Genomic DNA, 46,314 nt, shown 5'->3' on the forward strand with positions numbered 1-46,314 from the left:
CAAGCACTCATCGCCCTGGCCATGCTCGCCCTCGGCGGCCACCCACCCACCCTCCCCGGGCGCGCCTAACCCACCCACGGAAGCAGCAGAAGAGCAGAAAATCCGCGTATATAAACGTCCAATGTGGATTTAACAGGGTAGGGGCCGCGTATTTTCGTGGCTGCAGCATCTGGCGCCGGTTGCCCTTCCGTCGCAGCGGCGAGCCAGGGTTTGCCGGAGGGTCGGGACATCCCGTCCGGGTTCGCGCGCGCCAAGAATGTCCCTAACGGGGAATGCCAACGTGGTGCTCGACGGTCGGCGAGCAGTCATCGATGAGTTCCGCGGTGTTAGGGCCCAGCGGGTGTCGTTCGTCGCCTGGGGCCGAAGGGCTGCGGTCAGTCCGGGCTGTTTGCGGAGCGGAGGGTGCGCATGGCGTCGGCGAGCGCGGCGGAGTCGGCCTTGCCGAGTGGCGCCAGGACGCGCTTGCGCAGGATCTCGGCGCACGCTGCGCGGGAGCGTTCGGCGATGTCGCGGCCGTGCTCGGTGAGCACCGCGTAGGTGACCCGTCGGTCGGTGTCGCACGGCTCGCGGCGGATCAGGTCGGCCTTGGCGAGACGGTCGGCGACCTTGGTGAATCCGCCGCTGCTGAGTGCCGCTTCGTGGGCGAGCTTGGTCATGGGCATCCGGTGCTCGGGGGTGCGGACCAGGCGGAGCAGGATGTCGAAGGACGCCTGGGGGAGTCCGAAGCGCTCGTTGATCTCAGCTGCGATGTGCTCCTGCGTGACGTGGTAGCCCTCGATCACCAGTCCCCACCAGGTGATGATCTCGTCATCGTCGGTGCACAGGTCCGGGCTGGTCTTGCTGCTCACCGGGATGCTCCTTCCTGCGTTTGCGGCTCCGCCAGCCTACCTGAAACAGCTCGCCAGGAAATCTCTTGCAAAGAAGAGTTAATCCCTGTATTGCCTTCCGCGAAAGAGATAAGGGTGACTGGTTCCTTCGTAGCCGCCCATCCCGCGAACAGGAGTCAGGCAGTGAGCACCCCCGTCAAGGTTGGCGTCATCTACTACTCGGCCACCGGTACCGGCACCGAGTTCGCCAACACCCTGGTCGCCGAGGTCGAGGCGGCCGGCGACAAGGTTCGGTTGCGGCGCGCCCCGAAGCTCGCCCCCGACGCGGCTATCGACAGCAACCCGGCGTGGCGCGCCAACGTCGAGGCAAAACCAAGCCCATTCCCGAGGCCACTCCGGAGGACGTGTTGTGGGCCGACGCGGTGCTGTTCGGCTCGCCGACCCCGCTTCGGCAACATCGCCTCGCAGCTCAAGCAGTTCATCGACACCCTCGGTGGCCAGTGGGCGCAGGGGCAGTTGGCCGACAAGGTCGACAGCGGCTTCACTTCCAGCTCCACCGCGCACGGCGGCCAGGAGTCGACGCTGCTGGCGCTGTACAACACGTTCCACCACTTTGGCGGCATCGTGGTGGCCCCGGGCTACACCGACGGCGCGAAGTTCGCCGACGGCAACCCGTACGGCACCAGCCACGTCGACGCCCAGGGTGCGAACAAGGTCGACGACATCACCCGCGTGGCGGCGGCGGTCCAGGCCAAGCGCGTGGTCGCGGTCGCCCGGGACCTCGACAACGGCGCCAATGCCTGACCCGACCGAATGAGATCGGTGTGAAGAACACCTCTTGCCAACCAACTTGGCTGCCAACATGGCGGGAGGTGCCCTTCATTCGTCGTCCGATCGGGTGCAGGCGATGGTGGAGATGACGAGGCCGCAGCGGACCAGCCAGCGGCCGGTGAAGGTCCTAAGCGGTCGATCCGCCAGTTCCGCGCCTTCCTTGCGGAGGTACGCGGTGAAGGTGCCGGGGGCGAGTTCGAGCCGGGCGTCTTTGAAACCCAGCCACTGGCCGGTGATCGGATACCAGGCTTTGTAGACACTTTCCTTGCAGCTGAATAAGATTCTATCCCAATGCGTGTCGGTATATACTGTGGACAGATGCGCCAGATGTGCACGTTCGGCTTCCAGCGATACGACGTTCAGCACGCCGTCGGGAAGGGGAGCGTGTGGCTCGGCGTCGATGCCGACGGTGTGCACCCGCTCGGCGCGGGCCACGACTGCGGCCCGGTAGCCGGCGCAGTGCGTGATGCTGCCGATGATCCCGGCCGGCCACTGCGGCGCGCCGTGCTCCCCGCGCAGCAGTGGTGCGGGCGGCACGCCGATTAGGCTCAGCGCTTGGTGCGCACACCACCGCCCGGTCGTGAACTCCCGGCGGCGCTTGTCCCGTGCGCGTGTGATCAACGCTTCTTCTTCCGGGAACAGGACCGCATCGGGTGGGTCGGTGAAGGCTTCGGCGGAGCTGACCTCGGCGGGCAGCAGTTCTTCGATCACCGACGGCCTCCCGAGCCGCGCGGCACGGCGGCGAGCCCGCTGTCCGCGTGCACCGGGATGGAGGGTCGGTCTGACTCGCTTCGAAGTTCCGGCTGCATCCGCCCACGGTAGCGCCGGGCCAACATTGTGGAGCATCCACTCCGGTCGCCGGGGGAAGCATGCGCGTCAGGTGCGGGCGCTTCGGCCCGAGCGGTCCGCCGAAGGCCACGACGGATCTTGCTCGGCGGCTGAACGGGTAGATCCGATCAATCCCAATCTGTGGAGTTGGGTTTACACGACTTGGGTGTCCGGTTACGGTCTTGCGCATGATCCGGACACCGGCCCTGACGACACGAGGTTACGTGGACTTCGTGCGCGTGTCCTCCGCCCTCTGTTGCCGGTAACGGCTTTCTCAGCTGCTTCACGCGCGTCGTAGCGCGACCACCTTCAGCTCCACCGGAGCCTCCTCGCACAGCGCCTGGGCTGGTCAACACCCGTGCGCGTTTCCGGGTGCCATAGCAGTGCCGTAGCACCTACCGCACTCGCGGTACTTGACCAGTGGAAACGGGGCTCCGGTGCTACTGATTCCCGAGCGCGGCCGATCCGTCGTGGCCGCGCTGCGCCCTCACGCCCTCCGGAGAGTGCAGATGACTGTATCCACCGAACGCGCGCCCACCGGCGCACCGACCGAACGAGAGCCGATCCCCGTCACCGCCGTGCAAACCCGCACCGCCCGGCGTGAAAACCGTTTTCCTCGTTGGCTTTTCAAGCTGATCAGCCCGATCGCGCTGGTGGTGCTTTGGCAGGCACTCAGCGGCACCGGGGTGCTCAGCGACGACACCCTCGCCTCGCCCGCGACCGTGGCTGGCACCGCGGTGGAGCTCTGGGACGAAGGACGGCTCCAGGAGGCGATCGCGGCCTCGCTGCAACGGGTCGGCGCCGGGCTGGTGATCGGCGTCGTCGTCGCCATCGTGCTGGCGACGCTGTCCGGACTGTTCCGGCGCGGCGAGGACATCATCGACGCCCCGATGCAGATGCTGCGCACCGTGCCGGTGATCGGCCTGATACCGCTGCTGATCATCTGGTTCGGCATTGGCGAGCAGCCCAAGATCGTGCTGATCGCGCTGGCCGTGACTTTCCCCCTGTACATGAACATCTACGGCGGCATCCGCAACGTCGACGCGGGCCTGGTGGAGGCGGCCAAGACGCTCGGACTTAGCTGGTTCGCCCAGGTGCGGCACATCATCCTGCCCGCCGCGATGCCCAACGCCCTGGTGGGACTGCGGTATTCGCTGGGTTCGGCGTGGCTGGCGCTGGTCTTCGGCGAGACGATCAACGCCACCGCGGGCATCGGCTACGAGATGAACATGGCCCGCGAGTTCTTCCAGACCGACGTGATCGTGGTCTGCCTGGTGCTTTACGCGCTGCTTGGCCTTGTCGCCGACTTCATCGTCCGACTGCTGGAAAGGACCGTGCTGGCATGGCGACCGGCGTTCAGCGGAGCGTAGTGAAACCCGCGTCGGTTCGCGGACTGAGCCGACGCTTCGGCGACCGCACCGTGCTCGACGACCTGGACCTGGAGATCGAACCCGGCCAGTTCGTGGCGCTGCTCGGCCCGAGCGGCTGCGGCAAGAGCACGCTGCTGCGGATCCTGGCCGACCTCGACCGAGAGGTGACCGGCGAGGTCGAGGTGGCTCTCCGGCGCGCCGTAGCGTTCCAAGCGCCGAGACTCATGCCCTGGAAACGCTTGTGGCGCAACGTGATCCTCGGACTGCGCGGCCGACCGGACAAGGAGCGGGCGGTGGCGGCACTGGAAGAGGTCGGTCTCGGCCACCGCGTGGACGTGTGGCCGAAGGTGCTCTCCGGCGGGGAGGCGCAGCGGGCGTCGTTAGCCCGTGCACTGGTGCGCGAACCAGACCTACTGCTGCTGGACGAGCCGTTCTCGGCGCTGGACGCGCTGACCCGCATCAAGGCCCAGCAGCTGGTCGGCGAGCTGTGGCAACGCCACGGCTGTGCGATCTTGCTCGTCACGCACGACGTGGAGGAGGCGCTGCTTCTGGCCGACCGGGTGCTGGTGATGCGCGACGGCCACATCGGCTACGACCAGGTGCTGGGCCTGGACCGCCCGCGCGATGTGACAGATCCGGCTTTCCTGGCGCTGCGCGCCGAATTGCTGTCCTGGCTGGGCGTCGGGACCGGAGAAGGGAGTTCGTCATGACCGTCGAGTTCATCGGGATGATCGGGGCGCAGCACGTCTCGGAGGTCCACGCCGCCGACGGACCCGTGGTCAACCCGGCGTTCCTGCGCAAGTTCGCCCAGGCCCACGAGGCGGCCGGGTTCGACCGGGTGCTGATCGGCTACGGGTCGAGCAGCCCGGAGAACACCCAGCTGGCCGCCTACGCGGCCGCGCACACCGAGCGGCTGGGCTTCCTGGTCGCGCATCGGCCCGGCTTCGTGGCCCCGACGCTGGCGGCCCGCACCTTTGCCACCGCCGACCACCTCACCGGCGGCCGGATCGCGGTGCACATCATCACCGGCGGCAACGACGCGGACCAGCGCCGCGACGGCGACTACCTGGGCAAGGACGAGCGATACGCCCGCACCGACGAGTACCTGGATGTCCTCCGCCAGGTGTAAACCGCCGATGGACCCGTTAGCCACGAAGGCGCGCACTACCGCTTCGAGGACTACAACGCGGTCGTCCGCCCGGTGCGGCAGTCCGGGATACCGCTGTACGTCGGCGGCTCCTCGCAAGCCGCGCTTCGCGTCGGGGGCAAGCACGCCGACGTCTACGCGATGTGGGGCGAGCCGCTGGCGCAGGCCGCCGAGCAGATCGCCGCGGTCCGCAAGACCGCAGTCGATGCCGGGCGCTGCGAGCCGCCACGGATCAGCGTGTCGTTCCGGCCGATCCTGGGCGCGACCGAGGAGCAGGCGTGGGAGCGGGCGCATAGCATCCTCGACCGGATCAACGCCGCGCGCGGCGGATTGGCGTCGTTCACCGGGCGCAAGACCCTCAACCCGGGCCAGAAAGTCGCCAGCGTCGGCTCGCAGCGCCTCCTCGCCGCCGCCGAGGCTGGGGAGCTGCACGACCGTGCACTGTGGACGCCCACGGCGGCCGTCACGAACGCGGCAGGCAACTCGACCGCGCTCGTGGGAACCCCGGAGACGGTGGCGGCGGCGCTGCTGGACTACGTCGACATCGGCGTGACGACGCTGCTGATCCGCGGCTACGACCCGTTCGACGACGCGGTCGACTACGGCCGCGAGCTGATCCCGCTGGTACGTCAGGAAATCGCCCGCCGGGCCGCGGCCTGACACGAGTGCCGCGAATTCGCGCGAAATCGCCATCGGCCAGCGCGCGGAGACACATCGAGGAGACCACCATGACCACCGTCGCACCCCGGCTATCCGAGTTCGCCCGGTCGCTTTCCCCGCGGAAGAACAGCTTCCCGGCCCGACCCGTCTTCGACGACATCCAGGACGAGCGCCAGCTCCGCAAGCAGCGGCTGGCCGCGGCGCTGCAGCTCTTCGGCAAGCTCGGCTACAACGAAGGCGCCGCCGGGCACATCACGGTCCGCGACCCGGAGCTGCCGGACCACTTCTGGGTCAACCCGTTCGGCCGGGCCTTCAGCCGGATCGAGGCCTCCGAGCTGCTGCTGGTCAACCACGACGGCGAGATCGTGCACGGCGACCACCCGGTCAACCAGGCGGCGTTCGCCATCCACTCGCAGATCCACCAGGCCCGCCCGACGTGGACGCGGCCGCGCACAGCCACTCCATCTGGGGCAAGGCGCTCGCCGCGCTGGGCACCGAGCTGCTGCCGATCTCGCAGGACAGCGCCCAGTTCCACGAGGACAACGTGATCGGGCCGGACTTCTCCGGGGTCGTGCTGGACCTGGAGGAAGCCCGCCGGCTCGCCTCGACGCTCGGACAGCGCAAGTTGGCCATCCTGGCCAATCACGGGCCGCTGACCGTCGGCCGCAGCCTGGAGGAGGCGGTGTCGCTGCACGTCGCCGCCGAGCGGAACTCGAAGGTCCAGGTCGTCGCCCAGGCGGCCGGGCTGCTGCAGCTGATCCCGCACGTGATCGCGCAGCACATCAGGCAGCAGTACCAGCAGCACCGCGATCCGGGCTGGGTGACCTTCGCCCCGCTCTTCGAGGAGATCGTGCACGAGCAGCCGGATCTGCTCGACTGAGACTGGAGACAACAAGAGTGCGAACGACTAGAACCTTGGTAGCGGTGCTGGCCGCGGTGCTTCTCGCCGTGGCCGGCTGCGCCGGAGGCAACTCGCCCAGGTCGCTGTCCGACGTGACACTGGTGCTCGGCGACCAGGCCGGTGGACTGCGCGCCAGAGTGGAAGCATCCGGAGCGTTCAAGGACGCCCCCTACAAGATTCGCTGGGCCAACTTCCAAGGCGCGGCACCGCTTTTCGAGGCCATGCGCTCCGGCGACGTGGACACCGCGACCGCAGCCGACGCGCCCACGGTGCAGGCCATCGCCGGTGGTGTGCCTGCCCGGCCCGCCGTGGCCACTGCGGCGTCCCCGTCATCGACGGCGATCATCGTGCCGCCGGGATCGCCGATCCGCACCGTGGCCGACCTGCGAGGCAAGCACCTCGTGGTCTCCACCGCGCCCGGCAGCGTCTCGCACTACACCGCGCTCGGCGCGCTGGAGGAGGCCGGGCTGACGCAGCAGGACGTGCAGATCACCTTCAGCCTGCCGATCGACGCGCAGGCGGGCTTCAGCGCCGGGCACATCGATGCCTGGGCGACCTTCGACCCGTACCTGTCGATCGCGGAGAACGCCGGAGCGCGGGTGATCCGCGACGGCCAAGGCATCAACGGCCGCAACGGCATCCTGTCGGTGTCCACCGCGGCTGCCGCGGACCCGCTCAAACGGGAGGCGCTGGCCGACGCGATGCGCCGGTTCGAGGCGGCGTGGCAGTGGAGCGACGAGCACCCCGCGGAGTACCAGCGTGTCTACGAGAAGCTGACGTCGCTGGAACCGCAGGTGGCACACCAGATCCTGACCCGGACCAAGCAGGAGGTCCGGCCGCTGACCGATGATGTGGTCGCCGACCTGCAAGCCGTGGCAGACCGCTACTACGAGGCGGGCGTGCTGCGCGAGCAGGTGGACGTGACCAAGGCCTGTGACCGGGACCTGTACCCCGGCAAGTGAGTCCATGGTCTGCTTTGCAAGCGGCGGCAGCCGCTTGCGGCGCGGGACTCTCGCGCCGCTGCGGCGATTCGGGCGTCTTCTCGGCAGGACAGCCCGGCTGGGCACACCGAAGGGGCGTCCGAGGTTCCGCGACCCGCACCGCTGCGGCAAGGTGCTTCCGGAACGGTTTTGTGAGGAGTTGACATGAGCGGGACCTGGGCTCCTGAGGGGGCCTGCCGCGGCACCTTGGTGGTGCTGCTCGGGAGAGGCGAGAACCCGGCCGTTTACCAGCGCTTCGGTCGAAGGCTGTCAGCCGACGGCTACGCCGTGGTGGTGCCCGAACCGGATACCGATCCCGAGACGTGGTTCCGGCCCGGCGCGGCTCGGTTCCTGGTCGGCACCGACGTCGGGGCCCTGCGCGCGTGGGCGCTCGCGCTGGAGATGGAGGTGGACGGCCTGATCCTCGCGGGCACCCCGCTCGCCCGGGGGCAGAGCCCCGTCGACCGGGCCGACGAGATCGGGGCGCGCACGTCGTGCCCGGTGCACCGCGAACTGCTCGAGAACGATCCCGAGTTCGAGTGGGGCCGGTTGACCGAGGACGTCCCCGAGCCGCCGAAGCAGCTTCCCGACGTGCCGATCCTGCTGCTGCACGGCGACGCGGACACGCTCGCCCCGGTCGCCCCGGTGACCTCGCTGGCGGCCAAGCACCCGCAGAGTTCGCTGGCGGTGTTCAAGGACGGCGTACACGACATCCTCAACGACAAGTTCCACCGGAGCGTGGCCGCGCGCATCGTGCTGTTCTGCGAGGAGATCGGCAAGGGCGCGGTGCTGCTGCCCGAGACACCGGCCGCGCCGCGCGCCCGCCGATCCGCTCCGGTGCACATCTCGGCCCGCATCGACTACTCGGTGCGGGCGCTGCGCGAGCTGGTCGGGAGCGGCAGCGAACCGGTCAAATGCGAGGTCATCGCCCGTCGGCAGGGCATCCCGCTGAATTCGCTGGTCAACCTGATGGTCGAACTGCGGCGGGCCGGGCTGGTGACCAGCCAGCGCGGCTGCGACGGCGGCTACGCGCTGGCGCGGCCGGCCGAGAGGATCAGCATCGGCGAGGTTGTGCGAGCGGTGGAAGGTGGGGTTACCTCGGTGCACAACGGGTCGCCCGGCACCGAGGTGTGGCGCGAGCTCGGCCGTCAGGTCAGCACGTTCCTCGACGGGGTGCCGCTGGTCGGCGATCGGTGAGCAAGGAAGGAATCTGATGACCCGGCACGACGCGTTCCACCCGGATCTCTCGACCTCGGTGTCCGAGGAGCAGCGTCGCTCGCTGCGCACCCGGCTGCACCACGTCCGGGCCGCCGACCTCGACAACAAGACCGCGCAGACCGAGGGCATGCGGCGGCTCGCGGCGATCAGCGGCGACCTGGTGGGTTCGGAGCGGATCTGGATGGGGGAGACGCACGTCGGCCCGTCGACGTCGTCGGACAACCACCACCACGGCGAGTCGGAGACGGCGATCTACGTGGTCAGCGGCCACCCGGAGTTCGTCTTCCACGACGGCGTCGAGGAGGTCCGGATCAAGACCGAGCCGGGCGACTACATCTTCGTGCCGCCGTTCGTGCCGCACCGGGAGGAGAACCCGGACCCGAGCGACCCGGCGGTGGTGGTGATCGCCCGCAGCACCCAGGAGGCGATCGTGGTCAACCTCCCCGAGCTGTACCACCTGGGCTTGGAGGAGAGCTGAGCCCCGGGGCCCCGGTCCCGAGCGCCCCGGGGCTCGGAATTTCATGACGCAGTGTGTTGACCGGCCGCCGAATCAGCCCAAGGATCGGCGCGAGTCGTCACTTGCGGTGGTCGGCATCGAAGTCAAAATTGTTCTCTTGTGCAAATCATGATGCAGCCGAACCGCAACATCTGCACCAGCTTGTCGAACACGATCCGATCCGACACACGGCGACGGTGCACCCCAACGGATGCCCCGGGTTGAAGACCGGCCGAGCCGGCAACAGCGCGGCGAACACGACTTCATGATCACCAAGCCCGTGCCTGCACTCCGCTCCGGGCCATCAACGCCCCCAATTTGCGCGACCTCTTAGTCGGCATCAAGGCGGACCCGGTCGGAGCTGGCGAACACCATCCGGCAGGTCTCGAACCGAACACGGGGGAGGTCCCACCCCGCTGGCGGTTACGGGTGCACGGCGCAGTGCGGTGGGTAGCAGCGGGAGTTCAGCAGCCGGAGGCGGTCGGCCTCGCCGCCGTTGACGTCACCGTAGATCAACGGCCCGCGGTAGCCGGTGGTGTCGTCGCCGTCCTCGTTGAGGAGCACGACACGGATGAAATGTACCCAGCGGACGACGCTTGCCGGGTAGGCGGCCTCAGCGATCTGCGGCGGACCGGCGGCCGGCTGCGGCCCAGCCAGCTCGCCAAGGAGACGCTGTCCTTCGGGGCGGCCACCACCAAGCGACTGGCCAGGCTGGAGGCGGAGGCTCTGATTACCCGCACCTCGTCCCGGCGCGAACGCCGGTACATCGACGTGCGGCTCACCAGCGAGGGGCTGGAGCTGATCGATCGGCTGGTCCCTGAGCAACTGGAGCGCGAACGCGCTCTGCTCGCCCCGCTGGCGGCGGACGAACGGGAGAAACTGGGCGAACTGCTGGCCAAGGTGCTGGGAATCACTCGATGGGACCGCCCGGTGATTCGCCGTCCTGCGGCGAGGCGTGTGCCGGTCCAGATCGGCGGTGGGTTAGAGTTCCTCGGTTGTTCACGGGTGTTTCCCGCGACCTGGCGAACTCGGCGTGATCGCGTGATCGCGTGACGGTGGTCGACGCCGGTCGCCTGATCGAGAGGACCCAGTTGGCCACGGTGCAGTTCGAGTCCGGCCATGCTGTCCTGAACCTCGGCCGCCTGCCGGGCCGGCTTCGCGGAATCGTCGTGACCCACTCTCGCGTCATCATCGCGCTCTCGGTGCCGCTGCTGATCGCGTCCTTCGCGCTGCTGGTGCTAATGCGCCGGGCCGGGCTTGACCAGGGATCCGGCATCGACTACCAGGTGTACCGCTGGGCGGTGCACACCTGGCTGACCGGTGGCGACATCATGAACACCGCTCCCACCGTCAGCATCGGCCGGGTACTGCCCTGGGTGTACCCGCCGTTCGCGCTGCTGCCGCTGCTGCCGTTCGCGCTGTTGCCGTTCGTCGCCGGGCTGGTCGCGCTCTACGTCGTGGGCCTGCTCGCCATCGGCGCCGCGCTGTACCTGGTCACCCGGCACCTGTGGCCGGTGGTCGGCAAGCGCGGCGCGTTCGCGGTGGCGATGGCGCTGCTGCCGTGGACGCTGTTCCTGGAGCCTGTCTACGCCTCGTTCGGGCTCGGCCAGATCAACATCGCCCTGATGGGCCTGGTGATCGTCGATTGCCTGGCGCGCAACCCGCGCTGGCCGCGCGGGCTGCTGATCGGCATCGCCGCGGCGATCAAGCTCACCCCTGCGGCATTCCTGCTGTTCTTCCTGTTCCGAAAGGACTTCCGGGCGGTGGTGACCGCGGTGGCGACCGCCGCGCTCGGCACCCTGGTGGGCTTCGCGCTGAACTACCAGGCGGCAGTGGAGTACTGGTTCGGCAAGGGTCCGGCGCACGGCGTCAGCGGCTCCGCCTTCCACACCAACCAGTCGATCATGGGCGGCTTGGCCCGGCTGGAACTGCCCGCGGTGGCGCAGAACGGGCTGTGGCTGGCGATCTCGCTTGCCTGCGTGGCCGTCGTGGCGTTCGCGATCCGCCGGTCCGAGCCGACGCTCGCCGTGACCGCCAACGGCCTGTTGGCGCTGCTGGTGTCGCCGACGTCGTGGTCGGATCATTGGGTCTGGTGCGCTCCCGGGTTGCTTGTCCTGCTCGCCTACGCCGCCCGGCTGCGCAGCCCGGGTTGGCTCGTGGTCGCCGGGGTGACACTGGTGACCGTGCTCGTCGCATCGTTCCGGATGCTGCCTACCGGCCCGCCGTGGACGCCGCTGCAGCATCTGTTCGGCAACCCCTATCTGCTGCTCGGTTTGGTGTTGCTCGCACTCCTCGGTCGGTTTGCCCGAAATCGTCCGTTGGTGGCTGCGCCGGAAGAACCATTCGCGACGCCCGCGATCCGGACTTGATTCGGCTGCCCGGCGCTCCGCTGGCGCCGGGTTTTCCGGCATCTTCTCGGCATTGGACAGTCAACGGGACGAATTCGTTGGCGATCGGGTGGTTCTGCCGTGCTGCACGCTCGGTGTGTGGTCAATTACAGAAATGCTTGGTTCTGAACCGAATCCGAAGATGTTGAGCAGTGATTCGGTGATTTGCAAGAAGATCGTGAACAACGCCACTCGGTGCGCCGAACAGTCGCGTATGGACATTGCCGTGGTGCAAAATTCCCGAGCCCACAGGGATTGTGACAACGATGTCTCAATGGCTGGGAACCCGTAATTTTTGCTTAACTTCGTGTTACTAAACGGTAGCTTTTCGGCCGCTCGCTATGTAGAGTGCCTCAAACTGACCAAGAGTGCAACGGCGCATCCTTTTGTCAGTGCCCCCAAAGGCTCTTGCGGGATCGCGGTGGGTGAGTCATGCCCTGCTGCAGCCCGCGGCCTGACGACGGGAGGTCTGATGCCCCTTTCCCACCATGCAAGAAAATCGGCGCAACGTAGCGCCGCTGCCCATGGTCTCTACGACCCGGCCAACGAACACGACGCGTGCGGTGTCGCCTTCGTCGCCGACCTGCGCGGTCGGCGCAGCCACGACCTGGTCGCGAAGGCGCTGACGGCGCTGCGCAACCTGGAGCACCGCGGTGCCAAGGGCGCCGACCCCGAGACCGGGGACGGCGTCGGTCTGCTGACCCAGATCCCGGACGAGTTCTTCCGCGCCGTCGTACCCTTCGAGTTGCCCGAACGCGGCGGATACGCGGCGGGAACCGCGTTCCTGCCCATCGACGCCGACGAAGCGGCGCGCGCGGTGGCGACCATCGAGCGGATCGTGGCGGAGGAGGGCCTGCGGCTGCTCGGCTGGCGCGAACTGCCGGTGGAAACCGGCCGCGCCGGCAGTTCGGCGCGCGAAACGATGCCCGGCTTCCGACAGCTCTTCGTCGGCCACGGCACCGATGCCGCGCACGACGAAATGGCGCTGGAGTTCGAGCGGCGGGCGTTCTGCGTCCGCAAGCGGGCCGAGCACGAAGCCGACGTGTACTTCCCGAGCCTGTCGGCGCGCACCATCGTCTACAAGGGGATGCTGACCGAGGCCCAGCTCGGCGCGTTCTACCCCGACCTCAGCGACGAACGCTTCGCCAGCGCGATCGGCCTGGTGCACAGCCGGTTCTCGACCAACACGTTCCCGTCGTGGCCGTTGGCGCACCCGTACCGGTTCATCGCGCACAACGGCGAGATCAACACGCTCAAGGGCAACCGCAACTGGATGCGGACCCGGGAGAGCATGCTGGCCACCGATCTGATCCCCGGTGACCTGCAGCGGCTGTTCCCGATCGCCACCCCGGACGCCAGCGACTCGGCGACCTTCGACGAGGTGCTGGAACTGCTGCACCTGGGCGGTCGGTCGCTGCCGCACGCGGTGCTGATGATGATCCCGGAGGCGTGGGAGAACCACGCCGAGATGGACCCGGCCCGCCGCGCGTTCTACGAGTTCCACAACTACCTGATGGAACCCTGGGACGGGCCGGCGCTGGTGGCGTTCACCGACGGCACCCAGATCGGCGCGGTGCTCGACCGCAACGGCCTGCGTCCGGGGCGCTACTGGGTCACCGAGGACGGACTCGTGGTGCTCGCCAGCGAAGTCGGCGTGTTGGAGGTCGACGCGGACAAGGTCGTCCGCAAGGGCCGGCTGCAGCCGGGCCGGATGTTCCTGGTCGACACCGGCAAGGGCCGCATCATCGACGACGACGAGATCAAGGGCGAGCTCGCCGCCGAATTCCCTTACCAGGAGTGGCTGGACGCGGGCGTGGTGCACCTGGCGGACCTGCCGGACCGCGAACGCGAGCTGCCCTCGCACGACTCGCTGGTACACCGGCAGCAGGTCTTCGGCTACTCGCAGGAAGAGCTGGGCGTCCTGCTCAAGCCGATGGCCACCACCGGCGCCGAGCCGATCGGCTCGATGGGCAACGACGTGCCCTTCGCCGCCTTCTCCGAACGGCCGCGGCAGCTGTTCGACTACTTCACGCAGCTGTTCGCGCAGGTCACCAACCCGCCGCTGGACGCGATCCGGGAAGAGCTGGTCACCTCGCTGCGCACCCACGTCGGGCCCGAGCACAACCTGCTCGACCACGACCCGCGGGCCTGCCGGAACTTGGCGCTGCCGTTCCCGGTGCTGGACAACGACGAGCTCGCCAAGATCGTGCACCTCAACGACGACGGCGACCGCCCGGGCCTGAAGCCCGCGGTGATCCAGATGACCTACCACGTCGCAGGTGGTGGCGAGGCGCTGCACACGCGGCTCGACGAGATCTGCGAAGAGGTCTCGGCCGCTGTCGCGGACGGGGCGCACGTGCTGGTGCTCTCGGACCGCTCGGCGGACGCCGAGCACGCGCCGATCCCGTCGCTGCTGGCCACCGGTGCCGTGCATCACCACCTGGTGCGCGAGAAGAAGCGCACCCAAGTGGGCCTGATCGTCGAAGCCGGTGACGTCCGCGAAGTGCACCATGTCGCTTTGCTCATCGGTTACGGCGCCGCCGCCGTTAACCCGTATGTGGCGATGGCCACCGTCGAGGACCTGGTTCGCGGCGGAGTCATCCAGGACGTGGACGCAAAGAAGGCGACCGCGAACCTCATCAAGGCGCTGGGCAAGGGCGTTCGCAAGACCATGTCCAAGATGGGCGTGTCGACTGTGGCCTCCTACACCGGCGCGCAGATCTTCGAGGCCATCGGGCTCGGCGAAGAGATTGTGCAGCAGTGCTTCACCGGCACCACTTCGCGGCTCGGCGGCGTCGGATTCGACGTGCTCGCGCAGGAGATCGCCGAACGCCACCGCCGGGCCTACCCGTCCGACGGCGTGGCGGCGCCGCACCGGACGCTGCAGGTCGGCGGCGAGTACCGGTGGCGGCGCGAAGGCGAGCCGCACCTGTTCAACCCGCAGACGGTGTTCAAGCTCCAGCACTCCACGCGCGGCGGCCGCTACGAGGTGTTCAAGGAGTACACCAAGGCCGTCGACGACCAGTCGCGGGAGCTGATGACCCTGCGCGGGCTGTTCAAGTTCCGCGAGGGCGCGCGCAAGCCGGTGCCGATCGAGCAGGTCGAGCCGATCACGTCCATCGTGAAGCGGTTCGCCACCGGCGCCATCTCCTACGGATCCATCTCGCAGGAGATGCACGAGGTGCTGGCCATCGCGATGAACCGGTTGGGCGGCAAGTCCAACACCGGCGAGGGCGGCGAGGACGCCGAGCGGTTCACCCCGGACGCCAGCGGCGATTCGCGGCGCTCGGCGATCAAGCAGGTCGCCAGCGGCCGGTTCGGCGTGACCAGCGAGTACCTGGTCAACTCCGACGACATCCAGATCAAGATGGCGCAAGGCGCGAAGCCCGGCGAAGGCGGGCAGCTGCCCGGCCACAAGGTGTACCCCTGGGTGGCCAAGACCCGGCACTCCACGCCGGGTGTGGGCCTGATCTCCCCGCCACCGCACCACGATATCTACTCGATCGAGGACCTGGCGCAGCTCATCCACGACCTGAAGAACGCCAACCCCAGGGCGCGGATCCACGTCAAGCTGGTGTCCGAGGTCGGTGTCGGAACGGTTGCCGCGGGAGTGTCCAAGGCGCACGCCGATGTCGTGCTGATCTCCGGACACGACGGCGGCACCGGTGCTTCTCCGCTGTCGTCGATCAAGCACGCGGGTGGTCCGTGGGAGCTTGGGTTGGCCGAGACGCAGCAGACGCTGCTGGCCAACGACCTGCGCGACCGGATCGTGGTGCAGACCGACGGTCAGCTCAAGACCGGGCGCGACGTGGTGATCGCGGCTCTGCTTGGTGCCGAGGAGTACGGTTTCGCCACCGCGCCGCTGGTGGTCTCTGGCTGCATCATGATGCGGGTCTGCCACCTCGACACCTGCCCGGTGGGCGTGGCCACCCAAAACCCGCAGTTGCGCGAGCAGTTCACCGGCAAGGCCGAGTACGTGGTGAACTTTTTCGAGTTCATCGCGCAGGAAGTGCGGGAATACCTGGCAGCGCTGGGATTTCGGACGCTGGCCGAGGCGATCGGGCACGCCGACCTGCTGGACACCTCCGAGGCGGTGCGGCACTGGAAGGCCCAGGGCCTCGACCTGGCGCCGATCACGCACGTGCCGGAACTGCCGCGTGGCGCAGCGCGGCACCAGACCGCCGAGCAGGACCACGGTCTGGAGAAGGCGCTGGACAACACGCTGATCCAGCTGTGCGAGGGGGCGCTGAAGGAAGGCACCCCGGTGCGGCTGGACATGCCGGTGCGCAACGTCAACCGCACGGTCGGAACCATGCTCGGCTCGGAGCTGACCCGGCGGTGGGGTGGCGAAGGTCTGCCGGAGGACACCATTGACGTGACGTTCACGGGATCGGCCGGGCAGTCCTTCGGCGCGTTCCTGCCGCGGGGCATCACCCTGCGGTTGCTGGGCGACGCCAACGACTACGTCGGAAAGGGCTTGTCCGGCGGGCGAATCGTGGTTCGCCCGGACGCTTCGGCGCCGTTCGTGGCCGAGCGGAACATCATCGCCGGAAACGTCCTGCTCTACGGCGCGACCGGTGGCGAGATGTTCGTGCGCGGCGTGGTCGGCGAGCGGTACGCGGTGCGCAACTCGGGTGCCATGGCCGTGGTCGAAGGCGTCGGTGACCACGGCTGCGAGTACATGACCGGTGGTCGTGTGGTGATCCTCGGCAGCACCGGCCGCAACTTCGCGGCCGGTATGTCCGGCGGCATCGCGTACCTGCTGGACCTGGACCCCAAACGGATCAACCCCGAGATGGTCGACCTGGACCCGCTGGACGACGCGGACCGCGAGTTCCTGCACGACCGGGTGCGGCGGCACTACGAGCAGACCGAGTCGGCCGTGGCGCGGGAACTGCTGGCCGACTGGGACACCGCGGTCGAGCGCTTCGGGAAGGTCATGCCGAAGGATTTCAAGCGGGTGCTCGCAGCCCGAAACGCCGCCGAACGCGACGGGCGCGACGTCAACGAGGCGATCATGGAGGCCGCACATGGCTGATCCCAAGGGATTCATGACGACGCCGCGGGAAACGCCGCGGCGTCGCCCGGTGGACGTGCGCATCAAGGACTGGCGCGAGGTCTACCTCGAGTTCGAACAGCCCAAGCTGCAGAAGCAGGCCGGCCGCTGCATGGATTGCGGGATCCCGTTCTGCCACCAGGGCTGCCCACTGGGAAACCTGATCCCGGAGTGGAACGACCTGGTGTGGCGCAACGACTGGCAGGAAGCCGCGCAGCGGTTGCACGCCACGAACAACTTCCCGGAGTTCACCGGGACGTTGTGCCCCGCACCGTGCGAGACCGCCTGCGTGGTCGGCATCAACTCCGACCCGGTCAGCATCAAGCAGGTCGAGATCACGATCATCGACAAGGCCTGGGACGCCGACTTGGTCCGGCCGCAGCTGCCTCGCACCGTCACGGGCAAGAAGGTCGCAGTGGTCGGCTCCGGTCCCGCCGGGCTCGCGGCGGCGCAGCAGCTGACCCGCGTCGGCCACAGCGTGGTGGTCTACGAGCGGGCGGACCGCATCGGCGGGCTGCTGCGCTACGGCATCCCGGAGTTCAAGCTTGAGAAGCGCCGGCTGGACCGGCGCCTGGGCCAGATGCGGGCCGAAGGCACCGAATTCCGCACCGGCGTGAACGTAGGCGTGGACGTGACGGTCGAGCAGCTGCGCGCCAACTACGACGCGGTGGTGCTCGCGGGCGGTGCGACGCAGGCCCGCGACCTGCCGGTGCCGGGGCGCGAGCTGGACGGCGTGCACCAGGCGATGGAATACCTGCCGCTGGCGAACAAGGTGCAGGAGGGCGACCTGGCGCGGCCGCCGATCGACGCCGAGGGCAAGCACGTGGTGGTCATCGGCGGCGGTGACACGGGAGCGGACTGCGTGGGCACGGCGCACCGGCAGGGCGCGGCTTCGGTCACGCAACTGGAAATCATGCCGATGCCGCCGGTGTCCCGACCCGAGGCGCACCCGTGGCCGACCTACCCGATGATCTACCGGGTCTCCTCGGCGCACGAGGAGGGCGGCGAACGCCTGTACTCCGTCAACACCCAGGAGTTCCTGGGCGGCGATCAAGGTGAGGTGCGAGCGCTGCGCGTGGTGGAGGCGCGGCGCACCGACGCCGGCTTCGAGCCGGTGGAGGGCACGGAGCGGGAGCTCCCGGCGCAGCTGGTACTGCTCGCGATGGGCTTCGTGGGCCCGCAACGAGCAGGCCTGCTGGAACACCTGGGCGTCACCCTGGACGCGCGCGGCAACGTCGCCCGCGACGAGAACTTCATGTCCAGTGTGGAAGGGGTCTTCACGGCGGGGGACATGGGACGAGGCCAATCCCTGATCGTCTGGGCGATAGCCGAGGGTCGCTCGGCGGCGGCAGGAGTCGACAACTACCTGACGGGCAGAGTCGTCCTTCCAACCCCGATAGCCCCAACAGACCACCCAATCACCTAATTTTTTCGAGGGGAGAAAGGCCCAGCCAAGGGGACACGGACAGCACGACACGTCCCGGACACAGGGCCAGGCCAGGCGTGACAAACGGGCTGGGCCGTGTGCGCAAGGCAGCACGAAGGGACAGGAGTGCGCGGTTCACCGCGCTGCTGCACCATGTCGACCTCGCTCGTCTGCGAGCGGACTATCAGGCACTGAGCCCCAAGGCGGCTGCCGGAGTCGACGGGGTGACCTTGGGAAGCCTACGGCCAGGACTTGGAGGGCAACCTGCAAGAACTGCACCGGCGGGTACACGCTTTGCCTTTCGGTCCTGAGGAAGGAGCCCAGTGCGGGAATTCCGCGCGCTGGGATTCTGCGCGGGGGGCCGCCCGCAAGGGCGGTCCCTACCGCACCTGGGGCGTTCTATCGCTGCGCGATGTATCCATTGTTGACACGCATAAACGCCTACTTGGTGCGCTGACTCCGGAAGAAGTGCAAACGGCTTCGGAGTAAGAAAAAGGCTCCACAGTGCTGGCAGCGGATGATCGCGCAGCGTCCCCGCTTTCTTGCACATTGGGCCTGGGTTTCCTGGGTTCCGCGTGTCTGGTGACCAAGATGGTAGGAGCCCGGTGAATCGCGAGAGTCACGCCGGGATCTGTAGGCGCCCGGAGGTGCGATTCCTCCGGGCGACCCGATGCGATGATCTTGGTGTGCTGGCTGCAGAGCTTGATCAGGTCCGGGATCGCCTGGAGGACTTCGGTGGGAAGTTGTTCACGTCGTTTGCGCGTCGTGAGCAACGGCTCAACGGTGGGCTGTATCTGCGGGGGGTTGATGCTGGACGGTCGGCGGAAGTCGATGCAGCCGATGGCCGAGCGTGTGGGTATTGATCATCAGGCGGTTGCAGCAGTTCATTACGTCCTCGACGTGGGATTACGCTGCGGTGCGGCGACGGTTGACCAAGCGGGCGGTCGATGTGGTGGCACCGGATGCGTGGGTGCTGGATGACACCGGACATGAAAAAACGGGGATGCCTCGCCGGGGGTGGCGCGGCAGTACACCGGCACCGCGGGCAAGGTCACGAACTGCCAGATCATGATGCGTCGTCCTGCGGACACTTTCGGGCAGTGCCGGATTGTCGATGCGCCTACCTTCGTGCTGATGCAGAAGAGCAGGGGGCGTTGGCAGAGGGATTTTTGTTCGCCGAAGATTTTCGCGCGGATTCCAAGCCTGCCTGGGGGAGGACCATTGTTCGATAAGACGCGGCCGTTGAGCGCCGACGAGCTCATGGAGCAGCGCTTGGAGCAATAAGGCTACGCATGAAGCCGATCGACCTCGCCGACTACAAGGTTCGCCAAGGTTCGCCGCAGACCCATCTTCGACGGGCTCAACCCGAGTACGAAATCTCCTCCTGAGCCGCCCACCGCCCAGATCGACCCAAATCCAATATTCGAGCCCCTACCGGTTTCGCTTGACCTGCCCGTTAGGAGCAGCTAAACTGAATCGATCATGTCGACGGCTGTACCCATCTCGCACGCGGCCCGTCCGGTGGAACTTACGAGCTTTGTGGGGCGGCGGCGCGAGTTGGCCGACGTGCGAAAACTCCTAAGCTCCTCACGGATAGTGACAATTACAGGCGTCGGGGGTGTGGGCAAGACCAGGTTGGCATCCCGGGCGGGCGCATTGCTGGAGCGGTCATTTCCGGGCGGTGTCTGGTTCATCGAGCTTGCTGGTCTCAACGATCCAGGACTCGTCTCCGGCACCGTAGCCGCTGCGTTCGGCCTGCAATCACAGTCTGGGACAACGCCGTTGACGCAGCTTCCGGACCGTCTTCGTGACCGCCCGCTCCTGCTCGTGCTGGACAACTGCGAGCACATTCTGGATGGGTGCGCGCAGCTCGCGCATTCGCTGCTCGAACAGTGCCCGCTGATGCGCATCCTGACCACGAGCCGCCAACCCCTGAGCCTTGCCGGTGAGGCTGTCCTGGAGCTGGCTCCCCTCTCGGTCCCCCTGGCCAGCGCAGGATCTTCGGAACGGGCGATTCTCCTTCGATACGCAGCGGTTGCGCTGCTCGAGGAGCGAGCTCAAGCGGTGGATCCAACCTTCGCCGTCAGGGCAGACAACGCCCAGGTCGTCATGCGATTGTGCCGTAGACTAGACGGCATTCCATTGGCGATCGAACTCGCCGCAGTCGCGCTTCGGTTCATGACGACACAGGAGATCGTGGACCGCCTCGATCACCGCTTTCAAATGTTGACTGATGGAGACAGGACAGCGCCGACCCGCCAGCAGACCCTGCAAAACATGGTCGACTGGAGCTACCGGCTGTGCTCTACCGCCGAACAAATGCTGTGGGCACGACTGTCCGTGTTCGGTCCAGGGTTCGATCTGGAGGCCGCCGAAGTGATCGGTTCAGGCGACGGCATCGGGACCAACGAGGTACTTGATCTGCTCGGGGGGTTGATCGACAAATCGATCGTGACTGCGGAAAGGTATCCCGGCAAGACTCGTTATCGGCTGTTGGACACACTCCGGGATTACGGCCGGGACCGCCTCGCCGAAATCGGTGGGACCACCATCGTCCGTCGCAAGCATCTGCACTACTACCGGTACCTCGCCGCCCAAGCCGAGGCGGAATGGTTCACCGCCGGACACACGACGGTCTTCGCCCGGCTACGGGCCGAGCACGCCAACCTGCGCGAGGCACTTGAATTCTCGGCTTCCGAGCCCGGCGAATCGCAAGCAGGTTTGGTGATTGCTTCCGCCCTCCGATTCTTCTGGCTCAGCAGTGGGCATGTCTACGAGGGGCGTCGTTGGCTAGATCGACTCTTGGCGCTCAGCACGGAATGCGATCCGGTACGTGTCAAAGCGCTCTACGTCGACGGGTACCTGAATGCCGCGCTCAACGACGCGTCATCCGGGTCAGCCCTTCTCGAGCAAGCGAGCGTGCTGGCGGTGGAGTTGGGCGACCAATCAGGGGCGGCCTACGTCGCGCAGATCTCGGCGCTCACCGCCCTGTTCAACGAAGATCCGGGGCGGGCGAGCACGCTCTTCGAAGACGCTCTCGCCAAGCATCGGCTGATTGGCGATCACGCTGCCGCCGCCTACGATCAGATCGAGCTGGCGTTGGCAGCCGCATTCCTTGGCGATCATGAGCGCGCCGCTGCCCTGTTCCGCGGGTGCCCTGCCGCCAAGGAGACCTACGGCGAACAGTGGATGAGATCGCTTGCCCTGTGGGCGAAGGGAATAGCAGACCTACTAGCGGGCAATTACCAGCAAGCCACTGCTGCGGAACTGGAGAGTCTTCGCCTGCGGCTCGGCTTCCATGAGCAGTTTCAGATCGCGTTGTGCGTTGAGATTCTGGCCTGCATAGCCAGCGCAGACGGTGACCCGGTACGGGCTGCGACCTTGTTCGGCGTGTCCCACATGATCAAAAAGAACGTCGATGCGTCGCTCGCCGGCCACAAACATGTTGCGCGCCTACACGACCACTACGAGGCAGTAGCACGTAGCTCACTCGGCGACGAGACGTTTCAGAAAGGCGTTCACCGCGCCACACAGCTCGACTTCGACGAGGCCATCGCATGGATACGGAACCCGAGCAAAGGCAGGGAACCAGCAAGCTCCAGGACCGAAGAACCGCACGCGTCGGTGCTTACTCCGCGCGAGCGAGAGGTAGCGGCGCTGGTCGCAGCGGGCAACACCAACAAAGAAATTGCCGCCATCATGGTGATCTCCCGCCGCACCGCTGAGGCCCACGTCGAGCACATCCTGACCAAACTCGGCTTCACCACTCGGACGCAAATCGCCACCTGGGTCACTGAACAGAAGACCACGCGACGATGCGAATGATGATACTGCCGCTGAGTTTTCGGATTGGCGTGGACGAGTAGAGGCTGACCCGGCTGCGAGACGGCCTCTCTCCACAGCCTCTTCTCCACAGTCGATCAACGACCGAACGGGACCGCTTGAGGACGGCATCCGATTGTCCGCCGCACGGAGAGGAGCACTCGGGCCATGCGCACACTGATCGAGAACGCTGCCGTGGTGACGATGGACGACGTTCTCGGTGACTTCGAACGAGCCGACATCCTCGTTGACAACGGTGTCATCGTCGAGATCGGGCCGAACCTCGACGTTGGCGACACCGAGCGAATCGACGCCTCGTCGATGATCGCCATGCCGGGCATGGTCGACACGCATCGACACACCTGGCAAACCGGGCTCCGGGGCATTCTGGCGGACGGGAACATCCTCGACTACCTGAGGGGATTCCGGCTGCAGATGGCGACGAAGTACCGCCCGCAGGACATGTATGCGGGCAACTACCTCGGTGGCCTCGATTGCCTTAACTCGGGGGTGACCACGCTGGTCGACTACTGCCACAACATCGTCTCCGGCGACCACGCGCACGCTGCGGTCGCTGGACTCCGCGACGCGGGCGTGCGCGCGCTGTACGGCCATGGCCTCCTGCCCATCAAGTCGAACACGTGGTCTGAGACCAAAGGTGGGCTGGACGAGTCGGTGGAAGAAGGCGACTTCGCCCGGCGGGCGCGGCTGGCGCGGGAAATCCGCGCCCAGTACTTCACGAGCGAGCAACAGTTGCTGCGCTTCGGCATCGCCCCGCAGGAATTAGCCATCGCTCCCTTCGGGGACGTCAAGCAGGAATTCGAGCTGGCCCGCGAGCTCGGCGCACGCATCACGTTCCACTCCAACCAAGTCATCGCGCGCAACCTCTTCAAGGACATCGAGGCGCTGCACGCCCACAACATGCTCGGCAGCGATCTTCTCCTGGTGCACGGGACATTCAGCACTGAGAACGAATGGCACCTGCTGCGGGGGACCGGCACCATGATCTCGGTTTGCGCCGAGACCGAGATGCAGATGGGTATGGGATTCCCGGCCATTCGTGAGGCCACCGAGAACACGCCCGGGCCAAGCCTCGGCATCGACTGCACGAGCAGTACCGGCGGCGACATGATTTCGCACGCACGGCTCGTCCTACAGGTGACCCGGTGGAGGGAGGATCAAGAAGACTACGCGAGGTCGACACTGCCCACGGTCATGCGGTGGAAAACGCACGACGCCTTGCGGTGGCTCACGGTCAACGGTGCCCGCGCCGCGGGCGGCGACGACGTGACAGGAATCTTGGCACCGGGCAAGCGGGCCGACATCGTATTGCTGGATATGTCAGGCATCAGCCAGGCCGGTTGGAACCGCCACGACCCTTGTGGCGCGATCATTGCGCAGACCAACTCGGGCAACGTGCACACTGTGCTGGTCGATGGGCGGGTGGTCAAGCGGAACGGCCGGCTGGTGCACGTCGACGTTAACGCAGCGCTTGCAACGCTCGCGGAGTCGCACGGCCATCTCTACGACCAGATGGCCCAGCACGGCGGATTCATCCCGCAACCTCCAGCCGACCTACCGGTGTTCAACCGCTGAGAACCCCGATGGCCGGGCTGAGCGGCGGCCGACAAGCGAGCCGGTCGAGGTTGATCACCACATTTTTCAAGCGGCCCGGGCGTGCAGCACGCCATCCCGTACGGCATCTACCACGTCGAACCCAGCCACTACCAGGACGGTGTCTCTGGTGATCGGGCGGCGACCACCAGAGACACCCATTGCGCTTCAGGATTCCTCAGTGCTGCGGTCCTCGTGCTCGTACGGACGAGCTACCTGCTGGCTACGCAGACTTCGCGTGGCTTGCTTTATTACAACCGAGCCAACCGGGCGCACGCTCGAAGACGCCGCGATGACTTCAGCGGGCCTAATTTTATTTGGCAGCGCCCGCGCTCACTTCTTGCCACTGGATCCGATCGCATCCTTGACGCGGTCGACCATAGCGGCGAAGGGGCCGGTGAGCATCTGAGTAGCCGGGGACCCCGCGGCAGTGGGATGGGGATGGGTTGGGGCCATCTTCTCGACCGCTTGCAGCCGGCTGCCCATTCCGTTGAGCTCGTCTTGCTGGCTGCCGTGGCGCACGGGGGGAAATTCCTCCCGCTCCTCGTGCTCGGCGTGGTCGATCACCGAGCGTTCGAAGTCCGCAAGCTTGGCGTCGAAGTCCGTGCTGTTGACGTCCAACTTCTCCAATTCGGCGAGTACGTGGTTGGCTTCCTCTTCCTCTTGGTTTCGCGCTTCGGCTTCGGCCTCGCCGGCCGTCTTCTTCGCGACAGGGCGCAGGACCAATTCCTCGGCAGTCTCATGGACGGCCAGCAAGGCCCTCAGCTCGTCGAACCGGTTCTGCTTCTGCTCACCCTGTGCGTTCTTGACCTCCGCGAAGAGGTCGCGGATGCGTGCGTGCTGCTCCAGGAGAACGCGGACCACATCCCCTTCTGGAAGCCTCGCGGCTTCCTGGCGTTCAGTTTGTGCAGTACTCACGGTGCCGCCCTCCAGTTCGTCGATTTGCTTGGTCGGCGATATCTGGGTAACCGGCACGGGACAGGAGCAAACGTAAGCGGAGCGCGGTGGAGGCGATCGAGGTATGACGTGGCAGTCGACGAGGTCGCGGACGCGGTCGAAGATTTGGAAGTGGGTGTCCTCGGCGATGATGGTGACGGTCTTGTCTCACGCAGTACCCGGAGAGGTTCGAGTACGCCGAGTGAGGCTCGAACGACCGTCAGCCGCTCGCGACGCGGGTCTCCGTGAGGGCGACGGGGTTGTCAGCATCGACGGCAAGGCCACCTCGACCTGGTCGGACGTGGCGACGCGGGTGCAGAAACTTGCCGGAACACCAGAAGCGTGGAGACCCTCATCGAAGAAGCCATGCGCATCGCCGAGGAAGCAGGCGAGTCGGCAGACCGGCTCGCCCACCCTCACCGTCGGCTAGCTTCTCGGGACGTAGCGGAGGAGGACCGCGCCGGACGGGAAGGTGCGGTTCTCCACCAGTTCGAGCGGGATCCACTTGTCCAGCGGAGGGAAGAACGGTGTGCCGCCACCGACGGCGGCCGGGGTGAGGACCAGGTTGAACTCGTCGACGAGCCCGGCCCGGACCAGTGGTGCTGCCAGCGTCGCGCCTGCCACCTCGATGAGCCCGTCGGTCTCGTCCTTCATCTTCCGCACGACCTCGACCGGGTCACCGCGCTCCAGCCGCGCGTTCCCTTCGACCTTGTCGAGGGACTGCGAGAACACGACCTTCGGCACCGCCCGCCACAGCTGGGCGAACTCGACCACCACGGGTCTGGCGGACGGGTCCTCGTCGGCGGTCGGCCAGTACGCCGACATCAGCTCCCAGAGCTTGCGCCCGTACAGCGACACCGCGAGAGCACGGGTGTGGTCATTCCAGTACTGGTGCAGCTCATCTTCCGGCTCGGACCACTCGATGCTGCCGGACCTATCGGCGATGTAACCGTCGACGGAGACGTTCATGCCATAGCTCAACTTTCCCATGGCCATAAAGACTGCCCGCACGCGCGAAACTCATCGCGCGACCTCTCGGATCTCGCTGTCCCCAGACGGAGAGGGCAGTCGGCGCCCCCACTGGGGGGCATTCTCATGGCGACCTGCCCGCAAGACCGAGTTGCGCTTGCGCGGCGGCTGCGGACAGACAGGGTCGGTGGCGCAATCGCTTGAAAACGCGGCGGATCGTCGAGGCGCCCACTCGATGACCGCACTCGGTGGCGCCCTGGACCTAGCCGCTTTGGACGAAGCGGTCGGTACGGTGCGAAGACGAGTCAGGTGCTCGTCGTCGGCGCGGGCACCTACGCCGCTCAGCGAGCGTTGACTATGCGACTCTGAAGTCGGAGGATCGATGAGCAATGTCCACTCGTTCGACGAGATGGGGTCAACGGTCCAGCCAGGTTCTCTCGTCTCGTTCGGGGCGGCAGCATGATGCGCAATCCGATGGTCGCCGTGACGGTGCTCGCGGCCGCCGGACGCCGGTCAGGCTGGCGGTGCTTCTCCCCGCTGTGTCGTCCCCCATCCGCTCCGGTCACATCTGAACGAGTATGGGCTTCCTCTCGTACCGTAGAGAATTCGATCTATAAGCGGTTCGGTGGAGTCGGGTTGCTGGAGAATCATTGATCCACTCGCCCTTCAGGGAGGCTCGGTTGTCACGTTGCTTCCCTCGGACCCGAGCCTCGCGTCTGTGGTCTGCCCGAAGGACCACAGACGATCCCGTACTTGGAGGACACCGACCGATGAGCGCGCAACTCGATCGCCTCGTAGGCCGATTGGAACAGGAGGAAAGCCTCATTGTGGGCTATTCCGGCGGAGCAGACTCGGCTCTCCTGGCCACGGTCGCACACCAGGTCCTCGGTAGTCGTGTTGTGGCGGTGACCGCCGTATCGGCAAGCCTGCCCACGTCGGAACGTCGCGCCGCGCGGACCTTCGCCCGAGACCGCGGCATCCCGCACGTAGAGGTATGCACCGATGAACTCGACAATCCGCAGTACGTCGCCAATGGAGGCAACCGATGCTTCCACTGCAAGACGGCGCTGTTCGACGCTCTCGTACCACTGGCAAACCTGATGGGTGCTCATACGGCCTTGGGGACCAACACCGACGACCTAGGAGACCATCGACCCGGACAGGTCGCCGCAGCGCAGCGCGGTGCCGTCTTCCCGCTGGTCGACGCGGGCTTGAGCAAAGCAGACGTCCGCGCGGTCAGCGCCGAGCTGGGGCTGTCGACCGCATCGAAGCCTGCCGCGGCATGTCTGTCCTCCCGCATCGCCTACGGCGACGAAGTCACCACTGAGGTGCTGGCGCGAATTGAGGTGGCCGAGGAGGCTCTCCGAGCGACGGGCTTGCGCGAGTTCCGCGTCCGTGCGCATGCCGACGGCACCCTCGCGCGGCTCGAGGTCTCCGAGGACGAGCTCGACACCGCTTTTCGGCGTCGCCGAGAGCTCGCGCAGCATCTGCGGGCTGAGGGATTCACCTTCGTCTCGCTCGACCTCCTCGGATTCCGAAGCGGCAGCATGAACGCCCTGCTCACCCTGACCCCGGTGGCACGATGACGACGAAGTCGCACCTTGGTGCGAACCTCACCCTCGATGTCGATCGTGAACGGCGCCAGGGTCTGCCCGAAGTCGTCTACGGACCAGGCAAGACGGTCGAGGAGATCGCGGCGGCAGCCACCGAACTACTCGAAGTCAACAGCGGCCCTGTGATCATTACGCGCATCGACGACGTCGCTGCCGCGCAGGTACTGGCAGCAGTTCCCGGTGGCGTCCACGTTCCAGAGGCTCGGCTGCTCATCTGGCGCCCCGCCGCGCAAGGCCAGTTCACCCTCGGCGTCGTCACGGCCGGAACGGCCGACGGGCCAGTGGCCAGCGAAGCCGCGGCCATGGCCTCGTGCATCGGGATGCGCGTTCTCGATATCCGTGACGTCGGCGTAGCCGGTATCGATCGCGTCCTCAAGCGCGTCGACGATCTCCGTGCATGCCACGCCGTGGTCGTCGTCGCGGGTATGGAGGGAGCGCTGGCCAGCGTGGTCGGCGGACTCGTGGCCTGCCCCGTGGTGGCAGTACCCACCTCGACGGGATACGGCGCTGCGTTGGAGGGCGTGACAGCGTTGCTCGCCATGCTCACGTCCTGCGCGGCAGGCGTGACAGTCGTGAACATCGATTCCGGATTCGCGGCCGCGATGGCCGCGTATCGTCTCACCCAGGCCCTGCGGCCGTCGGCGCAGTGAGTAGCCGATGATCCTTTCTCTCAACCCGGTCTCGGGCATCTCCGGTGACATGCTGCTCGGCGCGCTGCTGGATTTGGGTGCGCCGATGGAGGCTGTTCGCACGGCGATCGAAGCCACCGGAGTCACAGGCTGGCACCTGAGCACGCGTTCAGTGGAGCGCGAGGGGGTGCGCGCCCTGCATGCGGTTGTCGAGGTCGATGAGATCGTGCCGGCACGCCGCGCCGCGGACCTGCTGGCGATGGCAGGCCGCGCCACTCCTGCTCCAGTCGCGGCCATGGCGACCTCCGCCATCACCTCGCTTGCATCGGTCGAATCAAGGATCCACGGGGTCTCTGTTGCCGATGTCCACCTTCACGAACTCGGAGGAGTCGACACGATCGTCGACACGGTAGGAGTCGCAGCCGCCCTGAACGCCCTCGCGATTTCGCAGGTGTGGTCCGGTCCTCTCGGAATGGGGACCGGGCAGACCTCCGCAGCCCACGGTGTTCTCCCGGTACCGGCACCGGCAACCCTGCATCTCCTCATGGGTGCACAGGTGATAGGAATCGACAGCCACCAGGAGACGGTCACGCCTACAGGGGCCGCGCTCTTGGGTGCCATGGGCACTCGGTTCGGCCCAGCGCCGCCGATGACGATCCAGAACGTGGGCTACGGCGCCGGTACTCGAGAGACTCCGGGAAGACCGAATGTTCTCTCCGCAGTGCTCGGGTCTCCGGTGGGAGGATCAGGTCACGTCGAAGCGATGACCATGCTGGAAACCACGGTCGACGACGTCACCGGGGAAGTCCTCGGTGCGTTGATCCCTGAGCTGCTCACCGTGGGGGCCGCCGATGCGTGGCTCGTTCCGGCTGTCGGTAAGAAGAACCGTCCCGCCCAGCTCGTGTGTGCGCTATGCGAGCCGCATGCGGCGGATGCGGTCGAGAATCACCTGCTCCGGTCGACCGGCACGCTAGGGGTGCGCCGCACGGCGGTCCTACGCCGGTCGGTGCCTCGTGAGTGGACAACGGTGGAGCTCGCAGGCTTCACCGTCCGCGTCAAGATCGGCCCGCACACCGCGAAGCCTGAGCACGACGACCTGGCGGCCATCGCGGACGCCACGGGAGTTCCCGTCCGGATTCTCGCCGATCAAGCACGAGCCCTCATCGACGACCTTTGGGCAGAGAGCTGACGGCGATCGGGCTCGGCACGCACCCGAACACGTCCCCGCGCGCCCTGCTGACCTCGGCTAGAAGGCCACCGCTGTGGCAGTGATGATCTGTTTGCTGGCGGTCGGCACCCGCGAGCCCGGGCCCCGAGGCGCGCTCGCCGGTTCCGCGCGGGCCGAGGCGGTGCGCATCACGTCGATGCGCACCGCCTGGGACGTCCGGCACCACGAACTCTCCGAAGAAGGCTCGTTAGCGCACAGTCCGGTCCCTAACTCGAGTAACCAGCAGCCCGGTAACCGCAACGACCGCACGGTCTATCGAGAATCCGGGATTGACCGGAAACCGACCGGCCGGGGCGGGGATGGCCGATGGCGGCTACCACAGTTCGCAACGCTGGTCGTTGATGGCGGTGCGCCCGGGAGCGGGCCCGCCGCCCACATTCACGGGTTTCCGGCCAGCGACGGCGTGGTGCCGACAGAGTTCGTCGCGACCGGGTTGGACGAGCTGTCCCGCTGCGGCGGGATGCTTGTGCTGACCTTGATGGTCGGCGCGCCCCGGTGGATCGGTAGACCATCGCAGAGGACATCGTGCACCTCGATTGCCTCGTTGGCGATCTCGGTGACGAACATCTTGTGCTCTCCGTTTTCGGTGAACGCGATATTCGTCGGCGCCTTGCCCATCGTCTGGATCCGCTCCACCACCGTGCCGTCCTCGCCGAAGACCGCGATGTGCCCGGCGCCCATCACCGCGCAGTAAAGGCGTCCGTCCGCGCCGAACTTCATGCCGTCCGGGCCGATGAAACCGTCGGGCACCGTACCGTCCCATACGTTGCCGAACAGCTCGCGTCGTGGATTGGCGCCGAACACGTCGTAGCGATAGATGTTTCCGCCTATGGTCTCGGCTACGTAGAGCCGGTCGTGGCGGTCGAAGGCGATGCCGTTGGCGAACCGGATGCCGTTGTCGATCCGCGTGACGTCCAAGGTTGCCCGATCAATCCGGTACACCCGGCCGTCGAACGGGTAGTCGGTCCAGCCAGGCCTGAGCGTCATATTCAGGGGATCGAGCAAATCGTGTTCCCACGCGCCGGAGTCGGTCATGTAGATCGCACCGTCACGGCCGATGACGTGGTCGTTGGGCCAGCGGAAAACTTCGTCCCCGCAACTGGTGATGCGTGCTTCCTCGTTGCCCTCCGCATCGTAGCGGATGAGCGCGTGCTCGTAGGCTTCGCCGACCCACAGCTTGCCTTGCGCATCACGCAGCAGTCCATTGGGGAAACCACCAGTTAACGTGACCGTGTGCAATTCCCGCGTCTTTGCGTCGATACGAGTGACCGCGCCGCGGTCCCGGCGCATCTCAACCACCAGAATGTCACCGTTGTCCAGAACCACCGGGCACTCGGGGGCGCACACCCCTCGGGCGAAGAGCTCCATTGTTCGTCCTTCCACGTAGTCACTGATGACCCGCCGCAGTCCTTCAGTGGGTGGCGGGGAGGGGCTGGAGGGTCCCCGTGGCGTCGAAGTCCCAGTCGTGCGGCTCGTTGAGCACGGTCATGTCGGGGTGATCGGCGACTTCCTGGGCGTAGGCCTCGGAAACCTCGATGCGGGGCATCGACAGGGTGTTGCGGATGCGCACCATCTTCGGCGGGAGGTTCTTCGGGCCGCGGGTCATGTGCAGGGCCGCGATGATGGCGTCGCGGTCGTTGGCCAGCGCCATCGGGATCCGGGCGGCGTCGGGTAGGCCCGCGGTCAGCGAGTTGGTGTAGAACGAGCCGAACTCGATCTGGTCGAGGCAGCGCTGGGTGGTCACGTCCGCCATGCCCAGGCCGTTGGCGTTGCCGTTGGTGTACTCGGTCAGGCCCAGCACCACCAGCCGCTTGATCGGTACGGCGTGGAACTTGTCGGTGTTGACCTGGGCGCGGCCGGTGATGTTGGGGTCCATGCCGGTGCCGCTGATGTCCTTGCCGATCTCGTCGACGACCAGCACGTCGATGTCGGACACCAGCAGCTTGGGCATCCGCTGCTTGGCTTCGATCAGCAGATCGGCCTCGCGCTCCAGCAGTTTCGAGGTCGGGATCAGTTCGATCCGAGCGATGCGCTCGTAGGCGTTCTCCACCACGGCCATCCCGAACTCGATCGGGACGACCTTGAGGACCGCCTCGGCCACCGCCGGGATGAGCGTGTCAAAGGCGCCCATGCCGTGGGTGTGCAGGGTGGTCGCGCCGCGGTGCTTGCCCAGGCCGATGGCGATCATCTTGGCCAGGCCGCTCTCGTGCGTGCCGCGGAAGTCAGTGTGCGGCTTGACCCGGGCGAGCACCACGACGCTGTCGGCCTGGGCGGCTTCGGCGTCGAAGTGCACCGGGGTGCCGTCGACCAACTCGGCAACCACGACCGTCTCCATGGAGGACACGATCGGGGCGCCGATGCTCTCCTCTGTGATCCCGTACTCGGCCAGCACCTGCCGCTGCCCCTTGGCGGTGCCCCCGCCGTGGCTGCCCATGGCGGGCACCACGAACGGCTTGGCGCCGCAGCCGAGCAGGGCGTCGACGAGCGTGGCCACGATGCGGTCGATCTGGGCAATCCCGCGGCTTCCCACGGTTATGGCGATCCGCTTGCCGCTGACCGGGCGGTTGTGGTCGTGCTCGGCGACCTGGCCGCGGATCGCGCCTTCGAGGTCCTCGACCGCGTCGGCGGCGAACCGCTGCTCGACCGGGATCATCCTGGGGAGATCGATGTCGGCGCCGGCCAACCGGACCTTCTCGACGTTGAACATGCGTCCGATCCTTCTAATGCGCCAGCGTCACTTCGTGATCGTCGCTGGTGAGGAGGTGCGTGACAACGAGGATGGCACCAAATGATCACGCAGTGTTGTAAGGACATCTGAAGACCGCGTATTGGCCCCAGGTCACGGCTGAACGCTGGCGAGTATGACACGACGTTATTCCGTCGGGTTGTGTGCCCGACAGCGGGCTTCCTCTTTGGCCACTGGCGTTGGTACGAACGGGCAAGGGGCGCTGACAGCTCACCTTCGCAGTGGCATATTCCGGAGTGCCTCATTCTCGATGGGCCGGCCTAAGGCCGCATCTCATTTGGGTGTGTTGTAGGGGAGGCAACTTCGTTGATCAACGATGGACGATGTGGAGAAGTGGTGCCCGGAGTCGTTGTGGCTGCTGGCGCGTGGGCTGTTGCCCGATGTGCCACAACGCCACCTGGGCGGAGGCCGGCGTCGGTTGGACGACGGCACGGTGCTGGCCGCGATCCTGTATGTGCTGCAAACCGGGTGCGCTTAGTCAGCGTTTCCCGCGTCGTTGGGGATCAGTGCTCCTACCGTCCATCGCCGGTTCACCGAGTGCAGCGCCGCGCAGGTGTTCACCCGGCTGCACCAGGAACTGCTGGAACTGCTCGGCACCGCTGGAGCGATCGCCTGGCCCCGGGCGGCGGTGGACAGAATGCACGTCCGGGCGGTCAAAAGGGGGACCTGACCGGCCCCAGCCCGGTGGATCGGGACAAGCCCGGCTCGAAGGTCCATGCGGACAGCGAACGGAGCGGCATCCCGCTTACCGTGGTCATCTCCGCGGTCTACCGCAACGATCACCGGGAACTGGAGACGTTGATCGATGCCGTTGCACCGATCAGAGGGCCTGTCGGACGGCCTCGGTGCCGGCCGTGCAGCTGCACGCGGACAAGGGCTACGACTATCCGGCATGCCGAAACGCGTTGCGTCGGCGAGGAATCATCCCCGGATCGCTCGCCGGGGTATCGAGTCGCCCACCCGGCTGGGGCGCCACCGCTACGTCATCGAACGCACCCTGGAGTGGGTTTCTTGTTTCCCGTCGACTGGCTCGCCGTTACGAGCGCAAGGCCACCCACTTATGCGGCATTCGCCTGCCTGGCCTGCGCGGTGATCTGCTATCGCCGCGCTATCAAGCTGGATCTGTTTACCCAAAACAACCCCAAATGAGGTCTGGTCTAATGCACAAGGACTCCTAGACCTGGCAATGTCGGCGAAGTTCCGTCAGGGCACAGCTTGTGCTTGTCGAGGAAGTTGGTGGGCGCGCTCACCTCAACACGACGTGTAACCGCCAGGTGCATGCCTTTGGCGACCCGGACTTGCGGGAGGGGAAAGAGCGTGACGAATCCGGTTGTGGCTATAGATCACCTTTCGCGAGATCTGCCGGAGGGCCCGGTCGCAATCGTCGGACAGGGACGGATGGGCACCGCGTTGGCACGTTCGTTGCGCGACGCGGGAACGGAGATCGTCGGCCCGTTGGGGCGTGATCCGGATGTGGGGAATGCGCCCGTGGTCCTGCTTTGCGTTCCGGACGGTGCTATCGGCGATGTCGCGGCACGGTTGCGTCCGGGAGTCCTGGTCGGACACTGCTCGGGTGCCACCGGCCTCGAAGTTCTGGGGGAGCACGAGGGATTCTCCCTGCATCCGCTGATGACGATCACACGAGCCGCGCCTGCCAGCTTCGACGGTTGCGCTGCGGCGATCGCGGGTACGACCCGGCGGGGATCGGAAGTCGGACGGAAGTTGGCCATGAGCCTGGGCATGCGCCCTATCGCGGTCGCGGATGGCGATCGTGCCGCCTACCACGTTGCGGCATCGGTCGCCGCGAATTTCCTCGTCACGGTGCTGGGCCTGGCCGAGGACATGGCCGCTACGGTGGGAGTGGATCGCGGGGCATTCCTTCCGTTGGTGGAAGCGGCTTTTCGGAACTGGGGCGAACTCGGCGCCTCGCGTGCGCTGACGGGGCCCATCGCTCGCGGCGACGAGAAAACCGTTGCACTCCAGCGATCCGCGGTTGAACAGCGCTGCCCGCAATCGCTGTTCTTGTTCGACGCGCTCGTCGAGGCGACCAGAGATTTGGCATTCAATCGAACGGCGCACGTGGGGGTCCGTGTCGCCTCCTCGACATCCTTCGACCCACCTTCCACCCGGTGACGGCAGGGATGGCGTCAACGGTCAGCCAGCGTGCCGGGAAGAACAACTAGGAGTGATAGCTTTGTCGACCTACCCCCAGCCTGAAGCCAAGTCCGGAGCCAGCCGCAAACCGGTCACGGTGAACGCACTGGCCGACGTGCGCCGCCGCGGTGAACGGATCGTGATGATCACGGCCTACGACTACCCGAGCGCCCAGGTGGTCGAATCCGCTGGCGTCGACATGGTCCTCGTCGGCGATTCGGCCGCCATGACCGTGCTCGGCTATCCCACGACGGTTCCGGTCTCGATCGATGAGATGATCATGCTGACCGCGGCGGTTCGCAGAGGTTTGAAAACCCCGCTGCTGGTCGGCGACCTGCCTTTCGGTTCCTACGAGGTTTCCAACGAGCAAGCGGTGAGCACCGCGATTCGATTCGTCAAAGAGGGCGGCTGTGACGTCGTCAAGCTCGAGGGCGGCGGCGAGTCGGCGGAGCGGGCGAGGGCCATCGTCCGCGCCGGCATCCCGGTCATGGGCCACATCGGGCTGACCCCGCAAACCGCGACGGCCCTGGGCGGGTTCCGCGCCCAGGGCGTCACCGCGCAACGGGCGCGGTCGGTGCTGGAAGATGCCCTCCGTCTCCAAGCCGCTGGTTGTTTCTCCATCGTCTTCGAAGCGGTTCCGGCCAAAGTCACCAAGGCCATCATGCCGCGCATGAAGGTTCCGGTGATCGGGATTGGTGCGGGCCCGGACACCGACGGCCAAGTGCTTGTCTACCACGACCTGCTGGGCATCTTCGACGGCTTCCAGCCCAAGTTCGCCAAGCGGTGGGCCAATATGCGGTCCGCGATGATCGATGCGGTGAGCGAGTACGCCGACGAAGTCCGCCGCAGTGCCTTCCCCGCGCCGGAGCATTGCTACGGCATCAAGCAGGAGGAACTGGAGCAGTTCATCGCCGAGACGGAGCTGTCGGTTCCCGCGCCGGCGAACTCGAGCTCCAGGAGCCCTGTCGAGTTCGCCAGCCACGCGGCGAATCTCCAGCATTGACGAAGCGTCCGGTGCCGCGTGTTCAGCGGGACCGCCTTGCGGCCTTGGTTAACACGCTGTCGGTTTGCCCCTCTGCGGGAAGCGCCACGGATGTCCGAACGCGGCAGCTCAGCATCAACGGCAAGCAATGCTGACAAGCGCCTGCAGAGGTTGCCGGGTGTCCTGCGCCGGAAATTCCTGAGATATATGGCTCTTGTGACTGATCCGTGGGTGGTGTGAGCTGGGGTTTTGGGCCTGGAGACGACCCTGCTGGTTAATTCCGCGAGGGGCTGGTTTCACCGCGGGAGTGCTCCGGTTCTGCCTCGCCAACCGGTGTGTGGTGGACGGCGGTGTTCGCATCGGTAGACGACACGAACGGTCCGTTCGCTTCACGCCCGCGCCTTCCCAAACAGCCCCAACACCGCGCCGAAATTAACCAGCAGGGTCGGAGACGGGGGCACGCCGTTGCTTCGTCTAGGTTTCTGGCTTGTCGAGAGTCAGGAACCGAGGGACGGAGAACGTCGTGCCGAACGCCGCAGGCCGCCCGACACGCTCCCGGTGCGCTCCTGGATCTGCCCCATCATCGTCGGAGCGACGAAACCGCCGAGGTTGCCGACTGAGTTGATCAGCCCAAGTCCGGGGCGGCGAGGGCGCCGGCGAGGTACTGCTGGGGGATCACGTAGAAGGATGACGTTGTAGTCTTGAACCCGGCCGTAGCAACGACAAGCATGACGAAGGCGAGCACGGGTGACGCGAACGCCGCGGCTCCCAGACCCGCGGCAGCCAGCACGAATCCGATGCCGAGGACCCGTCCGCCGCAGCCCGGTCCGGTCTGAGATCAGGCCCGCCACACGGAGGGCGTGAGCGACGCCGGCCAGGTGCGCTGCTTCGTTGTGTTGGCCGGTGCTCGCGGCGATCGAGCTCAAAGTCTTCAAACAGTGACCGGCGCAGTACTGGTCGTGGGTTTCGCCTTGCGGGGCAAGGCATTCCAGCTCGAGTTTGCGAGCACGAAAACCACTCGCCTTGGCGCCAAGCCTCAACACCCATGCCCCACAGCGCGCAGGCACGGCGCCACCTTTCGCCGTGCTTCTCACACAGATCCAGGAGATTTCGCCACTGGCCCATCGCCGCCTGGTCGTCACCCTGTATCGAGTGGCTCACGCTGAGAAGTTCCGCGGAAATACGCGGAATGCTCCTCGGTCTTGTGTCCGGCCGCGGCCAGTCCGGCGATGGCGACCGTGGCGAAGGCTTCGATGGCGGCGTGCTTGCGGCGCGGCACCCACACCACCGATGTCCGCCAGGCCAACGGCGAGTCCTGTAGCGGACACCAAACCAACCCTTCCGGCGGCTCGCTCAGCGGCGGCTCGTTTAGGTGCACACCTCGTCCGGCCAGGACGAGTCCCTGCACGAAATGCGGGTTGCGCGCGTGCCGGATCGCGCCGGGGCGGAAGCCATCCGCGCGGCAGATCGACAGGACGTGGTCGTAGAGCATCGGCGCCATCATTCGGGGGAAGATCACCAGCGGCTGGCCGTTGAGGTCGCGCAGCCGCACCGGCCCTGGACCGGCGAGCCGATGATCGGCGGGCAACAGCACGCCTAGCTCGCGGCGGGCGACCGGGCTGGACTCCAGGCCGGAAATGTCGCAGGGGTGGCGCACCACCGCGGCGTCCAGGCTGCCCTCCCGTAACGCCGCCAGCTGCTCGTCGGTGGTGAGTTCGTGCAGGTCGACCAGCACGTCCGGGGCCTGCTCGGCGAACTCGTGCAGCAGGGTGCGCAGCGTGGCAGGCATGGTGTCCGGCGGGATACCGACCCGCACAACGCTGTTCTCACCTGGGCGCAGCCGCCGCATGGCCTCCTCCGCCGACTCGGCGCTCTCCAGCACGCGGCGCGAGTGTTCGAGCAGCAGCGCGCCGGCCTCGGTGAGCTGGACCTGGCGGCGCCCGCGGTCGAACAGCTGCACACCCAGCTCCCGCTCCAGGTCTCGTATGCGCTGGGACAGCGGTGGCTGCGCCATGTGCAACCGGGCCGCTGCCCGGCCGAAGTGGAGCTCCTCGGCCATCACGGTGAAGTAGCGCAGGTGGCGGAGTTCCATACCAGGTTGATATCACAACCGGAGCAGAATGGTGTTGGACGTGGTCCGGTTCACTTGGTTGCATTTCATGCATCGGTTCCGGCGAATCCGGATCCGGATTCTGACACGAATCACGCGCTTCTAATGCGTATGGATCATTTCCCGGATTCCCTGGAGGGATCAACATGAGCGTCTCCGCGACCACTGCTTCGAGCACGAAGACCGTCTTGTTGCGGCGCGAGCCGGTTCCCGGCGGGCACATCGGCGTGGTCACCCTCAACCGGCCGGCCAAGCTGAACGCCTGGACGGACGACATGCGCACCCGGATGGTGGAGATCTTCACCGAACTCGGCGCGGACGAGGCCTGTCGCGCGGTGGTGATCACCGGTAGCGGTCGGGCGTTCTGCGCTGGTCAGGACCTCGCCGAGACGGCTGCGATCGATCAGTCCGACCACTGCGCGGTGGAGGCCTGGATCGACAGCTTCGACATCCTGTACCGGGCGGTGCGAGGCATCGACAAGCCCACCGTCGCCGCGATCAACGGGGTGACCGCCGGTTCCGGCTTCCAGTTCGCACTGCTGGCCGATCTCCGGGTGGGCCACGCCGGAGTGCGCATGGGACAGCCCGAAGTTCGTTCCGGGATTCCGAGCATCACGGGAATTTGGGCGATGTGGGACATCCTCGGCAAGGCCAAGACGATCGAGTTCACGCTCACCGCGGAACTGGTCGACGGCGTGGAGGCCCAGCGGCTCGGGCTGCTGACCAAGCTGGTCGACGAGGACGCCGTGCTGGACGAAGCGATCGCGCTCGCCACAAAGCTCGCCGAATTCCCGTCCGGTGCCGTGGAGCTGACCAAGGCGCGGCTGCGCGAGATCGACGACGCGGCGCTCACCGACGCGGTCGAGGCGGCGAAGAAGGTGCATGCCGCCGCGTACGCCACCGGCGAACCGCAGCGCGAGATGGATCGGTTCCTGAGCAAGCGCCGCTGACCACGACCGCACGAACTGGAGCACACCGCCAGCATGAGCATCACCGAATCCGAACGTCCCGTCGTGCCGCCCACGGAACTGTCCGCAGGTGAGCGCGCCTACCAGGACCTGGTCAACGGTCAGCGCTGGGACGTCCCCGAGCGCTACAACATGGCCGTCGACGTGGCCGATCATCATCCCGCCGACCGGATCGCGCTGATCTTCGAGGACCACACCGGTCGGCATCAGGAGGTGAGCTGGGCGGAAGTCCGCGACCGGTCATTGCGGGTGGCCGTGCACCTGCACGAGCTCGGTGTCCGCAAGGGCGACCGGGTGGCGGTGCTGCTGCCGCAGCGGCCGGACACCCCGGCGACCTACCTGGGAGTGCTGCGCACCGGCGCCATCCTCGTGACCATGTCGCTGCTGTGGGCGGACGAGCCGATCGCCTACCGGCTCGCGGACTCCGGCAGCACGGTTCTGTTCACCGAGGACGAGGTGCTCGACCGCGCCCGGCCCCTTGCCGGCGAGGCCGGGGCGCAGCTGGTGAGCGTGGACGACCCCGCGATCGCCCAGCGCCCCGCCGAGTACGCCACAGTGGACACCGCAGCCGACGACCCCGCGCTTATCTTCTACACCTCCGGCACCACCGGGGCGGCCAAGGGAATCGTGCACGCACATCGGACTCTGCTGGGCCACAACGAGTTCCAGTACTGCCACGATCTGCGTCCCGGTGACGTCTTCTACGGTGCGGGCGACTGGGCGTGGTCGATGGCCAAGCTCATGGGTCCGCTGCGGGCGGGTGCCACACACCTGGTCTACCGGCCCGCGGCCGGGTTCGACCCGGAGGGGCTGCTGGCCGCCATGGCGCGCAACGGGGTCACCACGTCGCTGGTGAATCCGACCTTCGTGCGCAAGATGCGCGCTGAGGTCCCGGACGCGGGCACCCGGTACCCGCAGTCGCTGCGCGTGGTCTGCTGCGCCAACGAGCCGTTGTCGGTCGATCTCATCGAGTGGTTCCGCGAGCAGTTCGGCATGACCCTGCTGGACTACTACGGCTCCACGGAGTCCTATCCGCTGGTGGGCAACTTCCCGGGAGTTCCGGTCAAACCGGGTTCCATGGGGCGTCCGCTGCCCGGCTGGCAGGTGGCGCTGCTGGACGAGCAGGAGCAGCCGGTCGAGCAGGGCCAACCCGGCGAGATCTGCCTGCGCACGGGCAGCAACCCGCAGTTCCCGCTGGGCTACTGGCAGCGCCCCGAAGCATCGGAGACGGACTTCGGCGGCGACTGGTACCACACCAAGGACCAGGCGGTGATGGACTCCGACGGCTACTACTGGTTCCTCGGGCGCACCGATGACGTCATCAAGACCTCCGGGTACCGTGTCGGCCCGTACGAGGTGGAGGAGGCGCTGCGCGAGCACCCCGCAGTCGCCGACGCCGGTGTGGTGGGCCTGCCGGACCCGGTGCGCGGCCAGGTGGTGAAGGCGTGGATCGAGCTCGCCGACGGGTACTCGCCGACCACGGAGCTGGCCGAGCAGATCAAGACGTTCGCCAAGGAGAACTACTCCCGGTTCTCCTTCCCGCGGCTGATCGAGTTCGAACCGCAACTTCCGCGTTCGGCCACCGGGAAGATCCAGCGCGCTGAACTGCGGCGGCGAGACACGGCCTGAGCGGTGCTCGTGGTGGGGCAGCGGGACGCCCGACGCCCCCACCGCAGTGGTTTCGGTTAATTCCCTCTACGACAGGTACCGGGCGAAGCACCGGACGGAATGGACAGGAGTTCGGATATGCCGCCGGATCAGCTCACCACCTCGCCACCACCCACCGACCTAGCGAGGACGCGGCGGCGGGTGACCATCGCCTCCGCCATCGGCAACTTCGTCGAGTGGTTCGACAACGGCGCCTACGCCGTCATGTCCGCCACGATCGCGATGCTGTTCTTCCCCAAGTTCGACTCGGCGGCGGCGCTGCTGGCAACCTGGGCGATCTTCGGTGCGGGTTTCATCGCCCGCCCGCTTGGGGCGTTGTTCTTCGGCCGTTACGGCGACCGGGTCGGTCGCAACCGCGCGCTGGCGTTGAGCGTGCTGTGCATGAGCGCTTCGACGTTGCTCATCGGTCTGCTGCCGACCTATTCCGGGGTCGGCCTGATGGCTCCGCTGCTGTTGCTGTTGATGCGCACGGTGCAGGGGTTCTCCACCGGGGGCGAATACACCGGTGCGTCCTCGTTCATCATGGAGTACGCCCCGGAAGGCCGACGGGCGCGTTACGCCAGCGTCGTGCCGATGACCGTCGGCGTGGCCGCTGTGGCGGGCTCGGCTCTGGGTATGCTGCTCACCGGCATGCTCTCCGAGGACGCGCTGCAGTCCTGGGGCTGGCGGGTGCCGTTTTTGATCGCCGGGCCGCTCGGCGCGATCGGTCTCTACCTGCGTTCCCGGCTCGAGGACACCCCGGTGTTCCGCACCCTGGCGAGCACGGAGAACAAGGCGCGGACGCCGCTGCGGGACTCGTTCAAGGTGGCGCGCAAGCAGATCTTCGCGCTGTTCGCGTACAGCATCACCAACGCGGTGGGCTACTACTTCATGAGCAGCTACATGATCTCCTACATGTCGGCGTCGCTGGGCTACACCAAGACCGAGGCACTGCTGACCAGTGTCGTCTCGATGCTGGCCTACTCGGTGGTGTGCCCGCTTATGGCGATGGCCAGCGATCGCTTCGGCCGCCGTCCGATGCTACTGGGCGCCTGCGCCGGTTTCGCGGTGCTGACCCTGCCCGCGTTCCTGCTCATGGAGACCAGCCTCGCCGGGGCGATGGTGGGCAGTTCGGTGCTGGCGATGCTGGTGGCGATGATCGGCACCAGCAACGTTCCGGTAATGGTCGAGCTGTTCCCCGCACATCTGCGGGCCAGCGGATCGGCCATGGGCTACACCGCCGCCTACGTCCTGTTCGGCGGCACCGCGCCGTTCGTGGCGACCTGGTTGGTGGGCACTTCCGGCAATTCGAGCGCCCCGGCGTTCTACCTGATGGGCGTCGCAGTGCTCAGCCTGCTCGCGGTGATCTTCCTCGTCACCGAGACGAAGATGCTCTCCCTGTCGCGCACGACCATCCGCTGACGACCACCGCGCCCGTCCCCGGCATACCCAGCCGGGGGCGGGCGTCTCGGCGTTTCGGCGTCGACATTCGCAGAACCGCACTGCATATCGCTCACGTGTATTCAGGATTGGCGCCAATCGCGATGGCCAGCACAGCGCCGACCACGATACCCCAGTGGCCACACGATATTCGCGCTCTATCCACAGCGCTGCAGAGGACCCCGAAAGAGCGACACACAAACCGCCGAGTCAGTCGGAGGAGAGTGTGTCCACGAGCTCGCCGACCTCCGTGTGGGGTAGCGATCGTGCGACGTCGCTCAAGCTGACCATGCCAACCAGTTGCTCTTCATCGATGACGGGCAATCGCCGGACCTTGTGCTGGCTCATCGTCCGTAGGATCTCGTCGGCGGGATCGTCCGCGCCGATGGTGACGGCCTCCGCTTGACCCAGGTCGCCGGCCGGGAAGGTGCCGGCATCCCGCCCCTTGGCTATGACCTTGGTGACCAGGTCGCGATCGGTCACGACTCCTTTGATCTTGTTGTCGGGTCCGCAGATCGGCAGTCCGCCGACGCCGAGCTCGGCCATGATCCGTGCGGCGTCGGCCGCCGTCTGATCGGTTTGGACGCACTGTGCGCCGCTGGTCATGATCTCCCGTGCCGTCGTCATGGCTCGAATATCCTTTCCGGTAGATGCGCGATGCTGAGCTGACCGTTCATGTTCATAGAACGCCGCTTTTTTCTGGCTACCCGAGCGTTCCTCGGTGCATGCATGGCGCACACAATCTCTGGATCAGCATCTCAATTGGGTGTCGGCGGTAAGGCATACACACGGCGTTGGCTGCCAGGCGGGTGGTGAACGTGGTGGTGCCGGGCAGAGTGCGCCACGCCGGTCCCCGGTAAGCGGCGTCGGCCACCACGTGGATGGTGCGTTCGGGGAACGCGCGGGCGAGCAACCCGACCAGTGCCCGGGCCGCGTCGGGTTTGGAGACGCCCGGTTTGGGGATGTGCATCCGCCAACAGGGTCGGCAGGCAGACCGCCCTGGTCAAAAACGGCACGGTCACGATGAGTCCGACGACCACGGAGCACTTACCCCGCCCGATCCCGTTGTGGCCCTTCGCCGAACCGTCGTGCTGCCAGAACACCCCGTGGGTCTTGGGAACGCTCGGGCAGTTCCGAAGGAGAGCGTCGCGTGGGTATGGCAGGGCGCGATCGCCGCGGTGGAGTTCGTTGCGACGATCACGCTCCTTCACCGGTACTCAGTATCGGCGCTCGCCGTTCCCGCTCAGCGGTGACCACCACTGGGTGTAGTTTGTCGCACCGTCGCCGAAGATTCCTCCATGGCCTTCGACGACCTTTCCGTTCTCCCACTTGAGCATCTGCACTCCGGAGATGTCGAGCACGTCGAACGGGGAGGTGCTGCCCTCTGGAGCGCCCTTGCGGACGGCGTGGATCTTGTTGGCGTCGATCGAGTAGCCGTCCTCGTTGTTGATGAGCAAGGAGATCATCTCCATGCTCCACGAGCCGCCGGATGCTTCCAGCATGCCCTGCACGTAGTCGAGGAAGTCGTCGATGCCGACTCGCCAGCCCGCGTGCGCGTGGCTGCCCGGTGCGAGGAAGCGCAGGTCTTCCGACCAGTACTGCGCCACCTTGTCCCGGTCTCCGGAAGTGACCGCCTCGTAGGCGACAGCGACCAGTTCAGGCGTGATCTCGGTCATTTTCGGTGATCTCCTTCTCTTCTCGGAGTGCGGTGAGCCACGAGTCCACGACGTGCGCGGTGGACTCGGCGTGCTCTTCCACGATCGTGAAGTGGTCGCCCTCGACCTCTGGTCTGGCGTCGCACAGCGGCCAGTCCGGGCCCCAGTCGGTGTCGGCCAGCGGCGCTCCTTCCGCGTCCGGCAGCGCATCGCCGGCGCGGACGAACAGCGTCGGGACGCCGGTCCGCTGCGGTTCCCAGTCGCCGAACAGCTCGAAGTAGCCGCCCATCGCGGTCAGCGACACGTGGTCGGAGGAGACGAACTCGCTGCGCCGCGAGAACAGGCCGTTGGTGAACGCCGTGCTCAGCCTGGGGTTCATCTCCCGGGGCAGGTAGGTGTCGATGAGCACCACGGCGCTCGGCGGCAGATCCGCCTGCTCCAGGCGGGTTGCGACGGCATAAGCGATCCAACCTCCCGACGAGTAGCCCAGCAGGGCGTAGGGCGCGCCCGCGGCGTGTTCGAGCACCGCCTGGGCCTGCATGTCGACGAGTGCCGCCACGCTGCCCGGAAGTCGTTCGCCGGCGAGGAATCCCGGCTCCGGCAGCACCAACGTCGAGCGGCGGTCGCGAAGAGCCGAGGCGAACCGCGCGTACTGGTGCGCTCCCGACATCGCCACGACCGCGGGGAAGCAGAACAGCAGCGGTTCGCGCAGGCCTCGGGCCAGCGGCACCGGGTTCGGAACCTGGTCGAGCTCGTCCGGGGCGCGGAAGACGGGGCGGAAGCGCGCCGCCATGCGGACCAGCTCCATGCCTTCGTCAATCCTGTCTTCGGCGCACGCCTGGCGGAACAGCGCGCCTAACGTGTCCTCTGCCGCTGCGGGTGGCGGTGCGGCGGTGCCTGCCAGCTCGTCGCACAGGAACCGGGTCAGCGCGGGTGGCGTCGGATGTTCGAACACCACGGTTGCGGGCAGTCGCAACTCGGTTGCCCGCTCCAGCCGGTTGCGCAGGTCAACGGCCATCAGCGAGTCGAAGCCGAGTTCGGTGAACGCCCGGTCGCCGCCCAGTTCCTCCGGCGAGGGGTGGTTGAGCACGGCCGCCACCTCGCGGCGAACCAGGTCGAGCAGCACCTGCTCGCGTTCGCCGTCGGACAACTCGCCCAGCTTGGCGGCCAGATCCTGCCTCGCTCCACGGCTGTCCGCATGGGAGGGGCGGATCAGGGCGTGCCAGATCGGCGGCAGCGGCTCCCGCGCGGCTGCGGCGCGCAACGCGGGCATATCGACGTCGACCGGCACGAGCAGGGGTTCTGACCTGGCCAATGCCGCATCGAACAGTTCCAGGCCGGCATCCGGTGTCAGCGGTGCGATTCCGCCGCGAGCGAGCCGGTACCGGTCCGCGGCCATGCCGCCTTCGGTGGCCCATGGCCCCCAGGCCAGCGAGACAGCCGGGAGGCCGTGGGCGGCGCGGTGCGCGGCCAGCGTGTCGAGGAAGGTGTTGCCCGCTGCGTATGCGGCCTGCCCCGCGGAGCCGAGTGTGCCAGCAGCCGACGAGAACAACACGAACGCCGTGAGGTCACCGGCGAGCTCGTGCAGGTGCCAAGCCGCGTCCACCTTCGGGCGTAACACGCGCGCGAGCTGCTCGGCGGTGAGCGACTCGACCACGCGGTCGTCCAGCACGCCGGCGGCATGCACGACGGCGCGGACCGGGTGCTTCGCGAGCAGAGCGGCAACCTGGTCCCGGTCGGCGACGTCGCACGCGACGACCTCGACACGAGTCCCCGCGTCAACCAGCTCCGCCCGCAGCTCCGCCATGCCGCCGCGGCGGCTCACCAGCAGCAGATCGCGAACACCGTGAACGGTGACCAGGTGCCGTGCCATCAGCGTCCCCAGCGCACCGGACGCTCCGGTGACGAGCACGGTGCCCACGGACAGGTCGACCGCGGCCGACCCGGGACCGGTGACCGGCGCGATCCGGGGCACGTAGGTGCCGTCGTCGCGGATCACCGCATGCGGTTCGTCGGATGCGAGCGCGGACGCGAGCGCGCGCCAGCCTGGGCGCGCCGAGCCGGGAGCGATATCGATCAGCGTCACGCGCCCGGGATGCTCGGCCTGTGCGACGCGCACAAGACCCGGGAGCGCAGCCATGACCGGGTGCGTCGTGGCGCCCTCGGTCAGCAAGACCAGACGCGTCGCTGAGAACCGCTGGTCCGCGAGCCAGGTTTGCAGGGATGCGAGGACTCGGGAGGTGATCTCGGCGGTGGCGGTGGGCACGTCGGTGCTCTCCGGTGCGGCGGGTGCCAGGAACACCGCGTTCGGGACGGTGCCGGAAGACGTTGCCGCAGCGCCGAGTTCGGCCAGATCGGCATAGGTTTCGTGGTGGGCGCCGCTGTCCCGCAGCACCGCCGTGAGCCACGGATCGGCGTCGCCGAGCACTGCGAACCACGATGCGTCCGGAACCCGCGTCGACGTCAGCTCCTGCCACCGCACACCCATCAGCGCTCTTGGGGCTTCGCTTCGCGCGTGCTCGACGGGCAGCCTGCGCAACGTCAACGCTTCGACGCCGCCGACGATGCGTCCGTTCTCATCGGAGAGTTCCAGAGCGACGGTGTCCTCGCTCACCGCTTCCAGCCGAACTCGCAGTGCGGTCGGACCGGCGGCGTCGACCTGGACACCGCGCCAGGCCAACGGCAGGCTCGGCGCCGAGCCGGAAGCGTCGATGAGCTCACCGACGCCGATGGCGTGCAGGGCCGCGTCCAGCAGCGCGGGGTGGATGACGTGCCCTGCCACCTCGGCTCCTCCGGGCAGGGCCACCTCGGCGAAGACCTCGCCCGGACGGCGCCACGCCGAACGCAGTCCGCGGAACGCGGGGCCGTAGTGCAATCCCCGGTCGGCCAGCTGGTCGTAGACGGCGCCGAGGTCCAGCGGCTCGGCGTCCTGCGGTGGCCACGTCGCGGCATGCGTCGGTGCGGTTGCGCCCGGGATGGCGAGCGCGGCGGTGGCGTGGCGGGTCCAGGCATGTTCCGAACCCGGCTCGCGGCTGTGCACGCGAACTGTTCTGCGGCCGGTGGTGTCCGGAGGCTCCACGCTCAGCCTGATGTCCAGTGCCGAACCGGCGGGGAGCACGAGCGGTGCTTCCACGATCAGATCGTCCAGGAACGTGAGGCCGCACGCGGCGCCGGCGTGCAGGACGAGGTCGACGTGCGCCGCTGCGGGGAGCACGATCCGGTCGCCCACGGCGTGATCCGTGAGCCACGGATGAGCATCGGTGCTGATCTGCCCGGAGAACACGAGCGCACCCGACTCCGGGTCGGTGACGGCCACCGCCAGCAGGGCGTGGTCGGTGCTGTCGAGACCCGCGGCGTCGAGATCGGCCGGGCGGGACGCGCGGTGGTCGAGCCAGTAGTGCTGGTGCTGGAAGGGGTAGGTGGGTAGTGGAGTGGGGCGGGCGTTGGTGTTGTTGAAGTAGGAGTGCCAGTCGGGGTTGGTGCCGTTGGCGATGAGGTGGGCCAGGGCGGTGTTGATCGCGCTGGTTTCGGGTTGTCCGGTGCGGAGGCTGGGGATGGCGCCGGCGGGAAGGTGGGGGATCAACGCGGCGGTGGGGCCGATTTCGAGGTGTGCGGCCGGGTTCCGGGTGGCGGTGGTGGTGATGGCGTCGGCGAAGCGGACGGTTTGGCGGGCG

General features: G+C 67.1%; 32 protein-coding genes and 5 pseudogenes. 24 read left to right on the forward strand and 13 right to left on the reverse strand.

The features are described from left to right. Nucleotides 1-374: 374 nt before the first annotated feature. Entirely contained in the window at nt 375-848 is a 474-nt protein-coding gene (locus ACWDKQ_RS16225; protein ID WP_450139552.1) for a MarR family winged helix-turn-helix transcriptional regulator, read from the reverse strand. Nucleotides 849-1,010: 162 nt separating this feature from the next. Here ACWDKQ_RS16225 and ACWDKQ_RS16230 point away from each other — a divergent pair, with 162 nt between their 5' ends. Then, a complete protein-coding gene (locus ACWDKQ_RS16230; RefSeq protein WP_450139553.1) occupies nt 1,011-1,631 on the forward strand; it encodes an NAD(P)H dehydrogenase in 621 nt (206 codons plus the stop codon). 75 nt (nt 1,632-1,706) lie between these two features. Here ACWDKQ_RS16230 and ACWDKQ_RS16235 read toward each other — a convergent pair whose 3' ends face one another. Next, nucleotides 1,707-2,369 carry a 4'-phosphopantetheinyl transferase family protein gene (locus ACWDKQ_RS16235; RefSeq protein ID WP_450139554.1) on the reverse strand — a complete coding sequence of 221 codons (663 nt, stop codon included), beginning with the start codon at nt 2,367-2,369 and terminating at the stop codon, nt 1,707-1,709. 626 nt (nt 2,370-2,995) lie between these two features. Between ACWDKQ_RS16235 and ACWDKQ_RS16240 the strand changes: the two genes are divergently transcribed. From ACWDKQ_RS16240 to ACWDKQ_RS16270, 7 genes and pseudogenes are all read left to right on the forward strand, one after another. Further along, nucleotides 2,996-3,856 (forward strand): ABC transporter permease, encoded by an 861-nt coding sequence (locus tag ACWDKQ_RS16240; protein WP_450139555.1) that lies wholly within the window; start codon nt 2,996-2,998, stop codon nt 3,854-3,856. Then, on the forward strand, nt 3,829-4,566 hold the full coding sequence (locus tag ACWDKQ_RS16245; protein ID WP_450139556.1) for an ABC transporter ATP-binding protein: 738 nt from the start codon (nt 3,829-3,831) through the stop codon (nt 4,564-4,566). Before ACWDKQ_RS16240 ends, ACWDKQ_RS16245 begins: the two co-directional genes overlap by 28 nt. A 17-nt stretch (nt 4,567-4,583) precedes the next feature. Then, nucleotides 4,584-5,663: pseudogene (locus ACWDKQ_RS16250) on the forward strand (LLM class flavin-dependent oxidoreductase). Between the two features lie 68 nt (nt 5,664-5,731). Continuing rightward, nucleotides 5,732-6,543: pseudogene (locus ACWDKQ_RS16255) on the forward strand (class II aldolase/adducin family protein). 17 nt (nt 6,544-6,560) lie between these two features. Next, nucleotides 6,561-7,526: an ABC transporter substrate-binding protein gene (locus ACWDKQ_RS16260; RefSeq protein WP_450139557.1), complete on the forward strand. Its 966-nt coding sequence runs from the start codon at nt 6,561-6,563 to the stop codon at nt 7,524-7,526. Nucleotides 7,527-7,709: 183 nt separating this feature from the next. Next, nucleotides 7,710-8,741 (forward strand): Rrf2 family transcriptional regulator, encoded by a 1,032-nt coding sequence (locus tag ACWDKQ_RS16265; protein ID WP_450139558.1) that lies wholly within the window; start codon nt 7,710-7,712, stop codon nt 8,739-8,741. A gap of 16 nt (nt 8,742-8,757) precedes the next feature. Further along, nucleotides 8,758-9,240 (forward strand): cupin domain-containing protein, encoded by a 483-nt coding sequence (locus ACWDKQ_RS16270; protein WP_450139559.1) that lies wholly within the window; start codon nt 8,758-8,760, stop codon nt 9,238-9,240. Nucleotides 9,241-9,392: 152 nt separating this feature from the next. On the opposite strand, the pseudogene ACWDKQ_RS16275 reads toward ACWDKQ_RS16270, so the two are convergent. Next, nucleotides 9,393-9,517, reverse strand: a pseudogene (locus tag ACWDKQ_RS16275) (IS5/IS1182 family transposase); the annotation flags it as partial. Nucleotides 9,518-9,681: 164 nt separating this feature from the next. Next, nucleotides 9,682-9,822, reverse strand: coding sequence for a hypothetical protein (locus tag ACWDKQ_RS16280; RefSeq protein ID WP_450139560.1), 141 nt, complete (start codon nt 9,820-9,822; stop codon nt 9,682-9,684). Nucleotides 9,823-9,834: 12 nt separating this feature from the next. On the opposite strand from ACWDKQ_RS16280, the gene ACWDKQ_RS16285 reads away from it, so the two are divergent. From ACWDKQ_RS16285 to ACWDKQ_RS16315, 7 genes and pseudogenes are all read left to right on the forward strand, one after another. Continuing rightward, the gene (locus ACWDKQ_RS16285; protein ID WP_450139561.1) at nt 9,835-10,311 is read left to right on the forward strand and encodes a MarR family winged helix-turn-helix transcriptional regulator; all 477 of its coding nucleotides are present in this window, start codon (nt 9,835-9,837) and stop codon (nt 10,309-10,311) included. Beyond that, complete coding sequence (locus tag ACWDKQ_RS16290) at nt 10,308-11,627, forward strand: glycosyltransferase family 87 protein (RefSeq protein WP_450139562.1); 1,320 nt, start codon at nt 10,308-10,310, stop codon at nt 11,625-11,627. Before ACWDKQ_RS16285 ends, ACWDKQ_RS16290 begins: the two co-directional genes overlap by 4 nt. 490 nt (nt 11,628-12,117) lie before the next feature. Next, nucleotides 12,118-16,683 carry a glutamate synthase large subunit gene (gene gltB, locus ACWDKQ_RS16295; protein WP_450139563.1) on the forward strand — a complete coding sequence of 1,522 codons (4,566 nt, stop codon included), beginning with the start codon at nt 12,118-12,120 and terminating at the stop codon, nt 16,681-16,683. Beyond that, nucleotides 16,676-18,127: a glutamate synthase subunit beta gene (locus ACWDKQ_RS16300; RefSeq protein WP_450139564.1), complete on the forward strand. Its 1,452-nt coding sequence runs from the start codon at nt 16,676-16,678 to the stop codon at nt 18,125-18,127. Before gltB ends, ACWDKQ_RS16300 begins: the two co-directional genes overlap by 8 nt. Nucleotides 18,128-18,813: 686 nt before the next feature. Further along, nucleotides 18,814-19,195: pseudogene (locus ACWDKQ_RS16305) on the forward strand (transposase); the annotation flags it as partial. A gap of 528 nt (nt 19,196-19,723) precedes the next feature. Then, on the forward strand, nt 19,724-21,952 hold the full coding sequence (locus tag ACWDKQ_RS16310; RefSeq protein ID WP_450139581.1) for a helix-turn-helix transcriptional regulator: 2,229 nt from the start codon (nt 19,724-19,726) through the stop codon (nt 21,950-21,952). Between the two features lie 165 nt (nt 21,953-22,117). After that, nucleotides 22,118-23,545 (forward strand): amidohydrolase family protein, encoded by a 1,428-nt coding sequence (locus tag ACWDKQ_RS16315; RefSeq protein WP_450139565.1) that lies wholly within the window; start codon nt 22,118-22,120, stop codon nt 23,543-23,545. Nucleotides 23,546-23,896: 351 nt separating this feature from the next. Here the strand turns inward: ACWDKQ_RS16315 and ACWDKQ_RS16320 are convergent, their stop codons facing one another. Both ACWDKQ_RS16320 and ACWDKQ_RS16325 read right to left on the reverse strand, forming a co-directional pair. Then, entirely contained in the window at nt 23,897-24,481 is a 585-nt protein-coding gene (locus tag ACWDKQ_RS16320; RefSeq protein WP_450139566.1) for a hemerythrin domain-containing protein, read from the reverse strand. A 444-nt stretch (nt 24,482-24,925) separates the two neighbouring features. Continuing rightward, nucleotides 24,926-25,489, reverse strand: a complete 564-nt coding sequence (locus ACWDKQ_RS16325; RefSeq protein ID WP_450139582.1) for a dihydrofolate reductase family protein — start codon at nt 25,487-25,489, stop codon at nt 24,926-24,928. Nucleotides 25,490-26,238: 749 nt separating this feature from the next. On the opposite strand from ACWDKQ_RS16325, the gene larE reads away from it, so the two are divergent. From larE to larC, 3 genes are read left to right on the forward strand one after another with little or no spacing between them, the layout of a single operon-like run. Beyond that, entirely contained in the window at nt 26,239-27,054 is an 816-nt protein-coding gene (gene larE, locus ACWDKQ_RS16330) for an ATP-dependent sacrificial sulfur transferase LarE (RefSeq protein ID WP_450139567.1), read from the forward strand. Continuing rightward, nucleotides 27,051-27,731 carry a nickel pincer cofactor biosynthesis protein LarB gene (gene larB, locus ACWDKQ_RS16335; RefSeq protein WP_450139568.1) on the forward strand — a complete coding sequence of 227 codons (681 nt, stop codon included), beginning with the start codon at nt 27,051-27,053 and terminating at the stop codon, nt 27,729-27,731. The genes larE and larB overlap by 4 nt, the downstream gene beginning before the upstream one ends. 7 nt (nt 27,732-27,738) lie before the next feature. Then, nucleotides 27,739-28,899: a nickel pincer cofactor biosynthesis protein LarC gene (gene larC, locus ACWDKQ_RS16340; protein ID WP_450139569.1), complete on the forward strand. Its 1,161-nt coding sequence runs from the start codon at nt 27,739-27,741 to the stop codon at nt 28,897-28,899. 417 nt (nt 28,900-29,316) lie between these two features. Here larC and ACWDKQ_RS16345 read toward each other — a convergent pair whose 3' ends face one another. Both ACWDKQ_RS16345 and ACWDKQ_RS16350 read right to left on the reverse strand, forming a co-directional pair. Then, nucleotides 29,317-30,306, reverse strand: coding sequence for an SMP-30/gluconolactonase/LRE family protein (locus ACWDKQ_RS16345; RefSeq protein WP_450139570.1), 990 nt, complete (start codon nt 30,304-30,306; stop codon nt 29,317-29,319). A gap of 43 nt (nt 30,307-30,349) precedes the next feature. Further along, nucleotides 30,350-31,645, reverse strand: a complete 1,296-nt coding sequence (locus tag ACWDKQ_RS16350; protein ID WP_450139571.1) for a hypothetical protein — start codon at nt 31,643-31,645, stop codon at nt 30,350-30,352. A gap of 355 nt (nt 31,646-32,000) precedes the next feature. Between ACWDKQ_RS16350 and ACWDKQ_RS16355 the strand changes: the two are divergent. The 3 genes and pseudogenes from ACWDKQ_RS16355 (at nt 32,001) to panB (ending at nt 34,841) form a co-directional block, all read left to right on the forward strand. Then, nucleotides 32,001-32,833: pseudogene (locus ACWDKQ_RS16355) on the forward strand (IS5 family transposase). Nucleotides 32,834-33,313: 480 nt separating this feature from the next. Continuing rightward, on the forward strand, nt 33,314-33,817 hold the full coding sequence (locus ACWDKQ_RS16360) for a DUF2520 domain-containing protein (protein WP_450139583.1): 504 nt from the start codon (nt 33,314-33,316) through the stop codon (nt 33,815-33,817). A 61-nt stretch (nt 33,818-33,878) separates the two neighbouring features. Further along, nucleotides 33,879-34,841, forward strand: coding sequence for a 3-methyl-2-oxobutanoate hydroxymethyltransferase (panB, locus tag ACWDKQ_RS16365; protein WP_450139572.1), 963 nt, complete (start codon nt 33,879-33,881; stop codon nt 34,839-34,841). 604 nt (nt 34,842-35,445) lie between these two features. On the opposite strand, the gene ACWDKQ_RS16370 is transcribed toward panB, so the two are convergent. Both ACWDKQ_RS16370 and ACWDKQ_RS16375 read right to left on the reverse strand, forming a co-directional pair. Continuing rightward, nucleotides 35,446-35,610, reverse strand: a complete 165-nt coding sequence (locus ACWDKQ_RS16370) for a hypothetical protein (RefSeq protein WP_450139573.1) — start codon at nt 35,608-35,610, stop codon at nt 35,446-35,448. A gap of 348 nt (nt 35,611-35,958) precedes the next feature. Beyond that, nucleotides 35,959-36,912: a LysR family transcriptional regulator gene (locus tag ACWDKQ_RS16375; protein ID WP_450139574.1), complete on the reverse strand. Its 954-nt coding sequence runs from the start codon at nt 36,910-36,912 to the stop codon at nt 35,959-35,961. A 164-nt stretch (nt 36,913-37,076) separates the two neighbouring features. On the opposite strand from ACWDKQ_RS16375, the gene ACWDKQ_RS16380 reads away from it, so the two are divergent. From ACWDKQ_RS16380 to ACWDKQ_RS16390, 3 genes are all read left to right on the forward strand, one after another. Then, entirely contained in the window at nt 37,077-37,880 is an 804-nt protein-coding gene (locus ACWDKQ_RS16380) for an enoyl-CoA hydratase/isomerase family protein (RefSeq protein WP_450139575.1), read from the forward strand. 33 nt (nt 37,881-37,913) lie between these two features. Further along, complete coding sequence (locus ACWDKQ_RS16385) at nt 37,914-39,527, forward strand: acyl-CoA synthetase (RefSeq protein ID WP_450139576.1); 1,614 nt, start codon at nt 37,914-37,916, stop codon at nt 39,525-39,527. Nucleotides 39,528-39,644: 117 nt separating this feature from the next. Next, complete coding sequence (locus tag ACWDKQ_RS16390; RefSeq protein WP_450139577.1) at nt 39,645-40,967, forward strand: MFS transporter; 1,323 nt, start codon at nt 39,645-39,647, stop codon at nt 40,965-40,967. A gap of 228 nt (nt 40,968-41,195) precedes the next feature. Here ACWDKQ_RS16390 and ACWDKQ_RS16395 read toward each other — a convergent pair whose 3' ends face one another. The 3 genes from ACWDKQ_RS16395 to ACWDKQ_RS16405 all read right to left on the reverse strand — a co-directional run. After that, a complete protein-coding gene (locus ACWDKQ_RS16395) occupies nt 41,196-41,612 on the reverse strand; it encodes a CBS domain-containing protein (protein WP_450139578.1) in 417 nt (138 codons plus the stop codon). Between the two features lie 590 nt (nt 41,613-42,202). Then, the gene (locus ACWDKQ_RS16400) at nt 42,203-42,661 is read right to left on the reverse strand and encodes a nuclear transport factor 2 family protein (RefSeq protein WP_450139579.1); all 459 of its coding nucleotides are present in this window, start codon (nt 42,659-42,661) and stop codon (nt 42,203-42,205) included. Further along, on the reverse strand, nt 42,642-46,314 hold a 3,673-nt coding region (locus ACWDKQ_RS16405; RefSeq protein WP_450139580.1), incomplete at its 5' end, for an SDR family NAD(P)-dependent oxidoreductase. The genes ACWDKQ_RS16400 and ACWDKQ_RS16405, both read right to left, overlap by 20 nt.

It is taken from the genome of Saccharopolyspora sp. NPDC000995 (genome assembly GCF_053599315.1).

Coding starts and splice junctions, on each gene's coding strand:
- ACWDKQ_RS16285 (WP_450139561.1), top strand. CDS start 9,835: ATGTACCCAGCGGACGACGCTTGCCGGGTAGGCGGCCTCAGCGATCTG.
- ACWDKQ_RS16345 (WP_450139570.1), bottom strand. CDS start 30,306: ATGGAGCTCTTCGCCCGAGGGGTGTGCGCCCCCGAGTGCCCGGTGGTT.
- ACWDKQ_RS16245 (WP_450139556.1), top strand. CDS start 3,829: ATGGCGACCGGCGTTCAGCGGAGCGTAGTGAAACCCGCGTCGGTTCGC.
- larB (WP_450139568.1), top strand. CDS start 27,051: ATGACGACGAAGTCGCACCTTGGTGCGAACCTCACCCTCGATGTCGAT.
- ACWDKQ_RS16395 (WP_450139578.1), bottom strand. CDS start 41,612: ATGACGACGGCACGGGAGATCATGACCAGCGGCGCACAGTGCGTCCAA.
- gltB (WP_450139563.1), top strand. CDS start 12,118: ATGCCCCTTTCCCACCATGCAAGAAAATCGGCGCAACGTAGCGCCGCT.
- larC (WP_450139569.1), top strand. CDS start 27,739: ATGATCCTTTCTCTCAACCCGGTCTCGGGCATCTCCGGTGACATGCTG.
- ACWDKQ_RS16360 (WP_450139583.1), top strand. CDS start 33,314: ATGACGATCACACGAGCCGCGCCTGCCAGCTTCGACGGTTGCGCTGCG.
- ACWDKQ_RS16390 (WP_450139577.1), top strand. CDS start 39,645: ATGCCGCCGGATCAGCTCACCACCTCGCCACCACCCACCGACCTAGCG.
- ACWDKQ_RS16400 (WP_450139579.1), bottom strand. CDS start 42,661: ATGACCGAGATCACGCCTGAACTGGTCGCTGTCGCCTACGAGGCGGTC.
- ACWDKQ_RS16300 (WP_450139564.1), top strand. CDS start 16,676: ATGGCTGATCCCAAGGGATTCATGACGACGCCGCGGGAAACGCCGCGG.
- ACWDKQ_RS16315 (WP_450139565.1), top strand. CDS start 22,118: ATGCGCACACTGATCGAGAACGCTGCCGTGGTGACGATGGACGACGTT.
- ACWDKQ_RS16265 (WP_450139558.1), top strand. CDS start 7,710: ATGAGCGGGACCTGGGCTCCTGAGGGGGCCTGCCGCGGCACCTTGGTG.
- ACWDKQ_RS16240 (WP_450139555.1), top strand. CDS start 2,996: ATGACTGTATCCACCGAACGCGCGCCCACCGGCGCACCGACCGAACGA.
- ACWDKQ_RS16350 (WP_450139571.1), bottom strand. CDS start 31,645: ATGTTCAACGTCGAGAAGGTCCGGTTGGCCGGCGCCGACATCGATCTC.
- ACWDKQ_RS16385 (WP_450139576.1), top strand. CDS start 37,914: ATGAGCATCACCGAATCCGAACGTCCCGTCGTGCCGCCCACGGAACTG.
- ACWDKQ_RS16325 (WP_450139582.1), bottom strand. CDS start 25,489: ATGGGAAAGTTGAGCTATGGCATGAACGTCTCCGTCGACGGTTACATC.
- ACWDKQ_RS16375 (WP_450139574.1), bottom strand. CDS start 36,912: ATGGAACTCCGCCACCTGCGCTACTTCACCGTGATGGCCGAGGAGCTC.
- larE (WP_450139567.1), top strand. CDS start 26,239: ATGAGCGCGCAACTCGATCGCCTCGTAGGCCGATTGGAACAGGAGGAA.
- ACWDKQ_RS16380 (WP_450139575.1), top strand. CDS start 37,077: ATGAGCGTCTCCGCGACCACTGCTTCGAGCACGAAGACCGTCTTGTTG.
- ACWDKQ_RS16270 (WP_450139559.1), top strand. CDS start 8,758: ATGACCCGGCACGACGCGTTCCACCCGGATCTCTCGACCTCGGTGTCC.